This window comes from Microbacterium sp. UBA3486, assembly GCF_002377845.1.
GTDB classification, from domain to species: domain Bacteria; phylum Actinomycetota; class Actinomycetes; order Actinomycetales; family Microbacteriaceae; genus Microbacterium; species Microbacterium maritypicum_A.
The window spans coordinates 1-42,334 of the sequence record NZ_DFQP01000002.1; the positions used below are offsets into that span (position 1 = coordinate 1).

Below are 42,334 nucleotides of genomic sequence, written 5' to 3' on the forward strand. Positions count from 1 at the left end.
GCTTCGCCCGCTGCTGCGCCTCGAGGCGCACCGCTTCGGCACGCGCCGCCCACCCGTGATTCCCGAGTGCGGTGAAACGTCGGGCGGCGGTGCGGGCCGCCCGCTCTGCGGCGGCGGGATCATGTCGCAGCAGCGAGCGGGCGAGGTGGAATTCCGCCTCGCCCCTGGCTTGCCGCATCCGCTGCGCGCCGAACTGGGCGGCGACCTGTTCGAGCAGCGCTTCGGCCTCGGTCGTGAGGCCCGCGTCGCGCAGCACCTCCGCCCGATCGAGGTCGCTGATCGCCGCGGCGAGGTCGCTGATCGCGGCGAGCTTCGGACGGGAACGGGTCATCAGGGTGAGCGCGGTGACGAGGTCGCCCCCGAGCAGCGCCGCATAACCGAGATTGTGCCGCGCCTCGGCCAGGGGCTCGTCATCGTCGTTCGCCTCGTACACGGCCACCGCGCGCCGCAGATCCTCGACGCAGGTCTCGAGTTCGCGCTGCTGCATCCGCACCACCGAACGGTTCATCAGACAGTTCGCGAGCTCGGTGGTCTCGTCTCCGATCGCCGTGAGCGTGTCGATGGCGCGGGTCAGTTCGACTTCCGCCTCGGCCAGCCGTCCGCCGTGCATGAGAAGTGTGCCGAGCTGGCCGCTGAGCACCGTGATCGTCTCCGCACGGAGGCCCGTTCGGCCGAGGGCCTCGCGGCACAGCTGCTCGGCGGCCGCGGGCTCTCCGGTCTGCGCGAGCACGTAGGCGACCGTGCCGTCGATGCGCGCGCGGAGGTCGGGGTCGTCGGTGCGGGTGGATGCCGTGTCGAGCGCGCGTCGTGCCTGCGTGAATCGTCGGGCGTTCGCCGCTTCGACGCCGCGCCGGTGCAGCTCGATCGCGGACAGGGGCATCCCTCCAGAATGCCGTGCGTCGGGTCTGCAAGGGAAGAGCCCGGATTCCACGGAGCACCCCGCGCACCAGGACGGGCCGCCCGCATCGGTACGGACGGCTCGTCCCGGGGGTACATCAGGCCGGGTGCATCAGGCGCGATCGATCAGGCGGAGTCCACGGGATCCGGAAGCGACTTCAGCACCGCGGCGACGGCTTTCGCCGCGGCTCCGGGGCTGACACCGCCGACCGGCACGGTGCCGAGCTGCGCGGCGACGCGCGCGGCCACGTACGGGGCGGAGAAGGAGGTGCCGCTCCAGATCGCGAATCCGCCGCGATAGTCGTCGGGGTCGATCGTCTCGCGGCGGAGACCGTCGACGTCGGCCCTCGTCACCGCCTGGGTGCCGCCCACGAACGCGGGTGACGTGCTCACCACGGCCGCGCCCGGTGCATAGACCCGGACCCAGGGGCCGATGTTCGAGAAGAGGGCGACCGACTGCGCCGACGGATTGAGAGCTCCGACCGACACGAGCGGCGCGTCCTTGTCGGGGTGGATGCCGTTGTCGGCACCAGGCCAGGGCCAGAGCGACGCGGGGAAGGAGGGGCGGTCGATCGCGTCGTTCCCGGCCGAGCACACCACCACGCATCCGAGCTCGCGCGCCTTGGCGAGCAGCTGGTACAGCGTGAGGCTGAAGAGTCCGTCGGTCGGTGTCTCGTGGTAGTAGCTGAGCGACAGGTTCAGCACATCGATCGGGAAGCCCGTGTTCGGATCCTCCCGGTGGCGGGCGAGCAGCGTCACGACCTGGGCGACGGTCTCGAGCAGGGTGCTCTCGTCGACCACTCCGAGGGCTCCGGCCACCCGGATCGAGAGGATGTCGGCATCCGGGGCCGCCTGTCGGACGAGCCCGGCGATGAAGGTGCCGTGCCCGGCGACCGCGTCGATCTCGCCGTCGAGCTGCCCGTACAGGTCGGGGTAGCGCTCCGGGTCGGCGTCGTCGGTCAGCCCCACCGGCACACCGTCGAGGTCGACAGTGCGGGTGACGATGTCGGCGGGCAGCCAGGCGTGTTCGCCGCAGCCGGTGTCGAGCACCGCGACGACGGGCCGCCGTCCGCGCTTCGGAGCGGACCCGCGCACCGGAGCGGGGCCCAACCAGGTGACGGGCTGTCGCGCGCCGCGTCCGGGCTCGAGGTAGTCGTCGCTGCCGCCCGCGCCCCCTCCGGCGCCCCCCCCCCGGGTGGGGGGGGGGGGAGGGGTGGGGGGGGGGGGGGGGGTGGGGCCGGGGGGNNGGGTTGGTGCGCGTGAACGGGTTGGTGCGGGTGAACGGGTTCGTCCGGGTGAACGGATTGAGCCCGACCGGGTCGATGGACAGTACGTGGTCGAGGCTCGTGCGCGGCATCGTGGAGCGGGACATGCGGCGGGCGCGCTGGAGCACACGCCAGGCGTCGGGTGCGACGGGCGATTCGCCGCGGACCGGTTCGTCGGGGGTGCGCAGCCGTGCGCGCAGGAAGCCGGGGACTCCCGGAACCAGCTCGCCGTCGAGTGCCGAGCGGGTGCCGTCCTCGATCTCGAGCTGCCATCCGAAGGTGTCGGCTGCATCACGCAGGGTGCGCACCTCGCGGTCGTAGGCCTCTTCGTCGCCGAGGGCGCGGGTGATCAGCAGCCGCTCCGGCAGGTACGCCGTCGGAAACGCGCGGATGCCGTCCACCGGTTCCGTGCTCGGGTCGAGTGCCGTGCCTCGGCGGATCGATCCCTCCGCGCGGTCCTGCCAGGTCCATCCCTTGGGCTGATCCATGCGTCATCCTCTCCGTGCGGGTCGCCCCGCGTCCTCATCGACGGGCGGTGCCCGCGATCACAGCTCGAACTGCGGGGTCGCGAGGGTGCGCGTCTCGTCCCCGATCACGGTCGTCAGGCTCACGCGTGTGAGGCCGGGAGGCACATCGTCGAACACGAAGCGTCCTGTCTCCTCCGGCGAGACCGACCGTGTCTTCTCGCCCTGCGTCAGCACGATCTCCGCGGCAGCGGTGTCGACCCAGCCGTCGACGCGGCGGTGACCGGACGCGGTGGTCGTCACGTGCAGCAGGATGCTCGTGGAGCCGTCGCTGAACTGCAGGGTGAGCGCATCCGCTTCGCCCCGCACCGCGCCGAACTGTCCCTCCACGAGGGTCAGAAGCGCGTACTCGCGGTTCAGGCCGTCGGCGGCGACCGCGGCGACCATGCGATCGATCAGGCCGGCGGGCATCGGATCGACCTCGCTCCACAGGGAGCGGAGCCGGGCGAACATCTGGGCATCCTCATGCTCGGTCATGCGAGTCCCCCTGTCTGCGCTGCCGGCGGCGCGTCCAGCAGGGCGCGCAGCTTGGCGAGGCACCGATTGCGTGTGGGGCCGATGCTTCCGATGGGCATGGCGAGGTCGCTGGCGATGCGCGCATAGTCGGGGCGATCCTCGAAAGCGATCACACGCAGCAGCTTCTGGCAGCGTTCGTTGAGGCGGCGCACGGCCGACCACAGGCGACGGTTCTCGTCGCCGAGCGCCGCGTGCTCCTCAGCCGAGGCCTGCTCGGGAAGAAGCGTGTCGAGGTCGTCTGCTTCGGCCGTGTCGACCTTGCCATGCGCCTTCGCGACCTTCCAGGCCTCGCGGCGCGCGGTGGTCGTGAGCCAGGCAGACACGGCGCGAGGATCGCTGATCGACCCGTGACCGCGGACGAGCTGCAGCCACGTGGTCTGCACGACGTCTTCGGCGAGCGTGCGTTCGAGCCCGTACGCGCGCACGACGTGCCAGAGCACGGGCGTCATCAGCCGTACGAGCTCGTCCATCGCGCGGCCGTCGCTCTCGCGCCATGCACCGAACAGATCCGCGGCGCGCTCCCAGCGTGCGCGCCCGTCGTCCGAGGCAGGATCGTGAGCGGTGCCGGGTGCACCGTCGATCATGAAGCCCATTGTGATCACACCTACCAGGAGCGCGGCAAGGGCTTTCTGATACATGTCTGCATCCAAGAATCCCGCGGCTCCCCGGTGGGTCGCGCGCATAGGTGACGCCGATAGCGTGGAGGGGTGATCCCCCTCGCCGTCGTGCTCTTCCTCAATGCCGCCTTCAACGCTCTCGTCTGGCCGCAGTTCTACAAGCGCGTCGCCAAGGATCCGCGGGCGCGGGATGAGAACGGCAGGGCCACCGCGTTCCTCAAGGTGCACGCGGTGCTCATCGGGATCGCGCTCGCGCTCGCCCTGGTCTCCCTGCTCGCCGGCATCGCGGCGCTGACCGGCGTTCTCTAGGCCGGAAGGGTCGGGCCTCACCGCCGCGCGGCGTCAAACCGTCTCGTACTGCTTCGCGTGCGCGGCCCAGCCTGACTCGACCGGGAGCGCCCGCAGCGCACGGTTGCTCACGGCGAGCACGACCGAGATCAGGCACAGTGCGGCGCAGATCAGGATGGTCCACTCCCTCCCGATCCACGCGAGCCCGAAGCCCGCGATGAGCGGTGCGAGCGGCATCGCACCCATGCCGAGGACTCCGGCGGCGCTGTTGGCACGACCGAGCAGATGGCTCGGGGTGGCGACCATGAAGTAGCCCATCATCCCGGCGTTGAGCGCGGGGATCAGGAGAACCGAGGCGCCGAGCACCACCGCGATGGCCCAGGGATCGGTCACCATCGAGAGGGCGATCGCGCCGATCGAGACGACCGTGAGTCCGGCGATGGTCAGGACGCCGGCCTTGATCCTCGGCACGAGCAGCGGTGCACAGACCGCGCCCACGAGCATCACGGCTCCGATCGACGCGCTCAGGGTGCCGATCAGCAGCTCGGAGTAGCCGTCCTGCTGGAGGGCGTAGATGATGGTCGTGATCGTGGCGTTGAAGCCGAGGTTGATGACCGTCGTGATGAGCAGCACTCCGCCGAGGTCGGGGCGGGAGAGCAGCCAGCCGAATCCCTCGCGCAGTTCCGCCCAGGCGTTCGGCTTCACGGCCACACCGGGCTCGACGACGGTACTCAGCTCGGCGACGTCATCCGCACCCGTGTCGATCATCCCAGCACGGCGCACCTGACGCCCCAGCATCCACGCGGTCAGGGCCGCGATCGCGTGACACAGCGTCATGACCACGCCGACGAGCCATCCGCCCACGCCCAGCAGCAGGCCGCCGAGCGGACCGCCTGCGAGCTGGAGAGCGGCATCGCGTCCCTGGTTCGCGGCTTGGGCACGGCCCATCGCGTCGTCGGGCACGATCTCCTTGATCGCACTCTCGCCCGCGACGTCGAAGAGCCCACTGCGCGCGGCGAGCAGCACGTCGATCACCAGCAGTGACCCGAACGTCATCGCATCACCGAGGGCGAGAAGGGTGAAGCCGCCCGCGAGCACGATGCCGATGAGGGAGCCGAGGAGCATCAACGCGATGCGGCGGTGGCGGTCGGCCAGCACGCCGCCGGCCAGGGTCATGAGGAGTCGGGCGACCATGCCGGCACCGCCGATGATGCCGGCCTGGGCGGGATCGTTCGTCACGATCAGTGCGAGCAGGGGGATGGCGAAGCCGAACAGCGAGGCCGCGAGGCCCTTGCTCGTGTCGCTCACCAGCCAGGTGAGGTATCGGGTGTTGCGCCACAGGCGGTGGGGCGCGGTGACGGTGGTCATGTCTTGAGAATAGATGCGCAAGAACTATTGCGCAACTCTTATTGCGCAATTCTGGGTGCGGGTAGGATCGGCACATGACGGAGGACACCGCGAAGAGCACCAGCGACGATCCCGTCTGGATGACCTCGGCCATGCTCAAGGCCTACTCGCACCCACTGCGGCGCCAGATGATCCGGCTGTTCTCGCGGCGGGAGTTCCTCCGCGCCGCCGATATCGCGACGGAACTGGGCGTGCCGGCGAACAGTGCGAGCTTCCATCTGCGCGCGCTCGCCGACGCCGGGCTCATCGAAGAGGCGCCCGACAAGGCCCGCGATCGGCGCGATCGTGTCTGGACCGGACACAAGGGTGCGCTCAACGTCGGAGGGCCCGAGAGCCCCGTCGCCGACGAGGCTCTCGGCTCTGCGGTGATCGCCGCCCTCGTCGAGGACCATCAGGATCTGATCCGCCGGGTGATGGCCTGGACCCCGGAGTACGTGGCCGGGCGCACGGCCGAGGTGCACGCCGCCTTCACCCAGCGCACCATCCGGCTCACCGAGTCGGAGTTCGACGATGTGATGGTGAAGATCAACGACGTCTTGAGCGCTGCCGATGATGCCCACGACAGTTCCGACTCCGAGGGCCGGTACTGGCAACTGGATCTGATCGCCGCCGACGACACCATCTGACGCGGCTCAGGCTGCTACTCCTCCGCCGGGGCGGGCGTCCCGCTCAGGATCAGGATCCGCCGCAGATGCATGGCGGTGAGCACGCCGGGTCCCATCGACCGCCGGACATCGATGGTGCGGTCGTCGACGGTCTCGAGAAGCAGTCGGATCGCACGGGCCGCCTCGCCGCGAGCGCGGTGATCGTCACTGGACGAGGCGTCACCGCGAGCGATCACGTCGGCGACCGCGTGACAGGCCGCGGACAGGGGATCCGGCAGGGCGGGGTCGAGCGCCAGGCCGGCCGGCCGATCCCAGATGGTGTCGGCGATCTCGTCGGAGATGTCGCGGATGAGGTGCGCGATGCGGTCGAGGGCGGCGAGTTCATCGTGGCTCTGCTGGATCCGGGTGCGATGGCCCTTGGCGCGAGGGTTGCCGCGTCTGCTCTCGTCCGCCTCCGTCAGAGCCGAGCGCAGCGCGGAGGACGTGTCGGCGAGCGAGGCCGCATCGTCGGCCCATTGCTCGTGCTCCGGAGGCCACGACTCCGAGACCGCGGAGCCGATGTCGTGCAGGTGCGCGGCCAGTTGCTCCCGGAAGGCCGCCACCCGCCCGGCTGCCGCGACGGTCAGGGGCGCCGGCGCGATGATGAGGTTCACCAGCAACCCGACGATCACCCCGACGGCCGTCTGGGTCAGGTAGCCGAGCGAGTAGTCATCGGCGTCCTGCCCGCCGATGATCAGCACGAACAGCGCGGCCATCGGCACGTACTCGCGACCGACACCGAACCAGCCCGTGCCGGAGAGCAGCACTCCGACCCCGACCACCAGCGGGATGCTCCACCAGGTCGGGCCGATCGTCAGCACCACGATCGTGGCGAGCCCGATGCCCGTGGCGAGGCCGAGCAGCGTCTGCAGACTCGACTTCGCCGAACCCATCAGCGTCGGGTACATGCTCAACAGGGCCCCGAGCGGAGCGTAGTAGGGGTACTCGTCGGTGACCCCGGGCATGTGCGGGGCGATCATCCAGGCCAGTCCGACCGCGAGGGTCGTCTTGGCGACGAGCAGGAGGCGGGCGGGGCGGACGGCGTCGTGGAGTGCGCGTTGGACTCCTGCTCGTCGTACCCGGAGCCGGGTGCGGGTCTGTGGCACGGCGTCCTCTCGGTCGGGGTGGGCGCGGTCGGGGCGTGTGCGGTAGGGGCGGGTGGTTCCGCGAGCCTATGCGTCCTGTGCGTCGGGGGCGAGCGGGTTGCGTCCTCGGGGACGTACGGGTAGCGCGCACACGCGACGCCGGCCGCCCGGGAGGGCGACCGGCGTCGACGAGGCGGTCGGATCTAGGGGATGGCTCTGCGGAAGGCGAGGAACGAGACGCCCATGAGGGCCGCGGTGACCACGAGGCCCCACAGCGCGAGGCCGAGGGCCCCCAGATCGCCGATCCCGGTCCAGACCTGTCCCCACAGCTCGAGCCTGGTCACGAGGTACACGATTCCGACGAGGATAAGTGCCAGCGCGATCCACGTGATCGTCAGGACCGTCAGCCCCCAGCTCTTGTAGATCGTGGCGCCCGTGAAGCCGACCACGAAGAAGAACAGCGCGAGCGTGAAGTAGACGATGAAGGCCCCGAGCGGTCCCGCCTCCCATAGCCACGGAAGATAGAACACCCAGCCGTTCACGCCGTAGCCGTTCGTGGCGACCTCGATGCCCCCACCGACCAGGAAGAGTGCGCCCATGAACGTGCTGGCGAGCACCGCGGTCAGCATCGTGCCGAAGAAGAACTCGCGACGTGTGATGCTCATCGCCTGGGAGAACGGGAACGTGAGCGTCATCGCCGACAGCCCGATGGCGAAGAAGTACCAGAGGGGCGCCTGGCCGCCGCCGCCGTATTTAGGGGAGTCCCCCGGGATCATCGCGTAGATCAGCACCGAGATCAGTGTTGCTCCGGCGAGGACGATCAGCGGGACCCAGATGAACGTCTGTCGATTGATCATCTGCAGGCGGATGACGTTGAGCGTGCGTCGCATCAGCGCACCTCCTCTTTCGTGGCGGCCGATCTCGTGGAGTCGGCCTCGGCCTTCTGGGTGAGGCGCACGATCAGCTGCTGCAGCGAGACCGGCGCGAGGTCGAGCCCGGAGGCCGTGATCTCCGCACGCTCCGCCGGGGACACGGCACCGAGGACGGTGACGGAGGCCACGCGGCCGAGCGCCTCACGGTGCAGCACCTCGCGGGCTCCCACCCAGGCGTCGACCTTCGCGGCGTCACCCACCACGGTCACGGCGCGGTTACGCACCGCATCCGTGTCCTCGTTCAGGAGGATCCGGCCGTTGTCGATCACGATGACCTTCTCGATGAGGTTGGAGACCTCGTCGATCAGGTGCGACGAGAGGATGACGGTGCGCGGGTGCTCGGCGTAGTCCTCGATCAGACGGTCGTAGAAGATCTGCCGGGCGACCGCGTCGAGGCCGAGGTAGGGCTCGTCGAAGAACGTGATCTCGGCGCGCGAGGCGAGTCCGATGATGACGCCGACCGCGGAGAGCTGTCCGCGGGAGAGCTTCTTGATGGTCTGCTTCATCGGCAGCTGGAACTCGGCGATGAGCTCGTCGGCGAGCGACTGGTCCCAGTTCGGGAAGAACAGGCTCGCAGCCTTGAAGGCGTGCTTGGGGTACGCGTCGTCGGGGTACTTCTGGCTCTCGCGGACGAAGCAGATCCGGCTGAGCACGTGCGCATTCTCATACGGGTGCTCGCCGAACACCTTCACGGTGCCGGACGATTCGAAGTTCTGGGCCGTGAGGATCGACATGAGTGTCGTCTTCCCTGCCCCGTTGCGACCGAGGAGGCCGTAGATGGCGCCACCCTCGATGGCGAGCGACACGTTGTCGAGGGCTCGCTTCTCCTTGTAGCGCTTGCTGAGGTTCTGCACCTCGATGACGGTGGTCATGCGGGGTTCTTCCCTTCTGCGTCGGTGGTCAGTGCGGCGCGCTGCCGGAGCAGGGCCGCGAGGTCTTCGGCGCCGAGCCCGAGCGTGCGGGCCTCGGCGAGGAGCGGGTCGATGTAGCGGTCGGCGAAGGCGGCACGGCGCTCGCCGAGGAGCAGCTCCCTGGCGCCGTCGGCGACGAACATGCCGATGCCTCGGCGCTTGTAGAGCACTCCCTTGTCGGTGAGCATGGCGACTCCCTTCGCTGCGGTGGCGGGGTTGATGCGATAGAACGCGGCCAGCTCGTTCGTGGAAGGGGCCTGCGCCTCCTCGGCGAGCGAGCCGTCGACGATCGAGTCCTCGATCTGCTCGGCGATCTGGAGGAAGAGCGGCTTGCCTTCTTCGATCACGAGTCCTCCGCTGGGTTAGTGGGTTACTTACTCGACTAAGTAACCATGCAACCCGCGCGGGTGTCAAGAGGGTGGGGGAATCCGAACTGTCGGGGTGACGTCAGACCGGCGGAAGGCCGATGTACATGGAGGAGTGCAGTTCGGCGACATGGTCGAAGGCGAGACGGCTCGCCGACGCGGCATCGCCCTCACGAAGGGCCTCGACCAGTCGGGCGTGCTCCTCGTTCGAGGAGCGCAGATACTCGATCCGGTAGGGGATGAAGTAGGCGTAGAGCTCATGCGACACCCGGTGGTGCAGATCGGCCGCCGCGCGAACGCCGGACGCCTCGGCCAGCCCTGCGTGGAACGCGGCATCGGCCGTGCGGAAGCCGGTCCAGTCCGAGGCTGCCCGCATCTCGTCGACCAGCGCGTCGAGACGAGCGAGCGCCTCGGCGTCCTGGCGCGCGCTGACCAGGGTTGCGAGACCGGCCTCGAGGGTCGCGCGCTGATCGATGAGGGCGTGCACGTGCGCCGCGTCTGCACGGTAGGCGTCGATCTCGACGACGGTGCCGATCGTCGGGATGTCCGCGATGAACGTGCCGCCCGCGTGTCCGGGGCGTCGCACCACGACCCCCTCGTCACTCAGCTGGCGGTACGCCCTCCGCACCGTCATCTCACTGACCTCGAACGCGCGCGCCGTGTCTTCCGGCCCCGGCAGTCGTTGCCCCGGGGTCAGCATGCCGAGCTCGACCGCGAGGGAGATGCGCGCGCGCACCGTGTCGACGGCCGTCGTGCGGCGGATCGAGCCGAGGGCGGGGGAGGCCAGGTCCATCGCACGCCCCTCGTCTCGTTTCGGGCGGCGCCGTTCAGCCCGCCTGGTGTTCCTCGACCGGACTGGTCTCGAGCCGGAATCGCCCACCCCACACGATACCGATGAGCATGGCCACAACGGGCACGAGGGCGAGTACGACGCTCACGGCGACGCTTCCGCCGGTCACGAGCGTGAAGTTCGACAGCACGAGCCAGAGGGCGAACGCGAGGCCGACGACGGCGAGGACGGGGAAGACGCGCGCCCCCCAGAAATGGCCGGCGGCGAGCTCGGGTCGGCGGACGAAGAAGACCAGCACCGCGATCGAAGTCGTGAGCATCAGCAGCACCATGCCGACGGTGGCCACGCCCGCCATGGAACCGAATACGCCGACGAGCGGGTCGAGCCCGAGGAGCGCGAGCGCAGCCAACAGGATCGCCGCCGTGATCGTCTGCACGACCGACGAGAATGCCGGTGAATGATGGGAGGCGTGGCGGCGACCGAGCCGGGCGGGCAGCACGGCCTTCTGCGCGAGGGTGAACTGGTAGCGGGCGATGACGTTGTGGAACGAGAGCACGCACGCGAACAGGCTCGTGATGAGCAGCACCTGCACGACATCGCGCAGGATGGGGCCGAGGTATTCCGTGGTGGTGTCGAGGAGCAGGTTGCCTTCGCCGGCCAGTGTCTGCTGAGCGACCGCGACTGCGTTGCTCGCGCCGACCCCGGTGACGAGTGCCCAGCATGAGATGGCGTAGAACACTCCGATGATGATGACCGCGAGGTAGGTCGCGCGCGGAATGGTCTTCTCGGGATTGCGGGCTTCGTCGCGGAACACGGCAGTGGCCTCGAAGCCGATGAATCCAGTGAGCGCGAACAGCACGGCGACTCCGATCCCGCCGGAGAACACGTACGACGGGTCGAACGTCTCGAGCGCGATGCCTTCTGCTCCACCCGTGGAGAAGATGACCACGTCGAGGATCACGACAACCAGGATCTCGAGTGCGAGGGCCACGCCCAGCACCTTGGCGCTCAGATCGATGTGGCGGTATCCGAGTACAGCCACGACGGCCATCGTCGCGAAGGAGTACAGCCACCATGGCAGGCTCGGACCGCCGAAGAAGGTCACGAGGTCGTCGACAGCCCAGCCCATGTATCCGTAGATGCCGACCTGGATCGCGGTATAGGCCACGAGTGCAGTGAACGCTGAGCCGAGCCCGAACCGTGAGCCGATGCCGGCGGTGACGTAGGAGAAGAACGCACCTGCTTCCTTCACGAAGGGCGTCATCGTGACGAATCCCACCGAGAAGACGAGCAGGATGATGGCAGCGAGTGCGAAGCCGATCGGGGCTCCGGGGCCGTTGCCGGCGCCGATCGCGATGGGTACATTGCCGCCGATGACGGTGAGCGGAGCGGCCGCGGCGATCACCATGAAGACGATGGCTCCGGTGCCGAGGCGGCCGTGGAGGCGCTGGCGCGGCTCGGTGAGGGGGGAAACGGTCATGGTGTCGCTTTCGCAGAGGTCCGACGAGCGGAACGAGGGAGGCGGGCGTTCAGTACAGCTCGGGGCGGCGATCGTCGAGGTAAGGGTTCTCCTGGTGGGCGCGTCGGGTCGCGGCGGGGTCGATCGAGGCGATCATCAGGCCGGGCTCGTGAGCGCCGAGGGAGGCGAGAATCGTGCCGTCCGGGCCGACGATGCTGCTGCGACCGACATAGGTGAGGTCGCTTTCTGCTCCGACCCGGTTCACGTAGACGACATGGATCTGGTTCTCCCAGGCGCGGACCGGGATGAGCCGCTCGGCGATGTGCGCGTAAGGTTCCATCTGCGCCGTCGGCACGATGACCACATCCGCACCGCCGAGCGACGCCCGACGCACGGTCTCGGGAAACTCGACGTCGTAGCAGATGAGGAAGGACACGCGGACTCCGTCGATCTCGACGGTGTCGGGGAGGGTGTCGCCCGCGACGAAGAGGCTGTGATCGAGGGACCCGAACAGGTGGGTCTTCCGGTAGCGCAGCACCTCGGTGCCGTCGCGCTCGACGAAGAGGAGGGAGTTCGCGATGCCGCCGTCGGCCATCGGCTCGGGGAGCCCCGCGACGATTGCGATCCCCGCCTCCTGCGCGATGCGCGCGACGCGGGCGAAGAGCTCCGGTGTTGCCAGCGCGGCGAGTCTGTCGCCGATGTTGTATCCGGTCACGAACATCTCGGGGGTGACGAGGATGCGAGCACCGGACGAAGCGGCCTCGCGCGCCGCGCCGGCGATCGCGGCGAGGTTGGCATCCACATCGCCGGGCGTGCCGTGATGCTGCAATCCGGCGATGGTCAGGGTCATGCGATGGCTCCTCGTGCGTCGATGCACTCATCAAACAGCTCAAAATGATCTATTTGATATCCATTGTGTGTCGATCCTGTTACCTGCGCAAGCCCTGTGGGCGCTGCGGTCAGTCGCCGTCGCGGCGGTGCTCGCGCCAGTCCTCGACGATCTGCAGCATGCGCACGGAGAGGAAGCGGAAGAATTCGGCCAGTTCGACGGCCCGGTCATGCGCGCCCTGGTCGTCGTCGTGCGCGGCGGCGATGTCGTCGATGTACTCCGACAGGCGCGAGTACACCGGCATGTTCCCGACGATCGAGCTGTAGAACGGATCGTGCACGAACTCGTAGCGGTCGCGCCGGTCGCCGGGTCGTGAGCGGCGCTGGATGAAGTGCAGCTGCTGCAGGTAACGCACCGCACCGGAGACGGCGGCTGCCGAGACCCCGAGGCGCTCGCCGAGCTGGGCGGCGGTGTATCCGCCCTCGGGGGCGGCGATCAGCGCCATCATCACGCGGGCGGGCATGCGTGGCATCCCGGCCGCGGTCATCATGGCCGCGGCCTGCTCAGCGGGTTCCATCCCGCGGTGGGAGTCGCTGTGGCGAATCGACGCCTCGGGGTCGAGGTCGTCGGTGCTGTCGTCGGCCATCGGAGTCCTCCTATGCTCCGGGGGCGAGTTCGCGCCGCCTCATCAGGGCCAGGGATCCTGCAGCTCCAGCGGCCAGCGCGAGCATCAGCCACCAGAGGCCGCGCACGTCCACGCCGCTGCCGTCCACCACGGGGGTCACGGCGAAGGGCGAGAGGTTCGCACTCCATTCCGGCAGTCCGAACAGGGGGCCGAACATGCCGAGCAGGGCCGCGAGCAGCACGAGGCTCCACGCCACCGCTGTCGTCGCCCGGGGGAGGAGCACGAACACCAGCGCAGTGAGCACCGCGAAGATCGAGGCCGCGACCGCCTGGCCGAGCCCGGCCACCGCGACGATGCGGTAGAGCGACGCGTCGCCGCCGTTCGACCAGACACCCGCCCAGCCGGCGAGCACCGCGGCGGCGACCACGATCAGCACCGCGACGATCCCGACGATCACGAAGTCGGCGAGCCAGCGCACGCGACCGACCGGGGTGGCGAGCACGGCCTCGGCGGTGCCATGGGCCTCCTCCTGTCGCGCGCGCACCACCGTCTGTACTGCACAGCACGCGGCCAGGATCCCGAGCAGGGTGAAGAACACCGTGACGACGACCTCGTCGAGTCCGCCCGTCGCGCCTCCGATCTTCTTCAGGATGTCGGCGACGGCCGGATTCTCGCCCGAGATCTGGTCGACCAGCCCGCTCAGCGTGGTGGCGAGGATACCCGTGATGGCGCCTCCGATCGCCCAGCCCACGATCGAGCCGGAGGTGAGCCGCCACGCCAGGGCATGGGGCGAGGCGAGGGTCGGTCGTGCCGAGACCCGGCCGAGGCGCTCCGCGACGAAACCGGCAGATGTCGCGCAGCGACTGCAGGGCGACGGCGGCACCGGCGAGCACGAACCCGAAACCGAGCCCGAGCAGCATCGGCCAGACGATATCGGTGTCGTACGGGCGGGTCTGCTCGACCCAGCCGAAGGGGGAGAGCCAGGCGGGCCAGGCGCTCGTCATGCTCGTGAGGTCATCGCTCGGGGTTCCTGCCGCGTTGCCGATGCCGCGGATCAGGAACGTCGCCACGAGCACCCAGACCGTCAGGGAGTTCGCCCCGCGCGAGGTGCGCATGAACTGTGCGGCCAGCAGGCCGATGCCGAGGAATGCGATGCCGCACGACGCGGCCGCAGCTCCGGTGAGGAGCGATCCTCCCGCCGGGAGTCCGGTGGCGACCAGCGCGAGCGTTGTGAGCGCGGCCAGCACGACGTTCGCCAGGATGCCGTGCACGATGGTGGCGATCGTCGGCAGGCGGCGTCCGGCCGGAGTCGCCCACACGAGCTCGGCGCGCCCGGCCTCCTCATCGCCGCGGGTGTGCCGCACGGCGAGGAACGTGCTCATGAGTGCGGCGAGCAGCGCCAGCCACGGCAGCACCTCGAAGGCGAGGAAGGCGCCCTCGGATGTGCCGGAGGGGAGGCCGCGGAACATCAGGATCACCGGGTTCGCGAGCGCCGCGGCCAGGATGTTCTGCCGGTCGGCGAGGGTGGCGTACGACTGGCTGACACCGGCGTACCCCGCGAACGCCATCAGCGCCGTGCCGACGATCCACAGGGTCAGCTGCAGCCGGTCACGCCGCAGCCGCTGTCGGAGCAGCACTCCGAAGGCGCTCATCACGCACGCTCCTTCTGCGCACGCCGCTCGCGGCGGGTGGAGGGGCTCGCGTCGTCCGTCCGACCGTCCTCCGCGGCCTCGAGCGTCGCGAGGTCATCGCCGTAGTGGCGCAGGAACAGCTCCTCGAGCGAAGGCGGCGCGACGCGCAGGTCGCTGATGCCGAGGGCCGCGAGCGCGGGAAGCACGGTGGCCGTGCGGTCGCTGTCGACGGCGAGGCGGATGCGGTCGCCCTGCTGCTCCGGGCTGTGCACATCCGGGATGCGGGCGACCTGCTCGAGGGTGGCTCCGGAGGGGGTGAACGACACGTCACTGCGCGTGAGGTGCCGCAGCTCCGTGAGCGTGCCGGTCTCGACGATGCGGCCGGCGCGGATGATCGACACCCGGTCGCACAACTGCTCGACCTCACTCATGATGTGGCTCGACAGCAGCACGGTCGCACCGTTCGCATGCGCACGGGCGACCTCGCGCTGGAAGATGACCGCCATCAGGGGATCGAGGCCGCTGGTGGGCTCGTCGAGGATGTAGAGGTCGGCGGGCACCGCGAACGCCGCAATGAGGGCGACCTTCTGCCGGTTTCCCTTCGAGTAGGCGCGTCCCTTCTTGCGCGGATCGAACTGGAACGCGTCCATCAGCCGCTTCTTCTCGTGCTGGTAGGCGGGATCCTTGGTGTGCGCTCCCCGCAGCCGGGCGAGCAGATCGACGGCCTCACCTCCCGACAGGTTGGGCCAGACGCTGACGTCACCGGGAACGTACGCGATGCGTCGATGCAGCTCGACCGCGTGATTCCAGGGGTCCTCACCGAACACGGTCGTCTCGCCCCCGGTGCGCCGCGCGAGGCCGAGGAGGACGCGGATGGTGGTCGACTTGCCCGCACCGTTCGGGCCGAGGAAGCCGTGCACCTGGCCGTGTTCGACCGTGAGGTCGAGGCCGTCGAGAGCGTGCACGTGGCCGTAGTGCTTGGTGAGGTTCCGGGTGGTGATGACGGTGGTCATGCGCGGGAGCGTACGCCCGATTCACAAACTTGTGAATCGGGCGAAAACAACGCATGCGAAATCCTTACGGCCGCCGCGTACAGTGGGCTGGTGCCGGAGTTCCCCTACAGCCGCCTGCGCCGCTGGCCCGACGTCGAGGCGGACAACCTCCAGGCTCATGACGCGACCGATCTGCTGCTCGTCGAACGGGCGCTCGCGCTCGATGTCGCCGGCTCCGAGACCGTGGTGATCGGTGAGGAGTACGGTGCGATCACCCTCGCTCTCGTCGCCGCCGGGAGACACGGCATCCGCGTACATCAGGACCTCGCGACCGGTCGGCGGGCTCTGCTGCGCAACGCCGAGGAGCTCGGACTCGCCGTCGTGGACGGCCGAGACGGAGACGAGGACGCCCCGGTGCGGCGCGTCGCCCCGCAACACGCCGAGGGTGAGTCGGATGGTCTGGGTTTCGACGAACCGTTCCGCCTCCGCGAGCTCGATGCCGAACTGCTCACCGGCGCGAAACTGGTGCTGCTGCAGCTGACGAAGGCGCTCGCGGAGCTCGAGGAGATCGCGGATGCGGTCGCCCGCTGGGCGGCTCCCGACGTGGTGCTCGTCGCCGGAGGGCGGGTGAAGCACATGACCCTCACGCAGAACGAGGTGCTGGGACGCAGCTTCGCGCGGGTTCAGCCCCAACGCGCCGAGCGGAAGTCGCGTCTGATCGTGGCGTCGGAAGCCCTGCCGGTCCCGGTCGATCCGCCGTACCCCGTGACCGCGCAGCATGACGGGCTGACCTTGGTCGCCCATGGCGGAGCCTTCGCGGGCGCGCGCCTCGACATCGGCACGCGTGTGCTGCTCGACGCGCTCCGTGCTCAGCCGCCGGCCGCCGCGCCGCGCGTGCTCGATCTCGGCTGCGGCACGGGAGCGCTCGCCGTCTCGTACGCGCTCGCTCACCCCGATGCGCGTGTGACGGCGACCGACCGATCCGCCGCCGCTGTGGCATCCGCGCGGGCGACGGTCGCCGCGAACGGCGTCGCCGACCGGGTCACGGTCACCCATGATGACGCGGCCTCCGAGCTGCCGGACGCCTCCTTCGACGTGATCCTGCTGAACCCGCCGTTCCACCTCGGCGCGAGCATCCACACGGGGGCGGCGACCCGGCTGTTCGAGGCCGCGGCGCGCCTGCTCCGACCGGGCGGCGAACTCTTCACCGTCTACAACTCTTCGCTCGCGTACCGCCCCGAACTCACCCGGCTGGTCGGTGCGACCGTGCAGGTGGAACGCACGCCGAAGTTCACCGTGACACGCAGCATCCGCAGCTCCTGAGAGGGCGGTTCCGGCCTGCGGCCAGCCACGCAGAAGGATTGTTGAATACCCGTGCAATTCCCCGGTCAGCGACGGAAACCCGAGCGTGCCGCGGACCCAGGATTTGCCCCTGATCGGCCATTTCGTTACGTTGGAACGTGGGCCTGACGGCCCGAAGACCAGTCCGCGACCACGTCCTTCTTTCGATGAGCTGTGCTGCGAAGAGGCGTGGACGTACGGTCGATGCTCTATCGCGGCGGATCCGAAATCCGCCGTCTGTGCCGCCACAGCGAACACGTCGAACGGCCCCGAGAGCCTCACCCGGGCGTAACCGAAGCAGGCTCAGCCACCCGAAGGCGAGCCGCGGGGGAAACGTGTCCGAAATCGCTCTCGAAGCGCGCCATCTGTACAAGGTTTTCGGTAAGAATCCGAACACCGCCGTCCGTCGATTGAAAGCCGGTGAGAGCCGTGCCGCCGTCGCGGATGCCGGTACCGCGGCGGTCATCGACGCCAGCTTCACTGTCAACCGCGGTGAGATCTTCGTCATCATGGGGCTGTCCGGATCGGGCAAGTCCACCATCATCCGCATGCTCAACGGCCTGCACGACGTCACCGACGGCACCGTCACCGTCAACGGCGACCCGATCACGGGCATCCCGTCATCGAGGCTCCGCGAGATCCGTCGCGACCGCATCTCGATGGTGTTCCAGCACTTCGCCCTGCTGCCGCACCGCTCGGTCGCCGCGAACGTCGCCTACCCGCTCGAGCTCAAGGGCACTCCCAAGGCCGAGCGTCTGGCCAAGGCGGAGGAGATCCTCTCCCTGGTCGGCCTCGAGGGCCAGGGCGAGAAGCTCCCCTCCGAACTCTCCGGGGGAATGCAGCAGCGCGTGGGAATCGCCCGTGCGCTCGCCGCTGACAGTGACATCCTGTTGATGGACGAGGCGTTCAGTGCCCTCGACCCGCTGATCCGTCGCGAGATGCAGGAGCAGCTGCTCGAACTGCAGCAGAAGCTGCAGAAGACGATCGTCTTCATCACCCACGACCTGAACGAGGCCATGTTCCTGGGCGACCGCATCGCGGTCATGCGCGACGGCCGTATCGTGCAGATCGGCACGCCGGAGGACATCCTGATGGACCCGGCCAACGACTACGTCGAGCAGTTCGTGCAGGACGTCGACCGCGCTCGCGTGCTCACCGCCGCGAACGTGATGGAGCGCCCGCGCCCCGTCGTGCCGCACACCGCCGGCCCCCGCACGGCGCTGCGGCAGATGCGCGACGCGTACATGTCGGCCACCTACGTCGTCGGCCGCGACCGGCAGCTCGTGGGCGTCGTGACCGACCGGGATGCGGTCAAGCTCGTGCGCAACGGCGCGACCACCCTCGATTCGATCATCAAGCCCGTGCTGCAGAGCGTGCGCGAGGACGACGTGCTGATGAACCTCTTCGTCCCCGCCGTCGAGTCTCCGCTGCCGCTCGCCGTGATCGACGCCGACGGCCGTCTCGTGGGTGTGATCCCGCGCGTCACCCTGCTCGCCGCCCTCGGCCCCGGGCCCGGCGCGACCGAGGAGATCACCCTGCCGATGATGCCGATGCCCCAGGCCGAGATCGATGCCGTGCTCGATGACGGGTGGACCGCCGACCCGGTCGACGCCCCGACCACGGAGGAGGTGCGCTGATGGATGGCTTCCGCATTCCCATCGGAACCTGGATCGAGTCCGCTGTCGACTGGATCAAGGACAACCTCGACGGCCTGCTCGATGTGATCTCGTTCGTGATGAGCTTCCTCGTCGACGGCCTCACCCGAGCGCTCCTCGCCCCGAACTTCGTGGTCATCATCGTGATCGCCGCACTCATCGCCTGGGTCGTGCGCTCGTGGCAGCTCGCGATCGGCACGATCGTGTCGTTCGCGCTGATCGTGGGGATGGACCTCTGGGTCCCCGCCATGCAGACTCTCGCCTTGGTGCTCGTCGCCGCCGTGATCGCGGTACTGATCGCCGTGCCGCTCGGCATCTGGTCGGCGCGCAACGCCACGGTGCGCGCGGTGCTCAAGCCCGTGCTCGACTTCATGCAGACCATGCCGGCGTTCGTGTACCTGATCCCCGCGATCGTGTTCTTCGGCATCGGCGTGGTGCCGGGCCTGGTGGCCACCGTGATCTTCGCGCTGCCTCCGGGTGTGCGCCTGACCGAGCTCGGCATCCGTGGCGTCGACTCCGAGACCGTCGAGGCGGGACAGGCCTTCGGTGCGAAGCCCGGCCAGATCCTGCGCGGTATCCAGCTGCCGCTCGCGATGCCGACCATCATGGCCGGCGTCAACCAGGTCATCATGCTCGCCCTGTCGATGGCGGTCATCGCCGGTATGGCCGGCGCGGACGGTCTCGGGAAGATGGTCGTCGAGGCGATCTCGACGATCAACATCCCGAAGGGCGTGGAGGCCGGCCTCGGCGTCGTGCTGATCGCGGTCTTCCTCGACCGCGTCACCGCGGCGCTGGGCGCGCCGGGCGAGAACCGGTCGTCGCTGCTCGGCATGATCGAGCGTCGACGCACTCCGAACGGTGGCGGAACAGCATCCGCTCCCGCTCCCGAGGTCATCGAGCAGCAGGATGCCGCGCGTGAGGCGGAGCGGGTCGAGGCCTCGCCGCGTCGTGCTCCCATCGGTGGCGGAGTGCACTGACTCACACCCCTACGAAACAACACCCATACGGAACGCAAGAGAGAGAAATCACATGAAGAAGAAGATCCTCGCAATCACGGCGCTCGGTGCCGCAGCGGCGCTCACCCTCGCCGGATGCAGCGGCGACGGCGCCGGCGGTACGGGCGGCGGCGACGGCTCGGCCGACGACAAGGGCACGATCACGCTGGGCTTCCTGCCCTCGTGGACCGACGGCCTCAGCACCGCATACCTGCTGCAGGACCAGCTCGAGAAGATCGGCTACACGGTCGAGATGAAGACGCTCACCGAGGCGGGACCGCTCTACACCGGACTCGCGCAGGGTGACGTCGACATGTACCCGTCGGCGTGGCCCGAACTCACCCACGCCTCGTACATGGAGAAGTACGGCGACGACATCGAGGATCTGGGCAAGTACTACGAGAACGCCAAGCTCACGCTCGCCGTGCCCGAGTACTCCGAGCTCACCTCGATCGAGGACCTCGTGGGCAAGGGTGCCGAGTTCGACGGCAAGATCTACGGTATCGAGCCGGGCGCGGGTCTCACCGCCCAGACCCAGAAGATGATGCCCGAGTACGGACTCGACAGCGAGTACGAACTCGTGACCTCGTCGACCGCGGCCATGCTCACCGAGCTGAAGACCGCGACCGACAAGAAGGAGGACATCGTCGTGACGCTGTGGCGTCCGTTCTGGGCCAACGATGCCTTCCCCGTGAAGGACCTCGAAGACCCGAAGGGCGCCATGGGCAAGGCCGAGGGCCTGCACTTCCTGGGCACCAAGGGCTTCGCGGAGGAGTTCCCCGAGGCCGCTGAGCTGATCGAGAAGATCAAGCTCGACGACGCGCAGTACGGCGCACTCGAAGACCTCGTGGTGAACGAGTACGGCGAGGGCAAGGAAGCCGACGCGGTCGACGCGTGGCTGAAGGAGTACGGCGACCAGTTCGACTGGGCCGTCACCAGCTGACGCGAACCCGTCTCAGAGGTGTGCTCCGGTCGCACTTCCTGCCGCTTCCCGGTCCGCCGGGCGACAGGAAGGGCGACCGGAGCTTCTGCGTGGGGGCTCAGTAGCCCAGTCGTGCCCGAACGTCGTTGAGCAGCTGCGAAGAGCGCAGTGCCGCATCGGGGGCGACGGCGGAGATGCCCTGGACCAGCACGTCCGAGATGAGGATCGCCGAGAGGCTCTCGGAGGTCAGCCCTGTGGGGGTGTGCGGTGCGGTCAGGATCGCGTCGACACGGGAGGAGAGCCTCTCGTGGAGCTCGTCGGTCACGAGGATGACGCCGGCGCCCATCAGCTGTGCGTGGTCCAGGAGTACGTCGATGTCGCGGGTGACCCGTCCAGGCGCGAAGATGACGAGGACGTCCTTCGCCCCGAGGTTCAGGACCTCGTCTGCGAGACGGAATCCGTCGGTGCTGAGCCGTCGAGTGGAGAGTCCCGTACGTCGTAGGCGCAGTGCGAGGTTCTCGGCGGCGATCCCGGAGGCGCCGAGGCCGTAGCAATAGATGCTCTCGGCGCGCATGAGCAGCGTGATGGCGGCGGAATACGCGTCGTCGTCGTTCGAGCTGCGGGCGAGTTCGATGAGCGACGCCGCCTCATCCCAGGTCTCCTGCTGGATGCGGGCGAGATCCTGGCCGATGTGCTCGATGCGGGTCTTGAGGCGCACCTCGGGCGAGACGCTGCTCGAGAACGGAGCGGCCACCTCCTGCTTCAGATGTGAGAGGCCCGAGTATCCGAGCTTCTGCAGGGTGCGCACGACGGAGGCGTTCGAGGTGCCGCTCTGGGTGCCCAGTTCGGCGGCGCTCGCATAGAGGATGTGCTCGGCTGACGTCGATGAGAGCACGCGGCAGACGGCGCGTTCGGATTTCGAGAGATCGTTCCACGTCCTGGCGATGCGCGCGCGGAGGCCGGAGAGCGCGGGGTTCTCTGTATCGCTTGTTACAAACGGTTCCATTGCTGTATCATTCTGTTCGAGAGGCGCATCATCCGTAACGGATGATTCAATCATCTCGGGTGCAACCACATTGCGCAACAGGCGCACCTGACAGGGAGGTCACATGGCGGCCATGACACCGATCCGCACGATCGAGATCAGTGGGGCGCCCCGCGAGCGCGGGCGCCGATACGGCGAGGCCGCCGCCGACCTCATCGCCGGCTCGATCGAGTACTACACGGAAGCGCTGACCCAGCAGACCGGCATGAGCTGGGCCGCGATCACGGATTCCGTCTCGCGATGGGTTCCGATCAGCGAGCAGATCGCGCCGCACCTCGTCGAGGAGATGCGGGGGATCGCGGAGGGGGCGGGTGTCGCCTTCGCCGAGATCGTCACGCTGAACGTGCGCGGCGAGTTCGTCTACGACCACCAGGGACCGTCGCGAGTCACGAGCACCACGGTCCGTGCCGCCGACGACGAGCGCGACGACGCCGTCGACGGATGCACGTCGTTCTTCCTGACGGGTGAGGGCAGCGGCACCGGGCACACGCTCGTCGGGCAGAACTGGGACTGGCGCACGCGCACCGCGGGAACGACCCTCATCGTCCGCGTCGTGCAGGATCCGCTTCCCACGGTGATCATGCAGGTGGAAGCCGGGCAGGTGGGACGCCACGGTGCCAACTCCGCCGGCATCTCGTTGAACGCCAACGGGCTCGGGGGGAGCTTCGGAGCGGCGGTCGGCGTGCCGCAGACCCTGATCCGCCGACTCGTGCTCGATCAGGGCGATATCGCGAGCGCGCTCAGGATGCTGGTCAAGACCCGTCCCCATATCGCGAGCAATGCGCTCCTCGCCGACCGCAGCGGATTCGGCATCGACCTCGAGACCACGCCGAGCGGCGTGGACTGGATCTATCCCGAACGCGGCGTGATCGCGCACACCAACCACTTCCAGGCGTCCGTGCCGCCGCAGCTCGCCGGGTCCTACCTTCCGGTGGCAGCGGATTCGCTGCTTCGTCTGCCGCGTGTCCAGGCCGGGCTGGCGGCGGTCGCGCGTGCGGAGAACCCCGAACAGAGCTACGCGCTCGTGCGTGAGGCGATGTCGGATCACCTCGGCTTCCCCGAGGGTGTCTGCACGCATCCGCATCCCGACTCCCCCTCGGTGAAGCAGTGGTCGACGCTCCTCTCGAGCTGTGTCGACCTCACCACCGGCGAGTACCGCGTCGCGAACGGATTCCCCTGCGAGACCGAGTACGAGGTGCTGCCCTGGAACCTCTACGACGGCCCGCACGTCGAACTCCCCTCCCCCTGACCGACAGATTGAGAACCCGAGGAGATAGCGTTCAATGAAGAAGCAGCATCACCCCATCACCGTGACGATCGGCGTGCTCGCCGCCTCGGCATTCGTGCTCGCCGGCTGCAGTTCGGGCTCGAAGGGCGAAGACGGCGACGCCGCGCTCGACGTGCCTTTCGGCGCGACGACACCCGCCGCCTCCGGCCCGCTCGAGAGCGTGACGTGGATGCTCGGCGGAGAGCCGACGACACTCGATGCCGACATCGATGCGACCACCGCCGACGACACGGTTCTCGCGAACGTCTGCGACCGGCTCATGCAGGTGCAGCCCGACCTGACCCTCGGCCCCGGGCTGGCATCGGACGCCGAGTGGACCGACGACACCCATCTCGTCTTCACCATCAGGCAGGGGGCGCTGTTCCACGACGGCAGCCCCGTGAGCACGGCGGACGTCGTGTGGAGCATGCAGCGCCACTCCGAGGACGGTGCCGCCGAATCCGACGAGTACCGGAACGTGGTCTCGATCGAGCAGACCGGCGCCGACCGGATCACCGTCACGACATCGCAGCCGGATGCGATCCTGCTCCAGGCGATGGCGGGCGATGGCGGTATCGTCTGGAACCCGCGTGTGATCGAAGCCGAAGGAGAGGATTTCGGCAGCCCCGGTTCGGCCTCCGCGTGCAGCGGGCCGTACCAGGTGACGTCGTGGGACGCGGGGTCGCAGCTCACCATCACCAGGTTCTCCGACTACTGGGACTCCGACGTCGACGCCCTCACGGACGAGGTCGTCTTCCGATGGGCCGACGAGACCGCGATAGCCAACTCGGTCACGACCGGTGAGGCCCAGGGGTCGTTCCTCGAGAACGCCGGTGCCGCCCGGAGTTTCATCGGCAGCGCCGACGTGTCCGTCTATCAAGGACCCTCGACGAACGCATGGGTGCTCGAAGCGACCGATCGCGGCGCACTGACGGATGAGCGCATCCGTCAGGCCCTCTCGCTCGCCCTCGACCGGACCGGTGTCGCCACGGCTGCCTTCGGCGGTCTCGCCCAGCCATGGAAGACACCCGTCGGTTCGGGAGCATGGGGATACGAGGTCGACACCTTCGAGCAGGCCTACGACGCCCTCGAGGGCGCGCCCGCGAAGCCGAGCGAGGCCGATCTCGCGGCGGCCAAGGACCTGATCGCCGAGGCCGGCGCCCCTTCCGCCCCGATCGTCGTCGCCTCGAACGGCTCCTCGACACACAACGTGATCGCGAATGCGCTGGTCGCCGCGGCGCAATCGATCGGGCTCGAGGCGGAGATCACCGTGATCCCGCAGGTGCAGTACGGTGACTTCTACTCCGACCCCGACCTCCGAGGCCAGGCCGATCTGTGGCCCGACGAGTACTACATCTCGAAGAACGACCCCCTCGGCTTCTACAAGAACGGCGCGTCCGATGCGAGCGTGAACTTCGGCGTCTTCTCCGACCCGGAATACGATGCGCTGGTGGACGAGGGCTACGCCGCGACCGATGACGTCGAGCGCGCCGAGATCACGACAGAGCTGCAGAAGCGCTGGGTGGAGCACGCGGTGTGGATCCCGGTCGTCGCGACGCCGTCGACGCTCATCATGTCGAAGACGGTGACGGGTGTCCCCGCCTCTGCGGCGTTCATCTACTACCCGTGGGCCGTCGATCTCGGCAGCGCGAAGGGGTAGTCACGATGCCATTCGCGCTCCGCAAGCTCGCCGGCATGGTCTTCACGCTGGTGATCGCCTCCTTCATCATCTTCGCTGCGATGTACGCAGCGCCGGGTGACCCGGTCACGTTCCTCATCGGCAACCCCGAGAACCTGACCCCGGAGCGGATCGCGAGCGTCCGGGCCCAGTACCACCTGGACGAGCCGATGCTCGTCCAGTACTGGCACTGGGCCTCCGGAGTCCTCACCGGCGACTTCGGACAGTCGTTCCAGTACCACCAGCCCGTGAGCGCGCTCCTGGCGGCGAGGGTGCCCATCACCCTGTCGCTCGTCGCCTACGCGGCCGTCGTGCTCACCGTCGTCGGCATCGGCCTCGGCATCGTCGCGGCCGTGCGCCGAGGAAAGGCGGCCGATACCGCCATCATCGGATTCACGACTCTCGCCGCGAGCATCCCCTCCTTCGTGCTGGGAATCGCCTTCGTCGCGTTCTTCGCCGTGGAACTGCGATGGTTCCCCGTGGCAGGTGCGGGTTCCGCTGGACTCGATCGTCTGTATGCGCTCACGCTCCCGGCACTCACCCTCGCCATCACCGCGCTCGCCATCGTGAGCCGAGTGACACGACAGTCCATGATCGAGCAGTTCTCCTCGGAGCACGTCGAGGCCGCCCGTGCCTCGGGTCTCCGCGAGCGGTACATCGTGCGCGATCACGTCCTGCGCGGGGCCTGGGGACCCATCATCACCATGGTCGCGCTCGTCATCGCGAGCATGATCGCCGGAACGGTCGCGGTCGAGACGGTGTTCGGGATCTCCGGCGTCGGCTCGCTCCTCGTCGACGCGATCAACACGCACGACTTCCCGGTGGTGCAGGCGGTGCTCCTGTTCATGGTCGTGGCCTACATGATCGTCACGACGATCGTCGATCTGCTCCTTCCCGTGCTCGACCCCCGTATCCGACGAAGGACGGTGTCCGCATGACCTCCGTGATCCTCCCGCGGGTGCGCCGCCGTCGGCGGTCCGGATCCGATCTCGGTTTCTGGATCTCCTGCGGCCTCCTCGCACTCATCGCGGCGGCGGCCGCGTTCGCCCCGCTCCTCGCCCCCTACCAGGCCGACAGCGTCGACTTCGCCGCTATCTGGGAAGGGCCGAGCGCACAGCACCTGCTCGGCACGGACCAGCTCGGACGCGACCTCTTCTCCCGGCTCCTCATCGGAGCGGGTGAAACGCTCGTCGGGCCGGTGGTGCTGCTCGCGCTCGCCACCGTGCTCGGAGTGGCGATCGGTGTCCTGGCGGCGTGGCGGGGCGGATGGATCGATACGGTCCTGGCCCGCGCGACCGACGTGATGTTCGCGTTCCCCGGGCTGCTCTTCGTCGTGCTCGTCATCGCCGTGTTCGGCAAGGGGCCGGCCACGGCGATCGTGGCGCTCGCGCTCGCATACGCGCCGGTCATCGCGAAGTACACGCGCAGCCTGGCCCTGAGCGAGATGACGCGGCCCTACATCGACGCGTACCGGGTTCAGGGGCTCGGCGGCCTGACGATCTGCGTGCGCGGAGTCATCCCGAACCTGCTCCCTCCGCTCGTCGGGTATCTCGTCGTCCTCTTCGGCGAAGCCCTCATGAGTCTCGCGACGCTCAGCTTTCTCGGGTTCGGGGCGCAGCCTCCGAGCTCGGAGTGGGGCCTGATGGTCCAGGAGGGGCAACCCGGAATCATCCAGGGGGAGTTCCTTCCCACGCTCGTCCCCGGTGCCGCCATCGCCATCGTCGTCATCGCGGTGAACGTCGCCGGGGTGCGCGTGGCCGACCGACTGCTTGCGAAGGGATGAAAGATGCTCCTCGACATCCAGGACCTTGACCTGGCCTTCGGCGAAGGAGGCGACGCGGTTCGGATCCTCGCCGGTGTCAGCCTCAGGGTGGACCGTGGTGAGCTCGTCGGACTCGTGGGAGAGTCGGGCTCGGGCAAGTCCACGACGGCTCGCGCCGTCCTCGCGCTCTACGGCGATGAGGCGTCGATCGAGGGGAGCATCCGCGTCGACGGCACCCAGATGGTCGCCGCCGATGGGAGCACCCGGCGCCGAGTACGCTCCGATTCCGTCTCGCTGGTGCAGCAGGATCCGCGCGCCGCGCTCAATCCGGTGCGCCGCATCGGGGACTCGCTCACCGAACGACTCGTCCGCGTGCACGGCTGGCGACGAGGTCGCGCCGAGGCGCATGTCGTCGAGCTCCTCGCCGCGGTGGGACTCACCCACCCGGAGCGGAGAATGCGACAGTACCCCCATGAGCTCTCGGGCGGCATGCTCCAGCGCGTGGTCATCGCTTCCGCACTGAGCACCGATCCCGCGCTCCTGCTCGCCGATGAGGCGACGAGTGCACTCGACGTGACGACGCAGGCCGAGATCATCGCGATCTTCCAACGGCAGATCCGCGACCGTGGTCTCGGCATGCTCTTCATCACCCACGACCTGGCGCTCGCCGGAGCGATCTGCGATCGGATCCATGTGCTCCGGCAGGGCGAGATCGTCGAGACGCTGACGACACCGGGGCTGTTCGCGGACGCCGTCCATCCGTACACGCTCTCGCTGATCGCCGCGGCCCCGGTGCTCGACATGAAGGAGGCGTCATGAGTCTGGTGGAAGTCTCCGAGCTGTATCGGGCCTTTCGGATGGGTCCGGGAGCCGAGCGCGTCGTCGCGGTGAACAACGTGAGCTTCGCCATCGAATCGGGTGAGGCGCTCGGCCTCGTCGGTGAATCGGGTTCGGGCAAGTCGACGATCGCTCGGATCCTCGTCGGTCTGGAACGCGCCGACGCGGGGTCGGCGGTGATCGACGGTGTCGACCGCCTGAGCAGGCCGCGCGGCAGAGCCGAGCGCCGTGCAAGGGCTCGTGCGGTGCAGATGGTGTTCCAGGACCCGAACGGTTCGCTCGATCGACGGCTGACCGTGCGCGAGGCGTTGCGGCGCACCCTGCGTCTGCGGGAACAGGGGGCGGGCGCGCACATCGACCGCACGATCGGAGAGCTGCTGGATCGCGTGCGGCTGACGGAGCGGCACGCCGACGCGAAGCCGCATGAGCTGTCGGGCGGTCAGCGGCAGCGCGTCGCGATCGCGCGCGCACTGGCGGTGTCTCCGCGCCTCGTCGTGCTCGACGAGGCCGTGTCCGCACTCGATGTCTCCGTGCAGGCGCAGGTGCTCGAACTCCTCGCCGAGATCCAGCGCGAGTCGGGGGTGAGCTATCTGTTCGTCAGTCACGACCTCGCCGTCATCCGCGAGCTCTGCTCCCGCGTGCTCGTGCTGTTCCGCGGCACGGTCGTCGAACAGGGAGAGACCGGCCAGGTGCTGCGAAGCCCGCAACACCCGTACTCGCAGCTCCTCATCGCCTCGACGCCCGGCCCGGGGTGGGACCCGGAGCGGGTCGTGCAGGACCGGATGACCTTCACACAACGCATGGAGGTCGTCGGTCGGGGCGACCGGAGGTAGGTCGGGTCAGAGCGGGAGGACGATCGCGGCGATCAGGCCGCCGCCCTTGCGGGCGCGCAGACGCACCTCGCCGCCGTGGGTCTTGGCGATGCTCTGCACGATCGCGAGTCCCAGCCCGGTGCCGTCCGGGCCGGCCGAGGTGCGACTCGCATCGCCACGGTAGAACGGCTCGGTGAGCAGCTGCACGGTGGCAGGGGCGATCGGCGTCCCGGTGTTCTCGACCTCGATGACGGCTCGTCCGCGTTCCCGCCGGCATCGCACCCACAGCTCACCGCCGGGCACGTTGTGGCGGATGCCGTTCTCGAGCAGGTTGCGCACGGCCCTGGCCAGCAGCACCGCATCGCCCTCGACCGTGAGGTCGCGCAGGTTCGCGTGCACCTCGATCTCCTGGGCGTCGAGGTCGTCGACCTGGTCCTCGATGAGCGTGCGCAGCTGCACCGGTTCGACCTCGTCCAGCCCGGTGCGGGCGCGGGCGAGGGCGAGCAGGGCCGTGATGAGACGCTCGCTCTGCTCGGTGGCCCGCAGCGCGCGCTGCATGTTGGCCTGCAGGTCCGCCGGCACCGCCCCCTGTTCGAGCGGGATCTCCAGGGCGGTCCTGGTCGTGGTCAGCGGGGTGCGCAGCTCGTGCGAGGCGTTGGCCACGAAGCGATCCTGCGCGGTGAACGCCGACTGCAGCCGGTCGAGCATCCCGTCGATCGTGTCGCCCAGCTCCTTGATCTCGTCGTCGGGGCCCGGCAGATCGAGGCGGCGCCCGAGGTCGCGCTCCGAGATGTCGCGGGCTGCGGCGGTGACTTCTCCGATGCGGTCAAGTGAGCGCCGTGCGAGCCAGAACGCGATCGCGGCGGCGACACCGGTGAAGGCGACGAGCACCACGATCGACCACAGGAGGAGCCCGCTGCCGACCTCGTCCGCGAGGAACGTCGACTGCTGCAGCACCGCTCCTTCCACGGCGTCGAGTGCGACGGTCTGCATCGGCGTGGCCACCGCGAAGCCGGTGACATCGGCGGTCTCGGCGAAGTAGGCGCATCCGGTGCCGGTCGTGCCGTAGAGGAGATCGCCGCTCTCGGTGAGCGGGGAGACGCCGCTCATGTCGGTGCTGTCCGCGGCCGGCGTCCCCGGTGCGACCTGTGTGACCGAGAGTGCGGGCACGCAGGTCGCGGCCGTCGTGTCGATGGCCGAGGCGAACAGCGACTGCACCACCAGGTACTGCACCGAGAGCAGTGCGGCACCCGCGGCGATGAACACGGCCGCGATGGTGACGACCAGCCGGGTGCGGAAGCTCATGCGTCTCATGTCGTCCCCACTCGATACCCGTGCCCCGCCGCGGACTGGACGACCTCGGGAGCCCCGAGCTTGCGGCGCAGCGTGTGCACCACGATCTTGACCACGCCTCGGGTGCGCTCGTGCGGCTCGTCCCACACCTCGTCGAGCAGATCGTCGGCGCTGACGTAGCCGCCCTCCGCCGCGAGAAGCGTCTCGAGCACCCCGAACTCCTTGAGTGTGAGGCGGATCGGCGTGCCGTCGCGCTCCACGATGCGCCGCACGACGTCGAGGCGTACCCCGGCGAATTCGAGCACCGCACTCGCGCGCGCGGAGTGTCCGCGGCGGCCGAGGGCACGCAGGCGCGCGAGCAGCTCGACGTACGCGAACGGCTTGGCGAGGTAGTCGTCGGCACCGAGGTCGAGGCCCTCGACGCGGTCGTTGAGGGTGCCGGCGGCGGTGAGCATCAGGATGCGCGCCGGGTACTCCTGCGCCACGAGGGTACGGCACACGGCATCGCCGCTCAGCACGGGCAGGTCACGGTCGAGCACGATCACGTCCACATCGTTCGATGCGGCGGCGGTCAGGGCGCTCGCCCCATCGCGCGCCACGTCGACGAGGTATCCCTCCCGGCGCAGGCCGTCGGCGAGGGTGTCGGCCAGGTCGGCCTCGTCTTCCACCAGCAGCAGTCGCATGGCACCTCCCGTCTCCGAGGGTGCGCGGTGCGCGGTTAGTTTCCGGTTAGGCGCCGTCATACCCCCAGCAAACCAGCGCATCCGTAGAACTGACTGCACGTCGCGGACGAGCTGCGACCGCGAGAAAGGGAAAGTCATGTTCGACTCGAAAGCACGCCGGTCCATGGTGGTGATGCCCGCTGTCGTGGCGCTCTTCGCGCTCTCTGCGTGCACCGCCCCGTCCGGGGACGACAAGGCGAAGGACGGAGCGAACGATGCGGCCGCTGCGCGGTTCGTGAGCTGCCTGACCGACGAGGGCCAGACGGCGAAGATCGTCGAAGGCGGTCAGGTCGGGCTGCTGATGCCGGATGCTCCCGGTGACGGGGCGATGGGCACGCTGAGCGACAGTACCGCCTCTGCCGGCGCCGGAGAGGAGATGGCGATGACGATGATCTTCACGGACGACGACGGCACGTGGATGGCCTCGACAGCCGCATCCGGCTACCCCGAGGACGGCGGCCAGCGCGCGGCGTGGGAGGCGTGCGAGGAGAAGGTCCCCGAGTTCACGCAGCCGGAGCCGGACATCTCGATGAAGGCGGGCGCCGAGACGCAGATGATCTCCCCCGAGGAGCTCACGGAGGCCGGGCTCGCCTTCGCGTCGTGCGCACGGGACAACGGCTTCACGGACTTCGCCGACCCCGACTCCGACGGCATGCTGACGCTGCCGACGGGCATCACCGAAGACGAGGCGCGCACCCTCCTCGAGGCGTGTGCGGAGAAGGCGGGCGACATGCCGCCCATGTTCACGCAGGAGAGCATAGAAGCCGTCGACTTCGACTGGTTCGCCCTGATGAGCGAATACTTCGAAGGCGCCTTCACCGCGGCGACCGTCATGCCCTCCGGAGGCGAGGAATGAGCCGCCGGGTGACGAAGGTGCTGCTGCCGGTCGGGGTGCTGCTCGTGGCCGCGGCGGTGGCACTCGCAGTGCTGCAGCCATGGAGCTCGGTGGCCGAGTCTCCGGACGACGCCGAGAAGCCGGTCACCGCCACGGCCGAGCTCACCACGCTGACCTCCGACCTGCGGCTGAACGGCACCCTCAGCTACGGAGCGTCCATCGCGCTGCCGGGGCGCGGGGGGACCATCACACGCCTGCCCACCGCGGGTGAGGTGATCGGCGTCGGCCAGGCGATCTACGAGGTCGACGGGAAGCCGGTGATCGCGATGCGCGGCGACCGTCCGTTCTGGCGCGACCTCGGCGTCGGCGTCGAGAAGGGCCCGGACGTGCGCCAGCTGGAGCAGGCGCTCGCCGACCTCGGCTTCGGCAGGAACATGACGGTGGACGACGAGTTCACCGCGGTCACGGAGACCAACGTCAAGGCCTGGCAGAAGTCGCTCGGGGTGCCGCAGGACGGCATCGTGAAGCTGGGAGACGTGGTCGCGATCACCGCCGCATCGGTGCGCATCGAGTCGGTGAAGGGAAAGCTGGGAGACCCCGCCGGGACGAGTCCGCTGACCTACACCAGCACCACCCTGCGTGTGGTCGCCAAGCTCACCGACGCGCAGGCCCGCGAGATCCTGCCGGGGACCCGGGTGACCGTGGTGCTGCCGGACGGGACGGAGGTGCCCGCGACGGTGACCGCCGTCGACCCCGGTGGTCAGCCGACCGAGAAGGAGGGCGAGACCACGCCCGCCACGGCGAACGTGGAGTTCGACGATCCGGCCGTCGCCGAGGGCATCGGACTGCGTGCGGTCAAGGTCGTGTTCGCGACCTCGGAGGTGAAGGACGCGCTGGTCGTGCCGGTCACCGCCCTGGTGGCGACGACCGACGGAGGCTATGCGGTCGACGTGCTGCGCAAGGGCGGCAAGGTCGAACGGGTCGCCGTGGAGGTCGGACTGATCGCCGACACCAAGGTGCAGGTCACGGGCGGAGACCTCGCTGCCGGCGACGCCGTGGTGGTGGCGCGATGACGCCGGACACCGTGGTCGAGCTCGTCGACGTGATCAAGGAGTATCCGGGAAGTCCACCGTTGCGCGTGCTGCACGGCATGAGTCTCGCGATCGAGAGCGGAGAACTGGTGGCCGTGGTCGGGGCATCCGGATCCGGCAAGAGCACGATGCTCTCGATCATGGGCACGCTCGACGATCCCACCAGCGGCACCGTGCTGATCGACGGGACGGATGCCGCAGCCCTCGCCGAGCGCGAGCGGGCGGTGCTGCGCGCTCGCCGCATCGGGTTCGTGTTCCAGCAGTTCTTCCTGTTGCCGGCGCTCAGCGCGGTCGACAACGTGGCGCTCGGGCTCCTCTACTCGGGAGTGCCCGCGGCGGAGCGCTCGGTGCGTGCGGCGGCCGCCCTGGAACGGGTCGGTCTCGGCGCCCGCATGAAGCACCGGCCGGGGCAGCTCTCCGGCGGGGAGCAGCAGCGGGTGGCCATCGCCCGCGCGATCGTCGGGAATCCGTCGGTGCTCTTCGCCGACGAGCCCACGGGGGCGCTCGACTCCACCACGGGCGAACGCATCCTCGAACTCCTCACCTCGATCGCCGACTCCGGCACTGCGGTCGTGATCATCACTCATGACCCGCACATCGCGGAGCGCACGCAGCGGCAGGTCGGCATCCACGACGGACGCATCGTGAGCGATACGGGCTCACCGGATCGGGAAGAGGTCGCGGCATGAGGCGCCGAGGGGAGCGGATGCCGCGGCTGAGCGTCGCGGACAGCATCCGCACGGCGCTCATCGGACCGCGCAGCCGCAAGATGCGCACGGCCCTGTCGGCGCTCGGCGTCGCCGTGGGCATCGCGGCACTCACCGCCATCACGGGTATCGCCGCATCGAACCAGGCGGAGCTGCTGGCCAAGCTCGACGCGCTCGGCGCCAACATGATCGTGGTGCAGCCGGGGTACGGGCCGGACAACAAACCGGTCGCACTGCCCGAGATGGCCGGCGGGATGATCGAGCGGGTGACGGGGGTGGAGCAGGTCGGGGTGCTCGAGAAGGTGCCGGACGGTACCGGCGTGTATCGCAACGACCTCATGCCGAAGAGCCAGGGCAACGGGCTGACCGCGTATGCGGCGAGTCCCGACTTCCTCTCGTCGGTGGAGGGATCGGTCGCGAAGGGGTCGTGGTTCGACGAGACCGACCGCTCCCTGCCGGTGACCGTGCTCGGGTCAGCGGCAGCTGCGCGCATGGGCATCACGGAGCCGGGCGTGCGGGTGTGGATTGGCGAGCAGTGGTACACCGTGATCGGGATCCTCGACTCGGCCGGGCTCGCGGAGGACATCGACGCGAGTGCCTTCCTCGGCGATCATTGGGCGGCCGAGCACGTGTCGGCGAAGGGCGATGACACGATCGCCTCGATCTACGTGCGCATGGCCGACGGCGGCACGGGCGAGAAGGTCCGAGACGCGATCGCGCGCGCCGCGAATCCGTCGTCCCCGTACGTGCAGGTGACCGGACTCGGCGACCTCGCCGGGGCGCGGGACACCGCGGATGACTCGCTGTCCGGCCTCGCGGTCGGTCTCGCGGCGATCGCGCTGCTGGTCGGAGGGATCGGCATCGCGAACACCATGGTGGTGGCGGTGCTGGAGCGGCGTGGCGAGATCGGACTCCGGCGGGCGCTCGGCGCGCGTTCGGGTCAGATCGCGGGTCAGTTCGTGGCGGAGGCGATCGTGCTCGGCGGCCTGGGGGGCTTCGTCGGCCTGCTGCTGGGGGCCGCAGGGGTGTTCGTCTACGCCGGCATCCAGGGGCAGGCGGCGACGATACCCCTCGTGGTGCTCGTCGGGGGCCCGGCCGTGGCGCTGGTGGTCGGTGTGATCGCGGGGCTGTATCCGGCGATCAGCGCCGCCCGCCTCTCGCCCACGTCGGCGCTGCGCACGGTGTGAGCGCGCGGTGGGAGGAGATCTCGCGTTCGGGAGGAGATCTCGACCTCGAGGCTCCTCCCGACGCGGAGACCTCCTCCCGACGCGGTGCAACCCCCTGACCCGTTCACGAGCCCGGGCGTAGCCTGTGGCCGTGGACGGGTTCGCGGCGGTCGACTTCGGATTCGCGCGTGAGGTGCTGCAGCGCGGCATCGCGGCGATGTACCTCGTCGCGTTCGTCTCCAGCCTGAACCAGTTCCGGCCGCTGCTGGGCGAACACGGACTGCTTCCCGCGCCGGCGCTGCTCGAATGGGTCGGCCGCGACAAGGCGAGACGACGGATGCTGCATCCGACCCTGTTCTCGCGCATCCGCTATACCGACCGCCGCCTCGTGCTGCTGTGCGCGGCCGGCATCGTGGTCGCGGCACTTCTCGTGGTCGGCATCCCGCAGTGGGGGCCGCCGTGGGTTCCGATGCTGTGCTTCCTCGCGCTGTGGCTCGGGTACATGTCGATCGTCAGTATCGGGCAGACGTTCTACTCGTTCGGGTGGGAGATGCTGCTGCTGGAGGCGGGGTTCCTCGCGGCGTTCCTCGGCTCGGGCGATCAGCCGCCGCCCACCGTCGTGATCGTCCTGTTCTGGTGGCTGGTCTTCCGGCTCGAGTTCGGTGCCGGGATGATCAAGATCCGCGGCGGACGCGAATGGCGCGACCTGACGGCACTCATGTACCACCATGAGACGCAGCCCATGCCCGGTCCGCTCAGCAGGCAGGCGCATCTGCTGCCGCGCTGGTTCCATCGCGGCGAGGTGCTGGGCAACCACTTCGCGCAGCTGGTCGTGCCGATCTTCCTGTTCGCGCCGGTCCTGTCGCTGTGGGTGCGCGGCCCGGTACCGCAGGTCGTCGGTGCGGTGGCGGCATCCATCGTGATCCTGACGCAGCTGTGGCTCGTCGTCACCGGAAACTTCGCGTGGTTGAACGCGGCGACGATGGTCATCGCGTTCTCCGTGATCGGGCTGCCGGGAGTCGGGATGCCTGTGGCCGCGCCGCGGACCGATCCTCCCTGGATCATCGACGGGATGCCGCTGGCCTGGGTCGTGGTCACCTCGGCGGTCGGGCTGCTGTATGTCGTGCTGAGCGTGCCGGCGCTGCGCAACCTCTTCGCGCGGCGGCAGCTGATGAACGCGAGCTTCAACCGCTGGCAGCTCGCCAACGCCTACGGCGCATTCGGCACGGTCACGAAGGAGCGCATCGAGATCATCGTCGAGGGCTCAGCCGACGAAGAGGGGGTGGAGTGGCGCGAGTACGAGTTCCGTGGCAAGCCCGGTGATGTGCGCAGGATGCCGCGACAGTTCGCTCCCTACCATCTGCGCCTCGATTGGCTGATGTGGTTCCTTCCGCTCGGGCATTCGCTCGACGACTGGTTCACCGCGTTCCTGGTGCGGTTGCTGGAAGCGGATGCTCCGACCCTCGCGCTGCTGCGCATCGACCCGTTCGAGGGCGAAAGACCGCGGTGGGTGCGTGCGGTGTCGTACCGCTACCGCTTCGCCACCCGCGCCGAGAAGCGTGCCGATGGTGCGGTGTGGGTGCGTACCGGCCGCCGCGTGGTGCTCGCGCCCTTCGGGCTCCGGTGACGCCTCCCCCAGTCCTCGGCCCCTTCCCTCCAGCTCCGTCCCCTCCGGCGCTCCCGCACCCTCGTTCCGGTCGCACTTTCTGTCGCGCCGGCGGCCTTTTGGCGACAGTAAGTGCGACCGGAACGGAGGGCGGACGGGCCGGGACGCCGTCAGGGCTCGGCCGTGACCAGAGGGTCGGGACGACGCCGGGAGACGACCCCGGACGACTCGACCTCGAAGCCGTTGCGCACCCAGTACTCGTAGCCGCCGAGCAGCTCGCGGACATCGAACCCGGCGGCGAGCAGCACTCGGGCGGTCGAGGTGGCGCCGTTGCACCCGGGGCCCCAGCCGTAGACGATGAGCGTGCGATCGCGGGGAAGCGTTGTGAGCCGTGCGTCGACGTCGCTCGTGGGCAGATGCACCGCCCCGGCGATGTGGCCGTGATCCCACGACTCGAGGCGCCGCGTATCGACCAGCACCGCCTCTCCGGTGGCCACGGCTTCGAGGGCGGCGACCACATCGATCTCGTACGCGAGACGAGCGTCGACGTGGGCGAGCCTCGCGTCGAGAGAGCTCATCGCCGCGCGCCCGCACCGAGCAGCGCGGCGAGCTGCGGCAGCTGCGCGGCGTCTTCCAGCGCCGAGCCGACGGCGACGACATGGGCGCCGGCGTCGAGGTACTCGGCGGCGTTGGCCGCGTTCATGCCACCCGTGGTCACGAATCGTGCCTGGGGGAAGGGGCCGTTCATCGCCGTGAGCCACTGCGGACCGAGTACCGACGCGGGGAAGGCCTTGAGCCAGGTGAGTCCCGCGGAAGTGGCGGATTGCACCTCGCTGGCCGTGGCGACACCGGGAAGGCTGAGCATTCCGGCCTCGTGCGAGGCGCGCACGACGTCGAGATCGAGTCCGGGGCTGACGGTGAACGTGGCGCCGGCGGAGAGCGCCTGCGCGACATGCTCGGCCGAGACCACGGTGCCGGCGCCGACGGCCTTGCCACGCGTGCGTCCGGCGGCGGCGACCACGCGCAGCGCCTCGACGTCGTCGGGGGTCTGGATGGGGAGTTCTACGACGTCGATCCCGAGGTTCCACGCGGTGGTCGACAGGGCGAGGCTGCGCTCCGCACCCATGCCGCGCAGGATCGCCATCAGGCGCGTGCCACCGAAGAGCGCATCAAAGCCGGAGTTGTCCATCATGTTCCCTGTCGGTCCCGTCATCGCGTTCTGGCCTCTTCGAGGTAGGAGTATGCGGTCACCCGGGAGATGCCCAGGCGCTTGGCGATGGCCTCCACCGACTTGCGCATCTGTGTGGCACCACGCTGATCCAGCCGCTCCAGCACGGTGATCTTGTCATCGCGCGACATGCTCTCGAGGGGTCGCCCGATCTCGCGGATGGCTTCGGTGATCATCGAATCCATCACCGACACGAGGTCGGCGCCGAAGTGCTCCTTCGGAGCGTTCGCGGGTACGGGTGCCGGGAGGAGCGCGTCGAGCGTCTTGCGGGCGAGGAGCAGCGGGCTGAGGTCGACATTCACGCACAGCGACGCGATGATGTCGCCGGCGCCATTGTGGAAGTAGACCGAGGAACAGCGCAGTTCCCGCCCGTCGCTGGTGTAGCCGGTGTAGCCGAAGGCGTCGTGGTTCCCCCGGCGGTCCTTGAGCACGTCCAGACCGAGAGAGGTCGAGGGGCCCCCGACAGCGCGCCCGGTGACGTGCCCGTTCTCGATGGCCATGATCGTGTGACCCAGGTCGACGTCGGTGCCGTCGAGATTGTGGAGCACGACTTCGACGGTCGGTCCGGCCGCAGTGGCGAGGGCACGGAGCACGGGTCGATAGAGGCGGAGGACCTCTTCTGCACTCTCGTACGTCTCCCGTGCGAGAACATCGGCCAGGGCTGCAACCGCGTTCTCTGCTGTCGTCGATGTCGACATTCTGTGACTCCAATCCGGAGCAACGATACAGGCGTACAAAAAATACGAGTGATAGACAGATTGTCTATTCCGCTGTTAGTTTATCCACGCCCAGACGATCCGTCGAGGCCGGACCGCAACGTATGCGGCCCTGCATTCCCCGAAGAAGGAGCCCCGGATGGCCACTGTCGCCTCATCTGGCCTGACCCCGAAGCAGCGCAAGACGATCGCCGGTGGGGCGATCGGAACGCTGATCGAGTACTACGACTACTACCTCTACGGCCTCGCGGCTGCGGCAGTGTTCCCCGCGGTGTTCTTCTCCTCGAACGACCCCGTCATCGCCCAGCTGTCGTCGTTCGCGACCTTCGCCGTCGGATTCTTCCTCCGTCCGGTCGGCGGCATCATCTGGGGTATCGTCGGCGACCGCCGGGGCCGCAAGGTCGTTCTCATGAGCACGGTCATCGGCATGGGGGTCGCGACCACGGGCATCGGCCTGATCCCTTCCGACCAGATGATCGGCATCGCTGCACCGCTGCTGCTGTTGTTCTTCCGGCTCTGCCAGGGCTTCTTCGTCGGCGGCGAGATGGGCGGTGCGGCCACGATGGTCGTCGAAGCCGCGCCGACCGGCAAGCGGGGGCTCTACGGAGCCTTCCTCATCAGCGGTGCGGGTGTCGCCAACGTGGTCTCGGGCGGTCTGATGGCAGGTCTCGGGCTCACGCCGGAATCGTGGTTCCTGCAGTGGGGGTGGCGCATCCCGTTCGTCTTCTCGATCGTGCTCGCGATCGCGGCAGTGCTGCTTCGTCGCCAGCTCGAGGAGTCTGAGGCGTTCACCGACACGCAGACGCTTCTCCTCGCCACCACGGGCAAGAAGCCCAACCCGCTCATCGAGGTCTTCCGTCACCCGAAGAACGCGATCATGGGCATCCTCATCGGGTTGCCGCAGTCGATCGCCGGCTACGTCATCCTCACGTACGGTCTGGCGTTCATCGTGTCGAACCAGCATCTGCCGGCCTGGATGGGGTTCGCCGGCACCATGCTCGTGGGTCTGCTGCAGATCGTCGTCGCTCCGCTGTGGGGTGCGATCTCCGATCGCATCGGCAGGCGGACGGTCTACATCATCGGCTGTCTCGGCTTCGCGGCCATGGTCTATCCGGCCTTCATGATGTTCAGCACGGGGAACATGTGGCTGATCTGGCTCGGACAGATCCTCGGGTTCGTCGTCTTCGGCGTTGCGATGCAGGCGACCCTCTCGACGATGCTCGTGGAGATGTTCGATCCGGAGGCTCGGACGACAGGCGTGAACATCGGCTACCAGATCTCCAACACCCTCGGCGGCGGCCTCGCCCCGCTGATCTGCACGGCACTGGTGGCGGCTGCCGGAGGCGCCTTCTGGCCGGTCGTCGTGTACGCGGCGGTGATCGCGGTGGTCGGTGTGATCGCCACACTGGTCGCCTCGGTCCAGCCCGATGTCGAGGGTGCGGGGCGCCTGCACGAGCTGAAGACGAGCACGCCGGTGAAGACGCGATGACGATGGATGACGCAGGAGTGCTCTCCGCGCGCGACAAGGGCCTACCTGGGCGTGCGGCCGGACTGACGGTGACGGAGTTCCTCGCGACAGCCCCACGACTCGAGGAGTTCTGGACTCCGCTGATCGTGCTCGACGACGCAGCGATGACGGCGAACGTCGCCACGATGGCGCAGTGGTGCGCGGAGCGCGGCCTCGCCCTCATGCCCCACGGCAAGACCACCATGGCGCCTGCGCTGTGGAAGCGGCAGAGGGATGCGGGCGCGCTCGGCATCACCTTCGCGACCATGGGGCAGGTTCGTACCGCCCGCGATCTGGGCGTCGATTCGGTGATGCTCGCGAACGCCGCCGTCGATCGGCCGGCGCTGGCGTGGCTGGCGCAGGAGCTGGCGGATCCGGGTTTCCGGTTCGTGAGCTGGGCCGATTCGGTTGCGACGGTCGAGACGATGGAGGCGGCTCTGCTCTCCACCGCGACACCGCGCCCGGTCGACGTCTGCGTCGAGCTCGGCGGCGAAGGGGGTCGGACGGGTGCGCGGTCGATCGCGGAGGCCGTGCGTGTGGCTGAGCGCATCGCCGCATCCTCCGTGCTGCGCCTCGCCGGAGTGGCCGGATACGAGGGGAGCCTCGCACACGACCGTTCCGCGCCCGCGCTCGCCGCGGTGCGCGCGTATCTCGAGTCGCAGCTCGAGCTGCATGCCGCGATCACGCAGCTCTACGACGACGGCGAGCTGTTCGTGACGGCCGGCGGCAGTGCGTACTTCGACATCGTCGCCGACGTCTGGGCGACGGCCACGCGGGACGACCGCACGAGATTCACGCTCCGCTCCGGCGCCTACATCGTGCACGACGACGGCTTCTACCGCGGCATCTCGCCGTTCGATGAGGGAGCGACGGATGCCGACGCCTCGCCCCGGTTCGTCAATGCGATGCACGGACTCGCCCGCGTCGTCTCGAGCCCGGAGCCGGGTCTGGCGCTCGTGGACGCGGGGAAGCGGGATCTTCCGTACGACGAGGGGCTGCCGATCCCGCGATCCGTCGCGGCCGGGGTGACCGGCCGCTGGCAGCCTCTGCAGGGGGAGGTGTCGGCGATGAACGATCAGCATTCGTACGTGCGGTCCACGCGGCCGCTCGTGATCGGCGAGGTGGTCCGCTTCGGGCTGTCGCACCCCTGCACGGCATTCGACAAGTGGCGCGTGCTGCCCGTCGTCGAATCCGCCGATTCCGACCGGGTCGTCGGCCTCGTCCGCACCTACTTCTGAGGAGAGCAGTGAAGAACCGGGTAGTCCTCCGTGGTGGCTCCGTGATCGACGGGCCCGGCCTCCGGTGCGCCGACGTCGCGATCGAGGCCGAGACCGTGTCGGAGGTCGGTCGCGTCGACGCGCGTGCGGGCGACGAGGTGGTCGACGTCTCGGGGCGCCTGGTGCTTCCGGGATTCATCGACGCGCACTCCCACGCCGACGGCCTGCTGAGCGACCCCGACGTCACGCTCGCGCTGCTGCGCCAGGGCGTGACCACCGTGATCGGAGGGCAGGACGGCGTGTCGTACGCGCCCGGTGACGGCGAATACGCCTCCGAGTACTTCGCGGCCATCAACGGACGCCACCCCACCTATCGCGGCGGAGGGGTCGCCGCCTATCTGGCATCCGTCGACGGAACCTCGGCGCTGAACGCGGGCTACCTCGTCCCGGCGGGCACGGTGCGCTTCGAGGTGTGCGGGCGCAGGAGCCTCCCCGCGAGCGATGACGAGCGCCGCCGCATGCGGGAGCTGGTCGCGCAGGGGATGTCCGACGGCGCCCTCGGCCTGTCGACCGGGCTGGACTACACGCCGGGCATCTTCCAGGATGCGGCGGAGATCGCCGCGCTCTGCGAGCCGGTCGCGCGGGCCGGCGGGGTGTACGTGACCCACATGCGCGGAGGGTACGAGGCCAACACCGCCACAGGGACGGCGGAGATCGCCGAGATCTCCCGCCTCACCGCCGGCACCACGGGGTCGAGGCCGCCCGTGCACATCTCGCATTTCCACGCCGACGCGGACATCGTGCGGGACCAGCTCGCCGAACTGGAAGCCGCCGGGGTGGATGCGACCTTCGATGCCTACCCCTACACGCGAGGGTGCACGCTGCTCGGCATGCCGCTGCTTCCGCCCGAGGTCTCGGCCCTGCCGGCATCCGAGGCGGTCGCGCTGATCGCGGATCCTTCGCGCCGCGCTGAACTGCGCGAGAAGTGCACGCTGCGGGCCGTAACGAGTGCGAGCCTCGGCCCGGAGTGGGCCGACATGATCACGCTCGCCCACCTCGCCGCTCCCGAACTGGCCTGGGCGCACGGTCTCACGCTTCGCGAGGCGGCCGTGCGCGCCGATGTCGAGCCGATCGACTTCGCGCTCGATGTGCTCGCCGCCTCCCGCATGGAATGCAGTGCCGTCATGGCCGTGCGCAGCCCGCGCACCGGCGTCGAACTCGCGCGCATCTTCGCGCATCCCGGCCAGATGGGCGGATCCGACGGCATCTTCGTCGGCGCCCATCCGCATCCGCGCGCCGCCGGCTCGTTCTCGCTGTTCCTGCGCGAATACGTGCGCGAGCGTGCGACCTGGACCTGGTCGGATGCCGTGCACCACCTGTCGTCGTCGCCGGCGCGCCGCTTCGGCCTGGGGCGCCGCGGGATCGTCGAGTCGGGTGCGGTCGCGGACCTCGTGATCGTGGACCCGGAGGCGGTCGCCGACACCGCGACCTACGAGAGTCCTCGCGGACACGGCGTCGGCATCGACGACGTGTTCGTCGCAGGCGTCCGCGTCCTCGCCGACGGCGAGCGTACCGACGCCCTGCCCGGTCGAGGGCTCCGCCGCTCGCGACAGATCTGAATCGCCAACCGAAAGGAAAGAAAGATGCCGAAAACCGGATTCTACGCAGACGGGGCCCCCACGCCCGCCGGCCCGTACAGCCACGGAGTGGTCGCGAACGGATTCCTGTACACCGCGGGGTTCGGTCCGCAGGACGCGGCGAACGACCATGCGGTCCCCGAGAGCGTCGGCGATCAGACTCGCCAGGTGCTCCGGAACATCCAGAAGGTGCTCGCGGTGCACGGGCTCACCACGGACGATGTCGTGAAGTCGACCGTGCACCTGCAGGACCTCGCCGATTTCGCCGAGTTCAACGAGGCGTACGAGGAGTTCTTCACGGCGCCCTACCCCGTGCGCACGACGGTCGGCTCGCAGCTGGCGAACATCCTCGTCGAGATCGACGTCGTCGCGGCCCTTCCCCAGTCCTGACCCCCGCCCCCACCGCCACCCCCGCACCCCTTGGTGCTCCGGTCGCACTTTCTGTCGCCTGATCGACTGCTGGGCGACAGAAAGTGCGACCGGAGCATCGGCGGGCGGGCGGGCGGGCGGGGGGGGCG

The 42,334-nt window shown here is 69.0% G+C and carries 41 protein-coding genes and 1 pseudogene; 21 read left to right on the forward strand and 21 right to left on the reverse strand.

Going from position 1 to position 42,334, the window contains the following annotated elements:
* From B2869_RS00095 to B2869_RS00110, 4 genes and pseudogenes are all read right to left on the reverse strand, one after another.
* Nucleotides 1-880 (reverse strand): annotated as a pseudogene (locus B2869_RS00095) (hypothetical protein); the annotation flags it as partial.
* 143 nt (nt 881-1,023) lie between these two features.
* Nucleotides 1,024-1,947, reverse strand: coding sequence for a S8 family peptidase (locus B2869_RS00100; RefSeq protein WP_292761162.1), 924 nt, complete (start codon nt 1,945-1,947; stop codon nt 1,024-1,026).
* 760 nt (nt 1,948-2,707) lie between these two features.
* Nucleotides 2,708-3,163 carry a hypothetical protein gene (locus tag B2869_RS00105; RefSeq protein ID WP_021200140.1) on the reverse strand — a complete coding sequence of 152 codons (456 nt, stop codon included), beginning with the start codon at nt 3,161-3,163 and terminating at the stop codon, nt 2,708-2,710.
* The gene (locus B2869_RS00110) at nt 3,160-3,840 is read right to left on the reverse strand and encodes an RNA polymerase sigma factor (RefSeq protein WP_292761169.1); all 681 of its coding nucleotides are present in this window, start codon (nt 3,838-3,840) and stop codon (nt 3,160-3,162) included. Before B2869_RS00110 ends, B2869_RS00105 begins: the two co-directional genes overlap by 4 nt.
* 69 nt (nt 3,841-3,909) lie before the next feature.
* Here B2869_RS00110 and B2869_RS00115 point away from each other — a divergent pair, with 69 nt between their 5' ends.
* A complete protein-coding gene (locus B2869_RS00115) occupies nt 3,910-4,128 on the forward strand; it encodes an SCO4848 family membrane protein (protein ID WP_292761171.1) in 219 nt (72 codons plus the stop codon).
* 33 nt (nt 4,129-4,161) lie between these two features.
* Here the strand turns inward: B2869_RS00115 and B2869_RS00120 are convergent, their stop codons facing one another.
* On the reverse strand, nt 4,162-5,475 hold the full coding sequence (locus B2869_RS00120; RefSeq protein ID WP_292761174.1) for an MFS transporter: 1,314 nt from the start codon (nt 5,473-5,475) through the stop codon (nt 4,162-4,164).
* A gap of 74 nt (nt 5,476-5,549) precedes the next feature.
* On the opposite strand from B2869_RS00120, the gene B2869_RS00125 reads away from it, so the two are divergent.
* On the forward strand, nt 5,550-6,140 hold the full coding sequence (locus tag B2869_RS00125) for a winged helix-turn-helix domain-containing protein (protein ID WP_136024575.1): 591 nt from the start codon (nt 5,550-5,552) through the stop codon (nt 6,138-6,140).
* A gap of 14 nt (nt 6,141-6,154) precedes the next feature.
* Here the strand turns inward: B2869_RS00125 and B2869_RS00130 are convergent, their stop codons facing one another.
* From B2869_RS00130 to B2869_RS00175, 10 genes are all read right to left on the reverse strand, one after another.
* Nucleotides 6,155-7,264, reverse strand: coding sequence for an FUSC family protein (locus B2869_RS00130; RefSeq protein ID WP_031207473.1), 1,110 nt, complete (start codon nt 7,262-7,264; stop codon nt 6,155-6,157).
* Nucleotides 7,265-7,446: 182 nt separating this feature from the next.
* The gene (locus B2869_RS00135; protein ID WP_021200146.1) at nt 7,447-8,133 is read right to left on the reverse strand and encodes a hypothetical protein; all 687 of its coding nucleotides are present in this window, start codon (nt 8,131-8,133) and stop codon (nt 7,447-7,449) included.
* Complete coding sequence (locus tag B2869_RS00140; RefSeq protein WP_292761184.1) at nt 8,133-9,047, reverse strand: ABC transporter ATP-binding protein; 915 nt, start codon at nt 9,045-9,047, stop codon at nt 8,133-8,135. Before B2869_RS00140 ends, B2869_RS00135 begins: the two co-directional genes overlap by 1 nt.
* On the reverse strand, nt 9,044-9,433 hold the full coding sequence (locus B2869_RS00145) for a GntR family transcriptional regulator (protein WP_029264725.1): 390 nt from the start codon (nt 9,431-9,433) through the stop codon (nt 9,044-9,046). The genes B2869_RS00140 and B2869_RS00145 overlap by 4 nt, the downstream gene beginning before the upstream one ends.
* 100 nt (nt 9,434-9,533) lie before the next feature.
* A complete protein-coding gene (locus tag B2869_RS00150; protein WP_292761191.1) occupies nt 9,534-10,244 on the reverse strand; it encodes a FadR/GntR family transcriptional regulator in 711 nt (236 codons plus the stop codon).
* A gap of 34 nt (nt 10,245-10,278) precedes the next feature.
* Nucleotides 10,279-11,721: an APC family permease gene (locus tag B2869_RS00155; protein WP_292761194.1), complete on the reverse strand. Its 1,443-nt coding sequence runs from the start codon at nt 11,719-11,721 to the stop codon at nt 10,279-10,281.
* A gap of 49 nt (nt 11,722-11,770) precedes the next feature.
* Entirely contained in the window at nt 11,771-12,550 is a 780-nt protein-coding gene (locus B2869_RS00160) for a carbon-nitrogen hydrolase family protein (protein WP_292761197.1), read from the reverse strand.
* A 109-nt stretch (nt 12,551-12,659) separates the two neighbouring features.
* Nucleotides 12,660-13,175, reverse strand: a complete 516-nt coding sequence (locus B2869_RS00165; RefSeq protein ID WP_292761199.1) for a GbsR/MarR family transcriptional regulator — start codon at nt 13,173-13,175, stop codon at nt 12,660-12,662.
* Nucleotides 13,176-13,185: 10 nt separating this feature from the next.
* Entirely contained in the window at nt 13,186-14,037 is an 852-nt protein-coding gene (locus B2869_RS00170) for an ABC transporter permease subunit (RefSeq protein ID WP_292761201.1), read from the reverse strand.
* Nucleotides 14,038-14,805: 768 nt separating this feature from the next.
* Nucleotides 14,806-15,798: an ABC transporter ATP-binding protein gene (locus tag B2869_RS00175; protein ID WP_292761203.1), complete on the reverse strand. Its 993-nt coding sequence runs from the start codon at nt 15,796-15,798 to the stop codon at nt 14,806-14,808.
* 90 nt (nt 15,799-15,888) lie between these two features.
* Here B2869_RS00175 and B2869_RS00180 point away from each other — a divergent pair, with 90 nt between their 5' ends.
* The 4 genes from B2869_RS00180 (at nt 15,889) to B2869_RS00195 (ending at nt 20,711) form a co-directional block, all read left to right on the forward strand.
* On the forward strand, nt 15,889-17,100 hold the full coding sequence (locus B2869_RS00180; protein ID WP_292761205.1) for a class I SAM-dependent methyltransferase: 1,212 nt from the start codon (nt 15,889-15,891) through the stop codon (nt 17,098-17,100).
* Between the two features lie 353 nt (nt 17,101-17,453).
* Entirely contained in the window at nt 17,454-18,755 is a 1,302-nt protein-coding gene (locus B2869_RS00185) for a quaternary amine ABC transporter ATP-binding protein (RefSeq protein ID WP_021200153.1), read from the forward strand.
* The gene (locus tag B2869_RS00190; protein WP_292761210.1) at nt 18,755-19,750 is read left to right on the forward strand and encodes an ABC transporter permease; all 996 of its coding nucleotides are present in this window, start codon (nt 18,755-18,757) and stop codon (nt 19,748-19,750) included. The genes B2869_RS00185 and B2869_RS00190 overlap by 1 nt, the downstream gene beginning before the upstream one ends.
* Before the next feature lie 52 nt (nt 19,751-19,802).
* Nucleotides 19,803-20,711 (forward strand): glycine betaine ABC transporter substrate-binding protein, encoded by a 909-nt coding sequence (locus tag B2869_RS00195; protein ID WP_292761213.1) that lies wholly within the window; start codon nt 19,803-19,805, stop codon nt 20,709-20,711.
* A gap of 97 nt (nt 20,712-20,808) precedes the next feature.
* Here B2869_RS00195 and B2869_RS00200 read toward each other — a convergent pair whose 3' ends face one another.
* On the reverse strand, nt 20,809-21,696 hold the full coding sequence (locus B2869_RS00200) for a MurR/RpiR family transcriptional regulator (RefSeq protein WP_021200156.1): 888 nt from the start codon (nt 21,694-21,696) through the stop codon (nt 20,809-20,811).
* 103 nt (nt 21,697-21,799) lie between these two features.
* Between B2869_RS00200 and B2869_RS00205 the strand changes: the two genes are divergently transcribed.
* The 6 genes from B2869_RS00205 to B2869_RS00230 are packed head-to-tail and all read left to right on the forward strand — an operon-like array spanning nt 21,800 to nt 28,112.
* A complete protein-coding gene (locus B2869_RS00205; RefSeq protein WP_029258833.1) occupies nt 21,800-22,984 on the forward strand; it encodes a C45 family autoproteolytic acyltransferase/hydolase in 1,185 nt (394 codons plus the stop codon).
* A gap of 34 nt (nt 22,985-23,018) precedes the next feature.
* Nucleotides 23,019-24,662 carry an ABC transporter substrate-binding protein gene (locus B2869_RS00210; RefSeq protein ID WP_292761220.1) on the forward strand — a complete coding sequence of 548 codons (1,644 nt, stop codon included), beginning with the start codon at nt 23,019-23,021 and terminating at the stop codon, nt 24,660-24,662.
* A gap of 5 nt (nt 24,663-24,667) precedes the next feature.
* Entirely contained in the window at nt 24,668-25,618 is a 951-nt protein-coding gene (locus tag B2869_RS00215; RefSeq protein ID WP_029258835.1) for an ABC transporter permease, read from the forward strand.
* Nucleotides 25,615-26,463 (forward strand): ABC transporter permease, encoded by an 849-nt coding sequence (locus tag B2869_RS00220; RefSeq protein WP_021200160.1) that lies wholly within the window; start codon nt 25,615-25,617, stop codon nt 26,461-26,463. Before B2869_RS00215 ends, B2869_RS00220 begins: the two co-directional genes overlap by 4 nt.
* Before the next feature lie 3 nt (nt 26,464-26,466).
* Nucleotides 26,467-27,261, forward strand: coding sequence for an ABC transporter ATP-binding protein (locus B2869_RS00225; RefSeq protein ID WP_292761227.1), 795 nt, complete (start codon nt 26,467-26,469; stop codon nt 27,259-27,261).
* Nucleotides 27,258-28,112 (forward strand): ABC transporter ATP-binding protein, encoded by an 855-nt coding sequence (locus B2869_RS00230; RefSeq protein WP_051667784.1) that lies wholly within the window; start codon nt 27,258-27,260, stop codon nt 28,110-28,112. The genes B2869_RS00225 and B2869_RS00230 overlap by 4 nt, the downstream gene beginning before the upstream one ends.
* Before the next feature lie 6 nt (nt 28,113-28,118).
* Here B2869_RS00230 and B2869_RS00235 read toward each other — a convergent pair whose 3' ends face one another.
* Nucleotides 28,119-29,396: a sensor histidine kinase gene (locus B2869_RS00235; protein ID WP_292761233.1), complete on the reverse strand. Its 1,278-nt coding sequence runs from the start codon at nt 29,394-29,396 to the stop codon at nt 28,119-28,121.
* Nucleotides 29,397-29,401: 5 nt separating this feature from the next.
* A complete protein-coding gene (locus B2869_RS00240) occupies nt 29,402-30,067 on the reverse strand; it encodes a response regulator transcription factor (protein WP_021200164.1) in 666 nt (221 codons plus the stop codon).
* Nucleotides 30,068-30,203: 136 nt separating this feature from the next.
* On the opposite strand from B2869_RS00240, the gene B2869_RS00245 reads away from it, so the two are divergent.
* From B2869_RS00245 to B2869_RS00265, 5 genes are all read left to right on the forward strand, one after another.
* Nucleotides 30,204-30,962, forward strand: a complete 759-nt coding sequence (locus tag B2869_RS00245; RefSeq protein WP_029258840.1) for a hypothetical protein — start codon at nt 30,204-30,206, stop codon at nt 30,960-30,962.
* Entirely contained in the window at nt 30,959-32,014 is a 1,056-nt protein-coding gene (locus B2869_RS00250; protein ID WP_081859691.1) for a peptidoglycan-binding protein, read from the forward strand. Before B2869_RS00245 ends, B2869_RS00250 begins: the two co-directional genes overlap by 4 nt.
* Complete coding sequence (locus B2869_RS00255; RefSeq protein WP_029265630.1) at nt 32,011-32,721, forward strand: ABC transporter ATP-binding protein; 711 nt, start codon at nt 32,011-32,013, stop codon at nt 32,719-32,721. Before B2869_RS00250 ends, B2869_RS00255 begins: the two co-directional genes overlap by 4 nt.
* Nucleotides 32,718-33,926: an ABC transporter permease gene (locus B2869_RS00260; RefSeq protein WP_292761236.1), complete on the forward strand. Its 1,209-nt coding sequence runs from the start codon at nt 32,718-32,720 to the stop codon at nt 33,924-33,926. The genes B2869_RS00255 and B2869_RS00260 overlap by 4 nt, the downstream gene beginning before the upstream one ends.
* Before the next feature lie 130 nt (nt 33,927-34,056).
* Entirely contained in the window at nt 34,057-35,532 is a 1,476-nt protein-coding gene (locus B2869_RS00265; protein WP_292761238.1) for a lipase maturation factor family protein, read from the forward strand.
* A gap of 149 nt (nt 35,533-35,681) precedes the next feature.
* Here the strand turns inward: B2869_RS00265 and B2869_RS00270 are convergent, their stop codons facing one another.
* From B2869_RS00270 to B2869_RS00280, 3 genes are read right to left on the reverse strand one after another with little or no spacing between them, the layout of a single operon-like run.
* Nucleotides 35,682-36,089: a rhodanese-like domain-containing protein gene (locus tag B2869_RS00270; RefSeq protein ID WP_292761240.1), complete on the reverse strand. Its 408-nt coding sequence runs from the start codon at nt 36,087-36,089 to the stop codon at nt 35,682-35,684.
* Nucleotides 36,086-36,724 carry a bifunctional 4-hydroxy-2-oxoglutarate aldolase/2-dehydro-3-deoxy-phosphogluconate aldolase gene (locus tag B2869_RS00275; protein WP_292761242.1) on the reverse strand — a complete coding sequence of 213 codons (639 nt, stop codon included), beginning with the start codon at nt 36,722-36,724 and terminating at the stop codon, nt 36,086-36,088. The genes B2869_RS00270 and B2869_RS00275 overlap by 4 nt, the downstream gene beginning before the upstream one ends.
* Complete coding sequence (locus B2869_RS00280; RefSeq protein ID WP_292761243.1) at nt 36,721-37,437, reverse strand: helix-turn-helix transcriptional regulator; 717 nt, start codon at nt 37,435-37,437, stop codon at nt 36,721-36,723. Before B2869_RS00280 ends, B2869_RS00275 begins: the two co-directional genes overlap by 4 nt.
* Nucleotides 37,438-37,594: 157 nt before the next feature.
* Between B2869_RS00280 and B2869_RS00285 the strand changes: the two genes are divergently transcribed.
* From B2869_RS00285 to B2869_RS00300, 4 genes are read left to right on the forward strand one after another with little or no spacing between them, the layout of a single operon-like run.
* On the forward strand, nt 37,595-38,944 hold the full coding sequence (locus tag B2869_RS00285) for an MFS transporter (RefSeq protein ID WP_029265625.1): 1,350 nt from the start codon (nt 37,595-37,597) through the stop codon (nt 38,942-38,944).
* A gap of 2 nt (nt 38,945-38,946) precedes the next feature.
* Nucleotides 38,947-40,200, forward strand: a complete 1,254-nt coding sequence (locus B2869_RS00290; protein WP_292761246.1) for an alanine racemase — start codon at nt 38,947-38,949, stop codon at nt 40,198-40,200.
* 8 nt (nt 40,201-40,208) lie between these two features.
* Nucleotides 40,209-41,798 carry an N-acyl-D-amino-acid deacylase family protein gene (locus tag B2869_RS00295; RefSeq protein ID WP_292761248.1) on the forward strand — a complete coding sequence of 530 codons (1,590 nt, stop codon included), beginning with the start codon at nt 40,209-40,211 and terminating at the stop codon, nt 41,796-41,798.
* 24 nt (nt 41,799-41,822) lie between these two features.
* The gene (locus B2869_RS00300) at nt 41,823-42,206 is read left to right on the forward strand and encodes a RidA family protein (protein ID WP_292761250.1); all 384 of its coding nucleotides are present in this window, start codon (nt 41,823-41,825) and stop codon (nt 42,204-42,206) included.
* The last annotated feature ends 128 nt before the right edge of the window (nt 42,207-42,334 follow it).

Bases quoted from the DNA above. Each gene is read 5' to 3' on its own strand.
- B2869_RS00105 (WP_021200140.1), bottom strand. From the start codon at position 3,163: ATGACCGAGCATGAGGATGCCCAGATGTTCGCCCGGCTCCGCTCCCTG.
- B2869_RS00110 (WP_292761169.1), bottom strand. From the start codon at position 3,840: ATGTATCAGAAAGCCCTTGCCGCGCTCCTGGTAGGTGTGATCACAATG.
- B2869_RS00120 (WP_292761174.1), bottom strand. From the start codon at position 5,475: ATGACCACCGTCACCGCGCCCCACCGCCTGTGGCGCAACACCCGATAC.
- B2869_RS00125 (WP_136024575.1), top strand. From the start codon at position 5,550: ATGACGGAGGACACCGCGAAGAGCACCAGCGACGATCCCGTCTGGATG.
- B2869_RS00135 (WP_021200146.1), bottom strand. From the start codon at position 8,133: ATGCGACGCACGCTCAACGTCATCCGCCTGCAGATGATCAATCGACAG.
- B2869_RS00140 (WP_292761184.1), bottom strand. From the start codon at position 9,047: ATGACCACCGTCATCGAGGTGCAGAACCTCAGCAAGCGCTACAAGGAG.
- B2869_RS00150 (WP_292761191.1), bottom strand. From the start codon at position 10,244: ATGGACCTGGCCTCCCCCGCCCTCGGCTCGATCCGCCGCACGACGGCC.
- B2869_RS00155 (WP_292761194.1), bottom strand. From the start codon at position 11,721: ATGACCGTTTCCCCCCTCACCGAGCCGCGCCAGCGCCTCCACGGCCGC.
- B2869_RS00160 (WP_292761197.1), bottom strand. From the start codon at position 12,550: ATGACCCTGACCATCGCCGGATTGCAGCATCACGGCACGCCCGGCGAT.
- B2869_RS00165 (WP_292761199.1), bottom strand. From the start codon at position 13,175: ATGGCCGACGACAGCACCGACGACCTCGACCCCGAGGCGTCGATTCGC.
- B2869_RS00175 (WP_292761203.1), bottom strand. From the start codon at position 15,798: ATGACCACCGTCATCACCACCCGGAACCTCACCAAGCACTACGGCCAC.
- B2869_RS00190 (WP_292761210.1), top strand. From the start codon at position 18,755: ATGGATGGCTTCCGCATTCCCATCGGAACCTGGATCGAGTCCGCTGTC.
- B2869_RS00195 (WP_292761213.1), top strand. From the start codon at position 19,803: ATGAAGAAGAAGATCCTCGCAATCACGGCGCTCGGTGCCGCAGCGGCG.
- B2869_RS00200 (WP_021200156.1), bottom strand. From the start codon at position 21,696: ATGGAACCGTTTGTAACAAGCGATACAGAGAACCCCGCGCTCTCCGGC.
- B2869_RS00205 (WP_029258833.1), top strand. From the start codon at position 21,800: ATGGCGGCCATGACACCGATCCGCACGATCGAGATCAGTGGGGCGCCC.
- B2869_RS00210 (WP_292761220.1), top strand. From the start codon at position 23,019: ATGAAGAAGCAGCATCACCCCATCACCGTGACGATCGGCGTGCTCGCC.
- B2869_RS00215 (WP_029258835.1), top strand. From the start codon at position 24,668: ATGCCATTCGCGCTCCGCAAGCTCGCCGGCATGGTCTTCACGCTGGTG.
- B2869_RS00220 (WP_021200160.1), top strand. From the start codon at position 25,615: ATGACCTCCGTGATCCTCCCGCGGGTGCGCCGCCGTCGGCGGTCCGGA.
- B2869_RS00225 (WP_292761227.1), top strand. From the start codon at position 26,467: ATGCTCCTCGACATCCAGGACCTTGACCTGGCCTTCGGCGAAGGAGGC.
- B2869_RS00230 (WP_051667784.1), top strand. From the start codon at position 27,258: ATGAGTCTGGTGGAAGTCTCCGAGCTGTATCGGGCCTTTCGGATGGGT.
- B2869_RS00235 (WP_292761233.1), bottom strand. From the start codon at position 29,396: ATGAGCTTCCGCACCCGGCTGGTCGTCACCATCGCGGCCGTGTTCATC.
- B2869_RS00240 (WP_021200164.1), bottom strand. From the start codon at position 30,067: ATGCGACTGCTGCTGGTGGAAGACGAGGCCGACCTGGCCGACACCCTC.
- B2869_RS00245 (WP_029258840.1), top strand. From the start codon at position 30,204: ATGTTCGACTCGAAAGCACGCCGGTCCATGGTGGTGATGCCCGCTGTC.
- B2869_RS00250 (WP_081859691.1), top strand. From the start codon at position 30,959: ATGAGCCGCCGGGTGACGAAGGTGCTGCTGCCGGTCGGGGTGCTGCTC.
- B2869_RS00255 (WP_029265630.1), top strand. From the start codon at position 32,011: ATGACGCCGGACACCGTGGTCGAGCTCGTCGACGTGATCAAGGAGTAT.
- B2869_RS00260 (WP_292761236.1), top strand. From the start codon at position 32,718: ATGAGGCGCCGAGGGGAGCGGATGCCGCGGCTGAGCGTCGCGGACAGC.
- B2869_RS00270 (WP_292761240.1), bottom strand. From the start codon at position 36,089: ATGAGCTCTCTCGACGCGAGGCTCGCCCACGTCGACGCTCGTCTCGCG.
- B2869_RS00275 (WP_292761242.1), bottom strand. From the start codon at position 36,724: ATGACGGGACCGACAGGGAACATGATGGACAACTCCGGCTTTGATGCG.
- B2869_RS00280 (WP_292761243.1), bottom strand. From the start codon at position 37,437: ATGTCGACATCGACGACAGCAGAGAACGCGGTTGCAGCCCTGGCCGAT.
- B2869_RS00285 (WP_029265625.1), top strand. From the start codon at position 37,595: ATGGCCACTGTCGCCTCATCTGGCCTGACCCCGAAGCAGCGCAAGACG.
- B2869_RS00290 (WP_292761246.1), top strand. From the start codon at position 38,947: ATGGATGACGCAGGAGTGCTCTCCGCGCGCGACAAGGGCCTACCTGGG.
- B2869_RS00300 (WP_292761250.1), top strand. From the start codon at position 41,823: ATGCCGAAAACCGGATTCTACGCAGACGGGGCCCCCACGCCCGCCGGC.